General features: G+C 62.7%; 59 protein-coding genes, 4 tRNA genes and 2 rRNA genes (1 of these 65 running past the window's edge). 61 read left to right on the forward strand and 4 right to left on the reverse strand.

What is annotated here, in order from left to right; all coding sequences use genetic code 11:
- From HWX22_RS18575 to dsbD, 51 genes are all read left to right on the forward strand, one after another.
- A 23S ribosomal RNA gene (locus tag HWX22_RS18575) occupies positions 1–113 on the forward strand; the annotation flags it as partial.
- 157 nt (positions 114–270) lie between these two features.
- Positions 271–383 (forward strand): 5S ribosomal RNA (rrf, locus tag HWX22_RS18580).
- Positions 384–2266: 1883 nt separating this feature from the next.
- Positions 2267–2352 (forward strand) — tRNA-Tyr (locus HWX22_RS18585).
- A 43-nt stretch (positions 2353–2395) separates the two neighbouring features.
- Positions 2396–2469 (forward strand) — tRNA-Gly (locus tag HWX22_RS18590).
- Positions 2470–2494: 25 nt separating this feature from the next.
- Positions 2495–2569: transfer RNA gene (locus tag HWX22_RS18595), tRNA-Thr, on the forward strand.
- Between the two features lie 65 nt (positions 2570–2634).
- The gene (gene tuf / locus HWX22_RS18600) at positions 2635–3825 is read left to right on the forward strand and encodes an elongation factor Tu (protein WP_006482910.1); all 1191 of its coding nucleotides are present in this window, start codon (positions 2635–2637) and stop codon (positions 3823–3825) included.
- A 59-nt stretch (positions 3826–3884) separates the two neighbouring features.
- Positions 3885–3960: transfer RNA gene (locus tag HWX22_RS18605), tRNA-Trp, on the forward strand.
- Between the two features lie 42 nt (positions 3961–4002).
- Positions 4003–4383 carry a preprotein translocase subunit SecE gene (gene secE, locus HWX22_RS18610; RefSeq protein WP_059535562.1) on the forward strand — a complete coding sequence of 127 codons (381 nt, stop codon included), beginning with the start codon at positions 4003–4005 and terminating at the stop codon, positions 4381–4383.
- 1 nt (position 4384) lies between these two features.
- Complete coding sequence (gene nusG / locus HWX22_RS18615) at positions 4385–4942, forward strand: transcription termination/antitermination protein NusG (RefSeq protein ID WP_006400672.1); 558 nt, start codon at positions 4385–4387, stop codon at positions 4940–4942.
- Between the two features lie 140 nt (positions 4943–5082).
- Entirely contained in the window at positions 5083–5514 is a 432-nt protein-coding gene (gene rplK / locus HWX22_RS18620; RefSeq protein WP_006400671.1) for a 50S ribosomal protein L11, read from the forward strand.
- The gene (gene rplA, locus HWX22_RS18625) at positions 5515–6213 is read left to right on the forward strand and encodes a 50S ribosomal protein L1 (protein WP_059535563.1); all 699 of its coding nucleotides are present in this window, start codon (positions 5515–5517) and stop codon (positions 6211–6213) included.
- 295 nt (positions 6214–6508) lie between these two features.
- Positions 6509–7006: a 50S ribosomal protein L10 gene (gene rplJ, locus HWX22_RS18630; protein ID WP_038715103.1), complete on the forward strand. Its 498-nt coding sequence runs from the start codon at positions 6509–6511 to the stop codon at positions 7004–7006.
- A 63-nt stretch (positions 7007–7069) separates the two neighbouring features.
- The gene (rplL, locus tag HWX22_RS18635) at positions 7070–7444 is read left to right on the forward strand and encodes a 50S ribosomal protein L7/L12 (protein ID WP_021161757.1); all 375 of its coding nucleotides are present in this window, start codon (positions 7070–7072) and stop codon (positions 7442–7444) included.
- Between the two features lie 377 nt (positions 7445–7821).
- Entirely contained in the window at positions 7822–11928 is a 4107-nt protein-coding gene (rpoB, locus tag HWX22_RS18640; protein WP_175908469.1) for a DNA-directed RNA polymerase subunit beta, read from the forward strand.
- Positions 11929–11949: 21 nt separating this feature from the next.
- Positions 11950–16191, forward strand: a complete 4242-nt coding sequence (gene rpoC, locus HWX22_RS18645) for a DNA-directed RNA polymerase subunit beta' (protein WP_059820866.1) — start codon at positions 11950–11952, stop codon at positions 16189–16191.
- Positions 16192–16432: 241 nt separating this feature from the next.
- Positions 16433–18280: a DNA helicase RecQ gene (gene recQ, locus HWX22_RS18650; protein ID WP_059535570.1), complete on the forward strand. Its 1848-nt coding sequence runs from the start codon at positions 16433–16435 to the stop codon at positions 18278–18280.
- Positions 18281–18507: 227 nt separating this feature from the next.
- Positions 18508–18888, forward strand: coding sequence for a 30S ribosomal protein S12 (gene rpsL / locus HWX22_RS18655; protein WP_006400662.1), 381 nt, complete (start codon positions 18508–18510; stop codon positions 18886–18888).
- Between the two features lie 172 nt (positions 18889–19060).
- Complete coding sequence (gene rpsG, locus HWX22_RS18660) at positions 19061–19531, forward strand: 30S ribosomal protein S7 (protein WP_034209730.1); 471 nt, start codon at positions 19061–19063, stop codon at positions 19529–19531.
- A gap of 123 nt (positions 19532–19654) precedes the next feature.
- Entirely contained in the window at positions 19655–21757 is a 2103-nt protein-coding gene (fusA, locus tag HWX22_RS18665; RefSeq protein WP_059535572.1) for an elongation factor G, read from the forward strand.
- 41 nt (positions 21758–21798) lie between these two features.
- Positions 21799–22989 (forward strand): elongation factor Tu, encoded by a 1191-nt coding sequence (tuf, locus tag HWX22_RS18670; RefSeq protein ID WP_006482910.1) that lies wholly within the window; start codon positions 21799–21801, stop codon positions 22987–22989.
- Between the two features lie 286 nt (positions 22990–23275).
- Entirely contained in the window at positions 23276–23587 is a 312-nt protein-coding gene (gene rpsJ / locus HWX22_RS18675) for a 30S ribosomal protein S10 (protein WP_004199280.1), read from the forward strand.
- Positions 23588–23765: 178 nt separating this feature from the next.
- Complete coding sequence (gene rplC, locus HWX22_RS18680) at positions 23766–24416, forward strand: 50S ribosomal protein L3 (protein ID WP_006752926.1); 651 nt, start codon at positions 23766–23768, stop codon at positions 24414–24416.
- Positions 24416–25036: a 50S ribosomal protein L4 gene (gene rplD, locus HWX22_RS18685; RefSeq protein WP_006477192.1), complete on the forward strand. Its 621-nt coding sequence runs from the start codon at positions 24416–24418 to the stop codon at positions 25034–25036. The genes rplC and rplD overlap by 1 nt, the downstream gene beginning before the upstream one ends.
- Positions 25033–25347 carry a 50S ribosomal protein L23 gene (gene rplW, locus HWX22_RS18690; protein WP_004199275.1) on the forward strand — a complete coding sequence of 105 codons (315 nt, stop codon included), beginning with the start codon at positions 25033–25035 and terminating at the stop codon, positions 25345–25347. Before rplD ends, rplW begins: the two co-directional genes overlap by 4 nt.
- 2 nt (positions 25348–25349) lie before the next feature.
- Entirely contained in the window at positions 25350–26177 is an 828-nt protein-coding gene (gene rplB, locus HWX22_RS18695; RefSeq protein ID WP_006482900.1) for a 50S ribosomal protein L2, read from the forward strand.
- 10 nt (positions 26178–26187) lie between these two features.
- A complete protein-coding gene (gene rpsS, locus HWX22_RS18700) occupies positions 26188–26463 on the forward strand; it encodes a 30S ribosomal protein S19 (RefSeq protein ID WP_004199273.1) in 276 nt (91 codons plus the stop codon).
- A gap of 12 nt (positions 26464–26475) precedes the next feature.
- Positions 26476–26805 carry a 50S ribosomal protein L22 gene (gene rplV / locus HWX22_RS18705; RefSeq protein ID WP_004199272.1) on the forward strand — a complete coding sequence of 110 codons (330 nt, stop codon included), beginning with the start codon at positions 26476–26478 and terminating at the stop codon, positions 26803–26805.
- An 11-nt stretch (positions 26806–26816) separates the two neighbouring features.
- Positions 26817–27617 (forward strand): 30S ribosomal protein S3, encoded by an 801-nt coding sequence (gene rpsC, locus HWX22_RS18710; RefSeq protein WP_006482899.1) that lies wholly within the window; start codon positions 26817–26819, stop codon positions 27615–27617.
- A 2-nt stretch (positions 27618–27619) separates the two neighbouring features.
- The gene (rplP, locus tag HWX22_RS18715; protein WP_059468475.1) at positions 27620–28036 is read left to right on the forward strand and encodes a 50S ribosomal protein L16; all 417 of its coding nucleotides are present in this window, start codon (positions 27620–27622) and stop codon (positions 28034–28036) included.
- A 9-nt stretch (positions 28037–28045) separates the two neighbouring features.
- Positions 28046–28240 (forward strand): 50S ribosomal protein L29, encoded by a 195-nt coding sequence (gene rpmC, locus HWX22_RS18720; RefSeq protein WP_006400652.1) that lies wholly within the window; start codon positions 28046–28048, stop codon positions 28238–28240.
- Positions 28237–28509, forward strand: coding sequence for a 30S ribosomal protein S17 (gene rpsQ, locus HWX22_RS18725; RefSeq protein WP_047899582.1), 273 nt, complete (start codon positions 28237–28239; stop codon positions 28507–28509). Before rpmC ends, rpsQ begins: the two co-directional genes overlap by 4 nt.
- A gap of 309 nt (positions 28510–28818) precedes the next feature.
- Positions 28819–29187, forward strand: a complete 369-nt coding sequence (gene rplN / locus HWX22_RS18730; protein WP_006752929.1) for a 50S ribosomal protein L14 — start codon at positions 28819–28821, stop codon at positions 29185–29187.
- 9 nt (positions 29188–29196) lie between these two features.
- Positions 29197–29505, forward strand: coding sequence for a 50S ribosomal protein L24 (gene rplX / locus HWX22_RS18735; RefSeq protein ID WP_006477187.1), 309 nt, complete (start codon positions 29197–29199; stop codon positions 29503–29505).
- Positions 29506–29521: 16 nt separating this feature from the next.
- On the forward strand, positions 29522–30061 hold the full coding sequence (gene rplE / locus HWX22_RS18740) for a 50S ribosomal protein L5 (protein WP_006482882.1): 540 nt from the start codon (positions 29522–29524) through the stop codon (positions 30059–30061).
- 7 nt (positions 30062–30068) lie between these two features.
- Positions 30069–30374 carry a 30S ribosomal protein S14 gene (gene rpsN / locus HWX22_RS18745; RefSeq protein WP_006482884.1) on the forward strand — a complete coding sequence of 102 codons (306 nt, stop codon included), beginning with the start codon at positions 30069–30071 and terminating at the stop codon, positions 30372–30374.
- A gap of 14 nt (positions 30375–30388) precedes the next feature.
- A complete protein-coding gene (gene rpsH, locus HWX22_RS18750) occupies positions 30389–30784 on the forward strand; it encodes a 30S ribosomal protein S8 (protein ID WP_006477185.1) in 396 nt (131 codons plus the stop codon).
- Between the two features lie 18 nt (positions 30785–30802).
- Positions 30803–31333 carry a 50S ribosomal protein L6 gene (gene rplF, locus HWX22_RS18755; RefSeq protein ID WP_006758786.1) on the forward strand — a complete coding sequence of 177 codons (531 nt, stop codon included), beginning with the start codon at positions 30803–30805 and terminating at the stop codon, positions 31331–31333.
- A gap of 12 nt (positions 31334–31345) precedes the next feature.
- On the forward strand, positions 31346–31711 hold the full coding sequence (rplR, locus tag HWX22_RS18760; RefSeq protein WP_006477183.1) for a 50S ribosomal protein L18: 366 nt from the start codon (positions 31346–31348) through the stop codon (positions 31709–31711).
- A gap of 14 nt (positions 31712–31725) precedes the next feature.
- Positions 31726–32244 (forward strand): 30S ribosomal protein S5, encoded by a 519-nt coding sequence (gene rpsE, locus HWX22_RS18765; RefSeq protein WP_006752931.1) that lies wholly within the window; start codon positions 31726–31728, stop codon positions 32242–32244.
- A 15-nt stretch (positions 32245–32259) separates the two neighbouring features.
- Positions 32260–32442 carry a 50S ribosomal protein L30 gene (gene rpmD / locus HWX22_RS18770; RefSeq protein ID WP_006400644.1) on the forward strand — a complete coding sequence of 61 codons (183 nt, stop codon included), beginning with the start codon at positions 32260–32262 and terminating at the stop codon, positions 32440–32442.
- 26 nt (positions 32443–32468) lie between these two features.
- Positions 32469–32903 (forward strand): 50S ribosomal protein L15, encoded by a 435-nt coding sequence (rplO, locus tag HWX22_RS18775; RefSeq protein ID WP_006482880.1) that lies wholly within the window; start codon positions 32469–32471, stop codon positions 32901–32903.
- Positions 32904–32945: 42 nt separating this feature from the next.
- The gene (secY, locus tag HWX22_RS18780) at positions 32946–34295 is read left to right on the forward strand and encodes a preprotein translocase subunit SecY (protein WP_006400642.1); all 1350 of its coding nucleotides are present in this window, start codon (positions 32946–32948) and stop codon (positions 34293–34295) included.
- A gap of 9 nt (positions 34296–34304) precedes the next feature.
- Positions 34305–34523: a translation initiation factor IF-1 gene (infA, locus tag HWX22_RS18785; protein ID WP_004521905.1), complete on the forward strand. Its 219-nt coding sequence runs from the start codon at positions 34305–34307 to the stop codon at positions 34521–34523.
- Positions 34524–34543: 20 nt separating this feature from the next.
- Positions 34544–34660 (forward strand): 50S ribosomal protein L36, encoded by a 117-nt coding sequence (gene rpmJ, locus HWX22_RS18790; protein ID WP_004199844.1) that lies wholly within the window; start codon positions 34544–34546, stop codon positions 34658–34660.
- Between the two features lie 38 nt (positions 34661–34698).
- The gene (rpsM, locus tag HWX22_RS18795) at positions 34699–35064 is read left to right on the forward strand and encodes a 30S ribosomal protein S13 (protein ID WP_039323572.1); all 366 of its coding nucleotides are present in this window, start codon (positions 34699–34701) and stop codon (positions 35062–35064) included.
- Positions 35065–35092: 28 nt separating this feature from the next.
- The gene (gene rpsK / locus HWX22_RS18800; protein WP_004197937.1) at positions 35093–35494 is read left to right on the forward strand and encodes a 30S ribosomal protein S11; all 402 of its coding nucleotides are present in this window, start codon (positions 35093–35095) and stop codon (positions 35492–35494) included.
- Positions 35495–35649: 155 nt separating this feature from the next.
- On the forward strand, positions 35650–36273 hold the full coding sequence (gene rpsD, locus HWX22_RS18805) for a 30S ribosomal protein S4 (RefSeq protein WP_012362893.1): 624 nt from the start codon (positions 35650–35652) through the stop codon (positions 36271–36273).
- Between the two features lie 124 nt (positions 36274–36397).
- Positions 36398–37375 carry a DNA-directed RNA polymerase subunit alpha gene (gene rpoA / locus HWX22_RS18810; RefSeq protein ID WP_006477176.1) on the forward strand — a complete coding sequence of 326 codons (978 nt, stop codon included), beginning with the start codon at positions 36398–36400 and terminating at the stop codon, positions 37373–37375.
- 136 nt (positions 37376–37511) lie between these two features.
- Entirely contained in the window at positions 37512–37907 is a 396-nt protein-coding gene (gene rplQ / locus HWX22_RS18815; protein ID WP_006477175.1) for a 50S ribosomal protein L17, read from the forward strand.
- Between the two features lie 208 nt (positions 37908–38115).
- Positions 38116–38442 carry a divalent-cation tolerance protein CutA gene (cutA, locus tag HWX22_RS18820; RefSeq protein ID WP_124607287.1) on the forward strand — a complete coding sequence of 109 codons (327 nt, stop codon included), beginning with the start codon at positions 38116–38118 and terminating at the stop codon, positions 38440–38442.
- Positions 38435–40282, forward strand: a complete 1848-nt coding sequence (dsbD, locus tag HWX22_RS18825) for a protein-disulfide reductase DsbD (RefSeq protein WP_175908468.1) — start codon at positions 38435–38437, stop codon at positions 40280–40282. The genes cutA and dsbD overlap by 8 nt, the downstream gene beginning before the upstream one ends.
- A 115-nt stretch (positions 40283–40397) precedes the next feature.
- Here dsbD and hemB read toward each other — a convergent pair whose 3' ends face one another.
- Positions 40398–41396 (reverse strand): porphobilinogen synthase, encoded by a 999-nt coding sequence (hemB, locus tag HWX22_RS18830; RefSeq protein ID WP_059686546.1) that lies wholly within the window; start codon positions 41394–41396, stop codon positions 40398–40400.
- Between the two features lie 253 nt (positions 41397–41649).
- Positions 41650–42309, reverse strand: a complete 660-nt coding sequence (gene yihA / locus HWX22_RS18835) for a ribosome biogenesis GTP-binding protein YihA/YsxC (protein ID WP_059505749.1) — start codon at positions 42307–42309, stop codon at positions 41650–41652.
- Between the two features lie 218 nt (positions 42310–42527).
- Here yihA and HWX22_RS18840 point away from each other — a divergent pair, with 218 nt between their 5' ends.
- The 5 genes from HWX22_RS18840 to msrQ all read left to right on the forward strand — a co-directional run bounded on the left by HWX22_RS18840 (position 42528) and on the right by msrQ (position 48652).
- Positions 42528–43181 (forward strand): c-type cytochrome, encoded by a 654-nt coding sequence (locus HWX22_RS18840; protein ID WP_175908476.1) that lies wholly within the window; start codon positions 42528–42530, stop codon positions 43179–43181.
- Between the two features lie 201 nt (positions 43182–43382).
- A complete protein-coding gene (locus tag HWX22_RS18845) occupies positions 43383–45599 on the forward strand; it encodes a cytochrome c biogenesis protein ResB (RefSeq protein ID WP_175916199.1) in 2217 nt (738 codons plus the stop codon).
- 4 nt (positions 45600–45603) lie between these two features.
- Complete coding sequence (gene ccsB, locus HWX22_RS18850; protein ID WP_059692389.1) at positions 45604–46794, forward strand: c-type cytochrome biogenesis protein CcsB; 1191 nt, start codon at positions 45604–45606, stop codon at positions 46792–46794.
- A gap of 158 nt (positions 46795–46952) precedes the next feature.
- Complete coding sequence (gene msrP, locus HWX22_RS18855) at positions 46953–47948, forward strand: protein-methionine-sulfoxide reductase catalytic subunit MsrP (RefSeq protein ID WP_175916200.1); 996 nt, start codon at positions 46953–46955, stop codon at positions 47946–47948.
- A gap of 20 nt (positions 47949–47968) precedes the next feature.
- On the forward strand, positions 47969–48652 hold the full coding sequence (msrQ, locus tag HWX22_RS18860) for a protein-methionine-sulfoxide reductase heme-binding subunit MsrQ (RefSeq protein ID WP_175916221.1): 684 nt from the start codon (positions 47969–47971) through the stop codon (positions 48650–48652).
- A gap of 86 nt (positions 48653–48738) precedes the next feature.
- Here the strand turns inward: msrQ and HWX22_RS18865 are convergent, their stop codons facing one another.
- The gene (locus tag HWX22_RS18865) at positions 48739–49020 is read right to left on the reverse strand and encodes a lipoprotein (RefSeq protein WP_175916201.1); all 282 of its coding nucleotides are present in this window, start codon (positions 49018–49020) and stop codon (positions 48739–48741) included.
- A gap of 36 nt (positions 49021–49056) precedes the next feature.
- On the opposite strand from HWX22_RS18865, the gene cyaY reads away from it, so the two are divergent.
- On the forward strand, positions 49057–49383 hold the full coding sequence (cyaY, locus tag HWX22_RS18870) for an iron donor protein CyaY (RefSeq protein ID WP_059820871.1): 327 nt from the start codon (positions 49057–49059) through the stop codon (positions 49381–49383).
- Positions 49384–49480: 97 nt separating this feature from the next.
- Here cyaY and HWX22_RS18875 read toward each other — a convergent pair whose 3' ends face one another.
- Positions 49481–51874 (reverse strand): penicillin-binding protein 1A, encoded by a 2394-nt coding sequence (locus HWX22_RS18875; RefSeq protein WP_175916202.1) that lies wholly within the window; start codon positions 51872–51874, stop codon positions 49481–49483.
- Positions 51875–52094: 220 nt separating this feature from the next.
- Here HWX22_RS18875 and HWX22_RS18880 point away from each other — a divergent pair, with 220 nt between their 5' ends.
- The 4 genes in view from HWX22_RS18880 to pilQ are tightly spaced (at most 8 nt apart) and all read left to right on the forward strand, a layout consistent with a single transcriptional unit that may run on beyond the window.
- On the forward strand, positions 52095–53018 hold the full coding sequence (locus HWX22_RS18880) for a competence protein ComA (RefSeq protein WP_175916203.1): 924 nt from the start codon (positions 52095–52097) through the stop codon (positions 53016–53018).
- An 8-nt stretch (positions 53019–53026) separates the two neighbouring features.
- Positions 53027–53671 (forward strand): fimbrial protein, encoded by a 645-nt coding sequence (locus tag HWX22_RS18885; protein ID WP_175916222.1) that lies wholly within the window; start codon positions 53027–53029, stop codon positions 53669–53671.
- A complete protein-coding gene (locus tag HWX22_RS18890; protein WP_175916204.1) occupies positions 53668–54537 on the forward strand; it encodes a pilus assembly protein in 870 nt (289 codons plus the stop codon). The genes HWX22_RS18885 and HWX22_RS18890 overlap by 4 nt, the downstream gene beginning before the upstream one ends.
- Positions 54534–55574: the 5' portion of a type IV pilus secretin PilQ gene (gene pilQ, locus HWX22_RS18895; RefSeq protein ID WP_175916205.1), read on the forward strand. Its footprint extends 612 nt past the window's final position; only the first 1041 of its 1653 coding nucleotides appear in the window; its start codon is at positions 54534–54536; the stop codon falls past the right edge of the window. Before HWX22_RS18890 ends, pilQ begins: the two co-directional genes overlap by 4 nt.

Here is a 55574-nt window from a genome sequence, read left to right on the forward strand (position 1 = left end):
GGGACTAGATCCCCTTGAAGGGTCGTTCGAGACCAGGACGTTGATAGGTCAGGTGTGTAAGCGCAGTAATGCGTTCAGCTAACTGATACTAATTGCCCGTAAGGCTTGATCCTATAACAAGTCTGCCTTGTAGATCGGCGCCGTGCGACAGCACCGGCCGCAAGATCCAGAGCGACATGTTGGATTCTCGTGTGTGATACACACAACTCAAAATTACTGCTTCTTCCCAGATTGGTTCTGTTGGCCACGCCAGCAGGACAACCCCCTTTGCCTGATGACCATAGCGAGTCGGTCCCACCCCTTCCCATCCCGAACAGGACCGTGAAACGACTCTACGCCGATGATAGTGCGGATTCCCGTGTGAAAGTAGGTAATCGTCAGGCTCCCTCAAGCCAAGAACCCCCGCCCAAAAGGCGGGGGTTTTTGCATTGGCGCGATGGAAATGCGAGTGCAGGCAATCGAACCTCTCCGTTTGCTGCTCAAGCGCGTCGCCGGAATCCACCGCTTTCCATCATCCCGGACCAATCACCCGCTGATTCGCTGCAATCTCCAGCCAGGGAGGCGACTCGGGCCGGTTCGGCGACGCCTCCGGCAACGCATTTTTCCGGCCAATGTAGGTGACTATGTTCGAGGCGCGGGGTCGCCGGTGTATGGCTGGCGCGTTTCATGGCAAATCCACGGCAGCTCGAGGCCGCGAGAGCATACCCGTTAGCATCCGAATGACGACCGAAATTCCCACGGAGCCCCCCGCCGACGCCCAGTGTCGGGAGATGAGGTCGGTTTGCCTGCTCGATCCCGTCAGACGTCCCCGTGTAGCTTCTGACGAGAGCGAGCTACCAGATTCGAAGGGCATAGGCTTCGTCAACGAGCGAACGAGCTGCGCCACCGAAAAAGCCACGATCTTAGCCATCAACGCGAAATGCATACCGCTCGCGTCGACGCTGGTCGACGCATGAGGTGCACGCGGCGCTCGGATCACCCAGCGCGGAATGCTCGCCCGGTACAATTCGCGGATCCAATTTTTGCCCCTGATCTCGGCACAGCGTGAGCATCGCCGGGGCGGCGAGCAGCCGACGTTGAGGTGCTCGTGTCGGACGTTAGCTTCCCTGGCACGTAGTCCGCAGGAGGCGTCGCATAGGCATCTCGGTCAAAGTCGACGCAGAAGAACCGCCGGTCGACGCCGGATACTTCGCCGCCGCCTACAAGGCGGCGATGCCAGCGAGCGCAACGGCCCCGGAGGCAGTCGCGGACGCATGATGTTGAACACCCCTTCGTCCCACCTGATTGCGGCTCGCGGCGACGATGACACCACCCGGAGCGGTCCGGAAGCTCGACCTGCCCCGACGTCCTGGTGCCGCTGATACGCGACGATCTGCACGTACACCTCTGGCCATCATGTCGGCCACGCGTCACCGTCGCAGCGGACGCGCCGCGGTGCAGCAAGTATCGCGCCGGACCTTCGCGCAGCGGATCAACATGAGCGTCTGGTCGGACTATCGCAGCGAAGCTGCGCTATACGTCCGATATCCGATACGACACTCGGCCCGCTGACCACGGACTTCAACGTTGTTATGTGCCGTACGAACTGGCGCGCCTTTTTTGAGCGTCCTGTTGCAGCATTGTGATGCCGCGGGAGTGCGACATGGAGGCAACGAAGACCGCGCGAAGGCACGAGAGAAGTCCTGATTTTGAATGAGGCGGCGGGGGCAGTGGGGCCCGATCGCGTCAAAACGGGATGGTATCGCGCCTGTTTTCTGTCCGCAGGAAGGAAGCGTGAGCCAATGGCGGCCCCTGTTCTGACGGTTCGATTCCTGCGTGTCGCAGCGGAGGATGCGAGCAGGCGCTATATCCGGAATCCGATGTCCGGTGTGGCGGAGCCTCTGCATAGAGCCTGGCTGACCCCGGCCGGGCGGTGTGCTGGCGCGCCACAGTTACACGGCTTCGGATTGGTCCTGGCGTTTGCCGGATGCCTTTGCAAATCCCGCCGGCATGGAAATTGCGGATTTTTTGCATCTACCCGCTTGGCATTATGCGCGGAAGGCCTTATGATGGCGGTCTTTCGTTTTTAGCGAAGATGCAAATCGACGCTGAAGACGGAGGTCTGACGAAGATGTGGGCGCCGATCGGCGATCCTCTCGTGCTTGCCTCAGCCGGGCGAGCGTGGGTGTCGGGTGAGTCGCGCAAGTGGGCTGGAAGAGAATGAAAATAATCTTCCGGATTTGCTTGACAAGAGTGCGATGCACCCCCATAATCGTCAGTTCTCTACGGAGGGGTGCCCGAGTGGCTAAAGGGGGCAGACTGTAAATCTGTTGGCTTACGCCTACGTTGGTTCGAATCCAACCTCCTCCACCAGAACATCAGCGCAGAGAGCGGTAGGGAATCGTTAGTGGCCCGTGCGGGTGTAGCTCAATGGTAGAGCAGAAGCCTTCCAAGCTTACGACGAGGGTTCGATTCCCTTCACCCGCTCCAGTCCGTGTAGTTGAAGCGTAATAGCGCCCATGTGGCTCAGTGGTAGAGCACTCCCTTGGTAAGGGAGAGGTCGGCAGTTCGATCCTGCCCATGGGCACCAGCAGTAAAAAGTCAGTGTCTGTTTGCGCGCGGCGCAACATGTGAAATTCCTTTCGGGAGTTGAAAATGGCCAAGGAAAAGTTTGAGCGGACCAAGCCGCACGTCAACGTTGGTACGATTGGTCACGTTGACCACGGCAAGACGACGCTGACGGCAGCGATCACGACGGTTCTGACGAAGAAGTTCGGCGGCGAAGCGAAGGCCTACGACCAGATCGACGCGGCACCGGAAGAAAAGGCGCGCGGCATCACGATCAACACGGCACACGTCGAGTACGAAACGGCAAACCGCCACTACGCACACGTCGACTGCCCGGGCCACGCTGACTATGTGAAGAACATGATCACGGGCGCAGCGCAGATGGACGGCGCGATCCTGGTTTGCTCGGCAGCAGACGGCCCGATGCCGCAAACGCGTGAGCACATCCTGCTGGCGCGTCAGGTTGGCGTTCCGTACATCATCGTGTTCCTGAACAAGTGCGACATGGTGGACGACGCTGAACTGCTCGAGCTGGTCGAGATGGAAGTTCGCGAACTGCTGTCGAAGTACGACTTCCCGGGCGACGACACGCCGATCGTGAAGGGTTCGGCGAAGCTGGCGCTGGAAGGCGACACGGGCGAGCTGGGCGAAGTGGCGATCATGAGCCTGGCAGACGCACTGGACACGTACATCCCGACGCCGGAGCGTGCAGTTGACGGCGCGTTCCTGATGCCGGTGGAAGACGTGTTCTCGATCTCGGGCCGCGGTACGGTGGTGACGGGTCGTGTCGAGCGCGGCATCGTGAAGGTCGGCGAGGAAATCGAAATCGTCGGTATCAAGCCGACGGTGAAGACGACCTGCACGGGCGTTGAAATGTTCCGCAAGCTGCTGGACCAAGGTCAGGCAGGCGACAACGTCGGTATCCTGCTGCGCGGCACGAAGCGTGAAGACGTGGAGCGTGGCCAGGTTCTGGCGAAGCCGGGTTCGATCACGCCGCACACGCACTTCACGGCTGAAGTGTACGTGCTGAGCAAGGACGAAGGCGGCCGTCACACGCCGTTCTTCAACAACTACCGTCCGCAGTTCTACTTCCGTACGACGGACGTGACGGGCTCGATCGAGCTGCCGAAGGACAAGGAAATGGTGATGCCGGGCGACAACGTGTCGATCACGGTGAAGCTGATCGCTCCGATCGCGATGGAAGAAGGTCTGCGCTTCGCAATCCGCGAAGGCGGCCGTACCGTCGGCGCCGGCGTCGTCGCCAAGATCATCGAGTAAGCCAGTTATTCGTTGATCGACAGTTTTGGGGCTGGCAGCAGCCGGCCCCAACATGGTTTAGGGGTATAGCTCAACTGGCAGAGCGTCGGTCTCCAAAACCGAAGGTTGGGGGTTCGATTCCCTCTGCCCCTGCCAAAAATCGCCACGTGTCCCACGTGGCATTTGTTTTAAGGTGTTATGGCGAATCCATCCGTCGAAACTGTAAATACCTCCGGCGATAAGCTGATGCTGGCCCTGGGCGTATTGCTGGTCTTGGCCGGATTCGTGGGCTTCTTCTGGCTGGCCAACCAGCAGTGGTATGTCCGCGGCGCCGCATTGGCGGTAGGTATCATCGCCGGCGTGGCCGTCGGTCTGATGTCCGTGCCTGGCAAGAGCCTCATCGCATTTGCCAAGGATTCGTACAAGGAAGTCCGCAAGGTCGTATGGCCCACCCGCAAGGAAGCAACGCAAACCACGCTTGTCGTGTTCGGTTTCGTGCTCGTGATGGCGATTTTCCTCTGGTTGAGTGACAAATCGATCGAATGGGTGATTTTCTCGGCGATTCTGGGTTGGAAATGATATGAGCGATACTCCGGCATCCCCGAGCGGAAAGCGTTGGTACGTCGTGCACGCCTACTCCGGTATGGAGAAGAGCGTGCAGCGCGCGCTTCAGGAGCGCATTGAACGTGCTGGCATGCAGGATAAATTCGGTCAGATCTTGGTTCCGACCGAAGAAGTGGTCGAAGTCAAAGGCGGCCACAAGGCTGTAACCGAGCGTCGTTTCTTCCCCGGCTACGTGCTGGTGGAAATGGAGATGACGGACGAAACGTGGCACCTCGTGAAGAACACGGCGAAGGTCACGGGTTTCGTCGGCGGTGCACGTAACCGCCCGACCCCGATTTCCCCGAAGGAAGTCGAAAAGATCATGTCGCAGATGCAGGAAGGCGTCGAGAAGCCGCGCCCGAAGACCCTGTTCGAAGTTGGCGAGATGGTGCGTGTCAAGGAAGGCCCGTTCACGGACTTCAACGGCACCGTCGAGGAAGTCAACTACGAAAAATCGCGCGTGCGTGTGTCGGTCACCATCTTTGGCCGCTCTACCCCGGTCGAACTCGAGTTCGGTCAGGTCGAAAAAGTTTGATCCCGATTCGGTGGGCAGCCTCGGCTGCCCACCTTCGCGCTTACGGCTCGCGTTATGGCCGTTGAGGAGCGTCAGTAGCCAACGGCGAACGCGCGTTATCACTCACCGAACGCCGTCTGGCGTTCCAACGAGGTTTACAAATGGCAAAGAAGATTGTCGGCTTTATCAAGCTGCAGATTCCTGCAGGTAAAGCCAACCCGTCGCCGCCGGTCGGTCCGGCACTGGGCCAGCGCGGCCTGAACATCATGGAGTTCTGCAAGGCGTTCAACGCGCAGACTCAAGGCATGGAGCCGGGTCTGCCGGTGCCGGTGGTCATCACGGCATACGCTGACAAGAGCTTCACGTTCGTGATGAAGACGCCGCCGGCGACCGTCCTGATCAAGAAGGCGGCGAAGGTGGACAAGGGCTCGAGCAAGCCGCACACCGACAAGGTCGGTTCGATCACGCGCGCTCAAGCCGAAGAAATCGCGAAGACCAAGATGCCGGACCTTACGGCAGCTGATCTGGATGCAGCCGTTCGCACCATCGCTGGTAGCGCACGCTCGATGGGCATCACTGTGGAGGGCGTGTAAATGGCTAAGATCTCCAAGCGCCGTCAGGCATTTGCCGCCAAGGTCGACCGTCAGAAGCTGTACGCGATCGAAGACGCACTGGCACTCGTGAAGGAATGCGCGAGCGCGAAGTTCAACGAATCGATCGACGTCGCAGTCCAGCTCGGCATCGACGCGAAGAAGTCGGACCAAGTCGTTCGTGGTTCGGTCGTTCTGCCGGCAGGTACGGGCAAGTCGGTTCGCGTTGCCGTGTTCGCACAAGGCGACAAGGCCGAGCAGGCTCGTGCAGCAGGCGCGGAAATCGTCGGTATGGAAGACCTGGCTGAGCAGATCAAGGCTGGCCAGATGGACTTCGACATCGTGATCGCTTCGCCGGACACGATGCGTATCGTCGGTACGCTCGGTCAGATCCTCGGCCCGCGCGGCCTGATGCCGAACCCGAAGGTCGGCACGGTCACGCCGGACGTCGCGACTGCAGTCAAGAACGCGAAGGCTGGTCAGGTGCAATTCCGTGTCGACAAGGCCGGTATCATCCACGCGACCATCGGCCGTGCATCGTTCGAATCGACCGCACTGCGTTCGAACCTGTCGGCACTGATCGAAGCGCTGCAGAAGGCCAAGCCGGCAACGAGCAAGGGCGTCTACCTGCGCAAGATCGCACTGTCGAGCACGATGGGTGTCGGCGTGCGTGTCGACCAGGCTACGCTGGCAGCACAGTAAGCAAGTATTCGGGCCGCTTCGTTCGCGAAGCGGCCTACATGGGCTTTGGGCGGTTGTTCGTGCAGCAGGGCGGGCAACCGGTTATCAAAGACCGTTGGTGGGGCGCAGCAGGCAGGCGATCCCTTAATTCAAGCCAACGCAGATGGCGAACCCGAAAAAGTTTTGCAGTGGTGAAGCCGCAGGTCGTGAAGCGATTCACGGCTTGAGGTGGAAATACTCCTAACGAGGTCGGACGCCGTTGTTGAACGAGGTACGTGAGGTTTCGTGCCGAACGTATCGTTTCTGGAGGCTAACCGTGCCGCTTAATAGAGAAGACAAGCAAGCCGTCGTCGCTGAGGTTGCCGCGCAAGTCGCGAAGGCCCAGACCGTTGTGCTGGCTGAGTATCGTGGAATTGCGGTTGGCGATCTGACCAAGCTGCGCGCGAAAGCGCGTGAGCAACAGGTTTACCTGCGCGTGTTGAAGAACACGCTGGCGCGTCGCGCTGTTGAAGGTACGCCGTTTGCTCCGCTGGCAGAGCAGATGACTGGCCCCCTGATCTACGGCATCTCGGAAGATGCAATTGCTGCTGCTAAGGTCGTCAACGACTTCAGCAAGAGCAATGACAAGTTGGTCATCAAGGCTGGTTCGTTCGATGGCAAGGTGATGGACAAGGCTGGCGTGCAAGCGCTGGCAAGCATCCCGAGCCGTGAAGAACTGCTCTCGAAGCTGCTGTTCGTTATGCAATCGCCTGTTTCGGGCTTCGCGCGTGCTCTTGCCGCGCTGGCCGAGAAGAAGCAAGCAGAAGCTGCGTAATCGAGCGTGCATCAGCGTCACTGATCGCTGGCTGTATCCGAATTCAATTTAGGAGTATTTCAAATGGCAATCGCAAAAGAAGACATCCTGGCAGCAGTCGAAGGGATGACCGTTCTGGAACTGAACGAACTGGTCAAGGCATTCGAAGAGAAGTTTGGCGTGTCGGCAGCTGCAGTGGCAGTCGCTGGCCCGGCAGGCGGCGGCGCTGCTGCTGCAGCAGAAGAGAAGACCGAATTCACGGTCGTCCTGGCTGAAGCAGGCAGCAACAAGGTTGCAGTCATCAAGGCAGTTCGCGAACTGACGGGCCTGGGCCTGAAGGAAGCGAAGGACGTCGTTGACGGCGCACCGAAGGCTGTCAAGGAAGGCGTCGACAAGGCTGCTGCTGAAGAAGCCAAGAAGAAGCTGGAAGAAGCAGGCGCGAAGGTCGAAGTCAAGTAAGTTTCGACGCGCTGTGCGAAGGCTGGCGGTATTTTCACCGCCGGCCTTTTTGTGCTTTGTGGGGACGTTATTCTGGCACTCATTCGGGAGCCCGAATAATCGGCCCCAGAAGCCAAAGAAAACCGCCGAATCGTAAGCGATGGTCGCGATCGGCGTTTCTCTTTGTCTTCTGAAGCGACTGCAGAAGGCAAGTTTGGTCGGGTAGCGGGCAACACAGGCATCCGCTGCCGTCAGCCAGCGGTTGGTAGCGGCCAACCACCAAGCTTCTCGGCTCGTTCAAGCCATCGGGCGGCCATCGGGTCTCAGTCGGTGAACACTCGGGTTCGAAACGTCCAGGTATCCCGCCTCGACAGCACCCGCCGTGATTCGGAGATCGTATGCAATATTCCTTCACCGAGAAGAAGCGCATTCGCAAGAGTTTCGCGAAGCGCCCCATCGTTCACCAAGTTCCGTTCTTGCTGGCCACCCAGCTTGAATCATTCAGCACGTTTCTGCAAGCCGATGTGCTTGGCACGCAACGCAAGCCTGAAGGTTTGCAAGCCGCATTCACATCGGTATTTCCCATTGTTTCGCACAACGGTTTCGCGCGCCTCGAGTTCGTGAGCTATGCACTGTCCGCGCCGGCATTCAATATCAAGGAATGCCAGCAGCGTGGCCTGACGTACTGCTCCGCGCTGCGCGCGAAGGTCCGCCTCGTCATCCTCGACAAGGAATCGCCGAACAAGCCGGTCGTCAAGGAAGTGAAGGAGCAGGAAGTGTACATGGGCGAAATTCCGCTCATGACGCCGACGGGCTCGTTCGTCATCAACGGCACCGAGCGTGTCATCGTCTCGCAGCTGCACCGTTCGCCGGGCGTGTTCTTCGAACACGACAAGGGCAAGACGCACAGCTCGGGCAAGCTGCTGTTCTCGGCACGGATCATTCCGTACCGCGGCTCGTGGCTCGACTTCGAATTCGATCCGAAGGACATCCTGTACTTCCGCGTCGACCGTCGCCGCAAGATGCCGGTCACGATCCTGCTGAAGGCTATCGGCCTCACGCCGGAACAGATCCTCGCGAACTTCTTCGTGTTCGACAACTTCACGCTGATGGACGAAGGCGCGCAACTCGAGTTCGTGCCCGAGCGCCTGCGTGGTGAAGTCGCGCGCTTCGACATCACGGATCGCGACGGCAAGGTCATCGTCCAGAAGGACAAGCGGATCAACGCGAAGCACATTCGCGACCTCGAAGCCGCGAAGACCAAGTACATCTCGGTGCCGGAAGACTATCTGCTCGGCCGCGTGCTGGCGAAGAACGTCGTCGACGGCGACACCGGCGAAGTGATCGCGACCGCGAACGACGAAGTCACGGAAAGCGTGCTCGAAAAGCTGCGCGAAGCGGGCATCAAGGATATCCAGACGCTCTACACGAACGATCTGGACCAGGGTCCGTACATCTCGTCGACGCTGCGTGTCGACGAAACGACCGACAAGACGGCCGCGCGCATCGCGATCTACCGCATGATGCGTCCGGGCGAGCCGCCGACCGAAGAAGCGGTCGAGGCGCTGTTCAACCGTCTGTTCTACAGCGAAGAAGCGTACGACCTGTCGAAGGTCGGCCGTATGAAGTTCAACCGCCGCGTCAGCCGTGACGAGATCACCGGCCCGATGACGCTGCAGGACGACGACATCCTCGCGACGATCAAGATCCTCGTCGAACTGCGCAACGGCAAGGGCGAAGTGGACGACATCGACCACCTCGGCAACCGTCGCGTGCGTTGCGTCGGCGAACTGGCGGAAAACCAGTTCCGCGCGGGTCTCGTGCGTGTCGAGCGCGCGGTCAAGGAACGCCTCGGCCAGGCCGAAAGCGAAAACCTGATGCCGCACGACCTGATCAACTCGAAGCCGATTTCGTCGGCGATCCGCGAGTTCTTCGGTTCGTCGCAGCTGTCGCAGTTCATGGACCAGACCAACCCGCTGTCGGAAATCACGCACAAGCGCCGTGTTTCCGCACTGGGCCCGGGCGGTCTGACGCGCGAACGCGCAGGCTTCGAAGTTCGTGACGTGCACCCGACCCACTATGGCCGCGTGTGCCCGATCGAAACGCCGGAAGGTCCGAACATCGGTCTGATCAACTCGCTCGCACTGTACGCGCACCTGAACGAGTACGGCTTCCTCGAGACGCCGTACCGCAAGGTCGTGGACAGCAAGGTGACCGACCAGATCGACTACCTGTCGGCGATCGAGGAAGGCCGCTACATGATCGCGCAGGCGAACGCCGCGATCGACGAGAACGGCACGCTGGTCGACGAACTCGTGTCGTCGCGTGAAGCCGGCGAAACGATGATGGTCACGCCGGACCGCATCCAGTACATGGATGTCGCGCCGTCGCAGATCGTGTCGGTTGCTGCTTCGCTGATCCCGTTCCTCGAGCACGACGATGCGAACCGTGCACTGATGGGTTCGAACATGCAGCGTCAGGCCGTGCCGTGTCTGCGTCCGGAAAAGCCGGTCGTCGGTACGGGCATCGAGCGCACCTGCGCGGTCGACTCGGGCACGACCGTTCAGGCGTTCCGCGGCGGCGTCGTCGACTATGTCGACGCAGGCCGTATCGTGATTCGCGTGAACGACGACGAAGCGGTCGCAGGTGAAGTCGGCGTCGACATCTACAACCTGATCAAGTACACGCGTTCGAACCAGAACACGAACATCAACCAGCGTCCGATCGTGAAGATGGGCGACAAGGTCTCGCGCGGCGACGTGCTGGCCGACGGCGCCTCGACGGACCTGGGCGAGCTCGCGCTCGGCCAGAACATGCTGATCGCGTTCATGCCGTGGAACGGCTACAACTTCGAAGACTCGATCCTGATCTCGGAGAAGGTCGTGGCCGACGATCGCTACACGTCGATCCACATCGAAGAGCTGAACGTCGTTGCACGCGACACGAAGCTCGGGCCGGAAGAAATCACGCGCGACATCTCGAACCTGGCGGAAGTCCAGCTCGGCCGTCTCGACGAATCGGGCATCGTGTACATCGGTGCTGAAGTCGAAGCGGGCGACGTGCTGGTCGGCAAGGTCACGCCGAAGGGCGAGACCCAGCTGACGCCGGAAGAGAAGCTGCTGCGCGCGATCTTCGGCGAGAAGGCTTCGGACGTGAAGGACACGTCGCTGCGCGTGCCGTCGGGCATGAGCGGCACCGTGATCGACGTCCAGGTGTTCACGCGTGAAGGCATTCAGCGCGACAAGCGCGCGCAACAGATCATCGACGACGAACTGAAGCGCTACCGTCTCGACCTGAACGACCAGCTGCGCATCGTGGAAGGCGACGCGTTCCAGCGTCTCGCACGGATGCTGGTGGGCAAGGTCGCGAACGGCGGTCCGAAGAAGCTCGCGAAGGGCACGAAGATCGACCAGGCTTACCTGGAAGACCTCGACCACTACCACTGGTTCGACATCCGCCTCGCGGACGACGAAGCAGCGGCATCGCTCGAAGCGATCAAGAACTCGATCGAGGAAAAGCGTCACCAGTTCGACCTCGCGTTCGAAGAGAAGCGCAAGAAGCTCACGCAAGGCGACGAACTGCCGCCGGGCGTGCTGAAGATGGTCAAGGTGTACCTCGCGGTGAAGCGCCGCCTGCAGCCTGGCGACAAGATGGCAGGCCGCCACGGTAACAAGGGTGTCGTGTCGAAGATCGTCCCGATCGAAGACATGCCGTACATGGCCGATGGCCGTCCGGCAGACGTCGTGCTGAACCCGCTCGGCGTGCCGTCGCGGATGAACGTGGGTCAGGTTCTGGAAGTGCACCTCGGCTGGGCCGCGAAGGGCCTCGGCTGGCGTATCGGCGAAATGCTGCAGCGTCAGGTGAAGATCGAGGAACTGCGCGTGTTCCTGACCAAGATCTACAACGAGTCGGGCCGCCAGGAAGACCTGGAAAGCTTCACCGACGACGAGATCCTCGAACTCGCGAAGAACCTGCGCGAAGGCGTGCCGTTCGCAACGCCGGTGTTCGACGGTGCGACCGAGGAAGAAATGGGCAAGATGCTCGACCTCGCGTTCCCGGACGACATCGCGGAACAGCTCGGCATGAACCCGTCGAAGAACCAGGTCCGCCTGTACGACGGCCGCACGGGCGAGATGTTCGAACGTCGCGTGACGCTGGGTTACATGCACTACCTGAAGCTGCACCACTTGGTCGACGACAAGATGCACGCGCGTTCGACCGGCCCGTACTCGCTCGTCACGCAGCAGCCGCTGGGTGGTAAGGCGCAGTTCGGTGGCCAGCGTTTCGGTGAAATGGAAGTGTGGGCACTCGAAGCGTACGGCGCGTCCTACGTGCTGCAGGAAATGCTGACGGTGAAGTCGGACGACGTGACCGGCCGGACGAAGGTTTACGAGAACCTCGTGAAGGGCGATCACGTGATCGATGCAGGCATGCCGGAATCCTTCAACGTGCTCGTGAAGGAAATCCGCTCGCTCGGTATCGACATCGATCTCGACCGCAATTAATCGGACTACGGAGAGAAAGCAATGAAAGCTCTGCTCGATCTATTCAAGCAAGTCCAACAGGAAGAAGTTTTCGACGCGATCAAGATCGGTCTGGCCTCGCCGGACAAGATCCGTTCGTGGTCGTTCGGTGAAGTGAAGAAGCCGGAGACCATCAACTACCGTACGTTCAAGCCGGAACGCGATGGTCTCTTCTGCGCGAAGATCTTCGGGCCGATCAAGGACTACGAGTGCCTGTGCGGCAAGTACAAGCGTCTGAAGCACCGCGGCGTGATCTGCGAGAAGTGCGGCGTCGAAGTGACGCTGGCGAAGGTGCGTCGTGAACGGATGGGCCACATCGAGCTGGCCTCGCCGGTCGCGCACATCTGGTTCCTGAAGTCGCTGCCGTCGCGTCTGGGCATGGTGCTCGACATGACGCTGCGCGACATCGAACGCGTGCTGTACTTCGAAGCATACGTGGTGATCGAACCGGGCATGACGCCGCTGAAGGCGCGGCAGATCATGACCGAAGAGGATTACTACAACAAGGTCGAGGAATACGGCGACGAATTCCGTGCCGAAATGGGCGCGGAAGGCGTGCGTGAACTGCTGCGCGCGATCAACATCGACGAGCAGGTCGAGACGCTGCGCACCGAGCTGAAGAACACCGGCTCGGAAGCGAAGATCAAGAAGTACGCGAAGCGCCTGAAGGTCCTCGAGGCATTCCAGCGCTCGGGCATCAAGCCCGAGTGGATGATCCTCGAGGTGCTGCCGGTGCTGCCGCCGGAACTGCGTCCGCTCGTGCCGCTGGACGGCGGCCGTTTCGCGACGTCGGACCTGAACGACCTGTATCGCCGCGTGATCAACCGTAACAACCGGTTGAAGCGTCTGCTCGAGCTGAAGGCCCCTGAAATCATCGTCCGCAACGAAAAGCGGATGCTGCAGGAAGCCGTCGACTCGCTGCTCGACAACGGTCGTCGCGGCAAGGCGATGACGGGCGCGAACAAGCGTCCGCTGAAGTCGCTCGCCGACATGATCAAGGGCAAGGGCGGTCGTTTCCGTCAGAACCTGCTGGGCAAGCGCGTCGACTACTCGGGCCGTTCGGTCATCGTGGTCGGCCCGACGCTGAAGCTGCACCAGTGCGGCCTGCCGAAGCTGATGGCGCTCGAGCTGTTCAAGCCGTTCATCTTCAATAAGCTGGAAGTGATGGGCGTCGCGACGACCATCAAGGCTGCGAAGAAGGAAGTCGAGAACCAGACGCCGGTGGTGTGGGACATCCTCGAAGAGGTGATCCGCGAGCATCCGGTGATGCTGAACCGTGCGCCGACGCTGCACCGTCTCGGTATCCAGGCGTTCGAGCCCGTGCTGATCGAAGGCAAGGCGATCCAGCTGCACCCGCTCGTCTGCGCGGCGTTCAACGCTGACTTCGACGGTGACCAGATGGCCGTTCACGTGCCGCTGTCGCTCGAAGCGCAGATGGAAGCGCGGACGCTGATGCTGGCGTCGAACAACGTGCTGTTCCCGGCCAACGGCGATCCGTCGATCGTGCCGTCGCAGGATATCGTGTTGGGTCTGTACTACGCGACCCGCGAAGCGATCAACGGCAAGGGCGAAGGCCTGTCGTTCACGGGCGTGTCGGAAGTGATCCGCGCGTACGAGAACAAGGAAGTCGAGCTGGCATCGCGCGTCAACGTGCGGATCACCGAAATGGTCCACAACGAAGACAAGTCGGAAGGCGCGCCGGCATTCGTGCCGAAGATCTCGCTGTACGCGACGACCGTCGGTCGCGCGATCCTGTCGGAGATCCTGCCGCACGGCCTGCCGTTCTCGGTGCTGAACAAGCCGCTGAAGAAGAAGGAAATCTCGCGCCTGATCAACACCGCATTCCGCAAGTGCGGTCTGCGTGCGACGGTCGTGTTCGCCGACCAGCTGATGCAGTCGGGTTTCCGTCTCGCGACGCGTGCCGGCATTTCGATCTGCGTGGACGACATGCTCGTGCCGCCGCAGAAGGAAACGATCGTCGGCGACGCCGCGAAGAAGGTGAAAGAGTACGACCGCCAGTACATGTCGGGTCTCGTCACCGCGCAGGAACGCTACAACAACGTGGTCGACATCTGGTCGGCAACGTCGGAAGCGGTCGGCAAGGCGATGATGGAGCAGCTGTCGACGGAGCCGGTGACGGACCGCGACGGCAACGAGACGCGCCAGGAGTCGTTCAACTCGATCTACATGATGGCCGACTCGGGCGCCCGGGGTTCGGCGGTGCAGATTCGTCAGCTTGCCGGTATGCGCGGCCTGATGGCGAAGCCGGACGGCTCGATTATCGAGACGCCGATTACCGCGAACTTCCGCGAAGGCCTGAACGTGTTGCAGTACTTCATCTCGACCCACGGTGCACGTAAGGGTCTGGCTGATACGGCACTGAAGACGGCAAACTCGGGTTACCTGACCCGTCGTCTCGTCGACGTCACGCAGGATCTGGTGGTGGTCGAGGACGATTGCGGCACGTCGAACGGCGTGGCGATGAAGGCGCTGGTCGAAGGCGGTGAAGTCGTCGAGGCACTGCGCGACCGTATCCTCGGCCGCGTCGCGGTCGCGGACGTCGTGAACCCGGAAACGCAGGAAACGCTGTACGAATCGGGCACGCTGCTCGACGAAACGGCGGTCGAGGAAATCGAACGCCTCGGCATCGACGAAGTGCGCGTGCGCACGCCGCTGACCTGCGAAACGCGTTACGGTCTGTGCGCGGCCTGCTACGGCCGTGACCTCGGCCGCGGCTCGCTCGTGAACGTCGGCGAAGCAGTCGGCGTGATCGCGGCACAGTCGATCGGTGAACCGGGCACGCAGCTGACGATGCGTACGTTCCACATCGGTGGTGCGGCATCGCGTGCGGCAGTGGCGTCGTCGGTCGAAGCGAAGAGCAACGGTATCGTGCGTTTCACGGCGACGATGCGTTACGTCACCAACGCGAAGGGCGAGCAGATCGTCATCTCGCGTTCGGGCGAGGCGCTGATCACCGACGATATCGGCCGCGAGCGCGAACGTCACAAGATCCCGTACGGCGCGACGCTGCTGCAGCTCGACGGCGCGGCGATCAAGGCCGGCACGCAGCTGGCGACGTGGGATCCGATGACGCGTCCGATCATCACCGAGTACGGTGGTACGGTGAAGTTCGAGAACGTCGAGGAAGGCGTGACCGTCGCGAAGCAGATCGACGACGTGACCGGTCTGTCGACGCTGGTCGTGATCGACGTGAAGCGTCGCGGTTCGCAAGCTTCGAAGAGCGTGCGTCCGCAGGTGAAGCTGCTCGACGCGAACGGCGACGAAGTGAAGATCCCGGGCACGGAACACGCGGTGCAGATCGGCTTCCAGGTCGGCGCACTGATCACCGTGAAGGACGGCCAGCAAGTGCAGGTGGGTGAAGTGCTCGCACGTATCCCGACCGAAGCGCAGAAGACGCGTGACATTACCGGCGGTCTGCCGCGGGTGGCGGAACTGTTCGAAGCGCGTTCGCCGAAGGATGCCGGCATTCTCGCGGAAGTCACCGGCACGACGTCGTTCGGCAAGGACACGAAGGGCAAGCAGCGTCTCGTCATCACGGACCTCGAAGGCAATCAGCACGAGTTCCTGATCGCGAAGGAAAAGCAGGTGCTGGTCCACGATGCTCAGGTCGTCAACAAGGGCGAAATGATCGTGGACGGCCCGGCCGATCCGCACGACATCCTGCGTCTGCAGGGTATCGAGGCGCTGTCGCGCTACATCGTCGACGAAGTGCAGGACGTGTATCGTCTGCAGGGCGTGAAGATCAACGACAAGCACATCGAGGTGATCGTTCGCCAGATGCTGCGTCGTGTGCAGATCACCGACAACGGTGATACGCGCTTCATCCCGGGCGAACAGGTCGAGCGTTCCGACATGCTGGACGAGAACGATCGCATGATCGCCGAGAACAAGCGTCCGGCGTCGTACGACAACGTGCTCCTCGGTATCACGAAGGCGTCGCTGTCGACCGACTCGTTCATCTCGGCGGCATCGTTCCAGGAAACGACCCGCGTGCTGACCGAAGCGGCGATCATGGGCAAGCGCGACGATCTGCGCGGTCTGAAGGAAAACGTGATCGTCGGCCGTCTGATCCCGGCCGGTACGGGTCTCGCGTTCCACAAGGCACGCAAGGCGAAGGAGATGTCCGACCGCGAGCGTTTCGATCAGATCGCAGCGGAAGAGGCATTCGACTTCGGCACGCCGAGCGCGCCTGCGGAAGAGCCGCAACACCCGGCAGCCGAATAAGCACGGGCGGCGCGAACCGCCTCACGTTGCGTATTCGCTGTCGTCGAAACCGCCCGGTCCGCCGGGCGGTTTTTTTTATCCGTCGTTCACGTGCATGACGGGCTTGCCGCACGCTTGCGCAGGCCCGTCATGCGCGCGAACGAACTCGGTCGATTGGCCAACGGTGCACGATTCGCCGCGCGCTGCGCGAGCGGGTTGTTAAAATCGCGGTCATCGTCCGCCGTCCTCGTTCTCATCATTCATGTCCCGCGCCCTCGAAATTCTCGACGAAGTCTTTGGTTATTCCGCATTTCGCGGCCAACAGGGCGAGATCGTCGAACATGTCGCCGGCGGCGGCGATTGCCTCGTGCTGATGCCGACGGGCGGCGGCAAGTCGCTGTGCTACCAGATTCCGGCGCTGCTGCGTCGCGAAGCCGGGCAGGGCGCCGGCATCGTGGTATCGCCGCTGATCGCGCTGATGCAGGACCAGGTCGCCGCGCTCAGCGAAGTCGGCGTGCGCGCGGCCTACCTGAACTCGACGCTGTCGGGCGCGGAGGCCGCGGCGACCGAGCGCGCGCTGCGCGAGGGCGAGATCGACCTGCTGTACGTCGCGCCGGAGCGTTTGATGACCGGGCGTTTCCTGGACCTGCTCGAGCGCGCGAAGATCGGCCTGTTCGCGATCGACGAGGCGCACTGCGTGTCGCAGTGGGGGCATGACTTCCGTCCCGAATACATCCAGCTGTCGGTGCTGCACGAGCGTTTCCCGTCGGTGCCGCGCATCGCGCTGACGGCCACCGCCGACGCGATCACGCGAGACGAGATCATCCATCGCCTCGCGCTCGACGATGCGCGCGTGTTCGTGTCGAGCTTCGACCGGCCGAACATCCGCTACCGGATCGTCGAGAAGGACAACGCGCGCGCGCAGCTGCTCGACTTCATCCGCGCGGAGCACACGAACGCGGACGGTACGACCGACGCAGGCGTCGTCTACTGCCTGTCGCGCCGCAAGGTCGAGGAAACGGCCGAATGGCTGAAGGCACAGGGCGTGCGCGCGCTGCCGTACCACGCGGGGATGGAGTTCGAGGTGCGACAGAAGCACCAGGAAATGTTCCAGCGCGAGGAAGGCATCGTGATGTGCGCGACCATCGCGTTCGGCATGGGCATCGACAAGCCGGACGTGCGCTTCGTCGCCCATCTCGATTTGCCGAAGAGCGTCGAAGGCTACTACCAGGAAACCGGCCGTGCGGGCCGCGACGGGATGCCGGCGAACGCGTGGATGGCGTATGGGCTCGGCGACGTCGTCCAGCAGCGCAAGATGATCGACGAGTCCGATGCGGACGACGCGCACAAGCGCGTGCAGACGTCGAAGCTCGATGCGCTGCTCGGGCTGTGCGAGACGATCTCGTGCCGGCGTGTGCGGCTTCTGAACTACTTCGGCGAGGCGAGCCAACCGTGCGGAAACTGCGACACATGCCTCGAGCCGCCTGATTCGTGGGACGCGACGCGCGAGGCGCAGATGGCGCTGTCGTGCGTATTCCGCGCGCAGCGCGCGAGCGGCTTCAATTTCGGTTCGAGCCATCTGATCGAGATCCTGCGCGGCGGCCGCACCGAGAAGGTGTTGCAGCGCGGCCACGACCAGCTCAGTACGTTCGGGATCGGCGCGTCGCTGTCCGAGCCCGAGTGGCGCGCGATTTTCCGGCAGCTCGTGGCGTACGGCTATCTGGCGGTCGACCATGGCGGCTTCGGCGCGCTGATGCTGACCGAGGCCGCGAAGCCGGTGCTGAAGAACGAAGAGAAGGTCACGCTGCGCCGCTACGTGAAGCCGCAGCGCACGCGCCAGTCGTCGAGCCGCAGCGGCACGCGGGTCGACCCGACGGCCGGCATGGGCACGCGCGAGCGCGCACGCTGGGATGCGCTGCGCGCGTGGCGCGCGGAAACCGCGAAGTCCGACGGCGTGCCGGCCTACGTGATTTTCCACGACGCGACGCTGGCCGAAATCGCGCGCAACGCGCCGGAGACGATCGACGACCTGCGCCATATCCCCGGCATGGGTGTGCGCAAGCTGGAACGCTTCGGCGACGAGATCATCGACGTCGTCGAATCGGCCTGACACAGGTGTTCAGACCCTTCCGGTAAACCGCCCGCGCGGCTGGCAAATCACGCAAGCCGTTGACTTAGTTGGCATTTCCGGAATATCATACTGGGTTCCGGTATTCGGTGGGCCGAGTCGCGTTCGAAGGTTCGTGTCCGTATCGCCGGTTCGGAAGTCAACTGTGCGTCGATTCTCGCTTTGCCCGAAATCGATGTGCAGATTTTGTTCAATTTCAGGAATAAACAATGCCAACCATCAACCAACTGGTTCGCAAAGGCCGTCAGTCGGAAACGACGAAGAGCAAGAGCCCGGCCCTGCAGGACTGCCCCCAGCGTCGCGGCGTGTGCACCCGTGTGTACACGACGACGCCGAAGAAGCCGAACTCGGCACTCCGTAAGGTCGCCAAGGTTCGTCTGACGAACGGCTTCGAAGTGATTTCGTACATCGGCGGTGAAGGCCACAACCTGCAGGAACACTCGGTTGTGCTGATCCGCGGCGGCCGTGTGAAGGACTTGCCGGGTGTGCGTTACCACATGGTTCGCGGCTCGCTGGATACCCAGGGCGTCAAGGACCGTAAGCAAGCGCGCTCGAAGTACGGCGCAAAGCGTGCAAAGGCTGCCAAGTAAGCAGTTTTTGATCAGGGATCGCCGCAGGGCGGTCAAGGCGGGAGTGCCGGATTGCCGGTGCTGTCGAGTAAGTGGTCACCCGGCCAAGCTGGTTAGTCGTGAAGATGTGATCGGGTTTGTTGGTGACCGCGGGGCTGGATGCAGCTCCAACTGAACAGGTAAAGGAAGAATCATGCCGCGTCGTCGCGAAGTCCCCAAGCGGGAAGTGTTGCCGGATCCGAAGTTCGGCAACGTTGATGTAGCCAAGTTCATGAACATGCTGATGCTGTCCGGCAAGAAGTCGGTCGCAGAGCGCATCGTTTATGGCGCATTCGAACAAATCCAGACCAAGGGTGGCAAGGACCCGCTGGAAGTGTTCACCGTTGCGCTCAACAACGTGAAGCCGGTGGTCGAAGTGAAGAGCCGTCGCGTTGGTGGTGCCAACTATCAGGTTCCGGTCGAAGTGCGCCCGTCGCGTCGTATGGCATTGGCGATGCGCTGGCTGCGTGAGGCTGCGAAGAAGCGTAGCGAGAAGTCGATGGCTCTGCGTCTGGCAGGCGAACTCACCGAAGCGGCCGAAGGCCGTGGCGGCGCGATGAAGAAGCGCGATGAAGTTCACCGCATGGCAGAAGCCAACCGCGCGTTCTCGCATTTCCGTTTCTAAGCGCCTGGCTGGGCTGTTTGCGGAAATAAATTCCGGGCGGGTGCGCTTTTCAGGCGCCTCGCCCGTTTGTGTTGAAGCATGATGCAGCAGGGCTGCATCGTGTTATCCCAGTAGAGGATCAAAGTGGCTCGCAAGACTCCTATCGAGCGCTACCGCAATATCGGTATTAGCGCTCACATCGACGCCGGCAAGACGACGACGACCGAGCGCATTCTGTTTTACACCGGTGTGAACCACAAGATCGGTGAAGTCCACGACGGCGCAGCAACGATGGACTGGATGGAGCAGGAACAGGAGCGTGGCATCACGATCACGTCCGCTGCTACCACGGCCTTCTGGAAGGGCATGGGCGGCAACTATCCGGAACACCGCATCAACATCATCGACACCCCGGGCCACGTCGACTTCACGATCGAAGTGGAGCGTTCGATGCGCGTGCTCGACGGCGCGTGCATGGTGTACTGCGCAGTGGGCGGCGTGCAGCCGCAGTCGGAAACGGTGTGGCGCCAGGCTAACAAGTACAAGGTGCCCCGTCTCGCGTTCGTCAACAAGATGGACCGTACCGGCGCGAACTTCTTCAAGGTCTACGACCAGCTCCGTCTGCGCCTGAAGGCGAACCCGGTTCCGGTCGTGGTGCCGATCGGCTCGGAAGAAAACTTCAAGGGCGTGGTCGACCTGATCAAGATGAAGGCGATCATTTGGGACGAAGCGTCGCAAGGCACGAAGTTCGACTACGTCGACATCCCGGCCGAGCTCGCCGAGACCTGCAAGGAATGGCGCGAAAAGATGGTCGAAGTGGCTGCCGAAGCCAGCGAAGACCTGATGAACAAGTACCTGGAAGAAGGCGATCTGCCGGAAGCCGACATCGTCAAGGCGCTGCGTGACCGTACGATCGCGTGCGAAATCCAGCCGATGCTGTGCGGTACCGCGTTCAAGAACAAGGGCGTGCAGCGTATGCTCGACGCCGTGATCGACTTCCTGCCGTCGCCGGTCGACATCCCGCCGGTCAAGGGCGAGCTCGAAAACGGTGAAGAAGCAGAGCGCAAGGCGTCGGACGACGAGAAGTTCTCGTCGCTCGCGTTCAAGATCATGACCGACCCGTTCGTCGGCCAACTGATCTTCTTCCGTGTGTACTCGGGCGTCGTCAACTCGGGCGACACGCTGCTGAACTCGACCAAGGGCAAGAAGGAACGCCTCGGCCGTATTCTGCAGATGCACGCGAACCAGCGTGAAGAAATCAAGGAAGTCCGTGCAGGCGACATCGCTGCTGCGGTCGGCCTGAAGGAAGCGACCACGGGCGACACGCTGTGCGACCCGGCGAACCCGATCGTTCTCGAGCGCATGGTGTTCCCGGAGCCGGTGATTTCGCAGGCTGTCGAGCCGAAGACCAAGGCTGACCAGGAAAAGATGGGCCTCGCGCTGAACCGTCTGGCGCAGGAAGACCCGTCGTTCCGCGTGCAGACCGACGAAGAATCGGGCCAGACCATCATTTCGGGCATGGGCGAGCTCCACCTCGAAATTCTGGTCGACCGGATGAAGCGTGAATTCGGCGTGGAAGCGACCGTCGGCAAGCCGCAGGTTGCATACCGCGAAACGATCCGTTCGACGGCGAAGGACGTCGACGGCAAGTTCGTCAAGCAGTCGGGTGGTCGCGGCCAGTACGGTCACGCGGTCATCACGCTCGAGCCGAACGAACAGGGCAAGGGCTACGAGTTCTTCGACGAGATCAAGGGTGGTGTGATTCCGCGTGAATACATCCCGGCGGTCGACAAGGGTATCCAGGACACGCTGAAGTCGGGCGTGCTGGCTGGCTTCCCGGTCGTCGACGTGAAGGTTCACCTGACGTTCGGTTCGTACCACGACGTTGACTCGAACGAAAACGCGTTCCGCATGGCCGGTTCGATGGCGTTCAAGGAAGCGATGCGCAAGGCGAACCCGGTCGTCCTCGAGCCGATGATGGCTGTCGAAGTCGAGACGCCGGAAGACTACATGGGCAACGTGATGGGCGACCTGTCGGGCCGTCGCGGTATCGTCCAGGGCATGGAAGACATGGTTGGCGGCGGCAAGATCGTTCGCGCCGAAGTGCCGCTGTCGGAAATGTTCGGTTACTCGACGTCGCTGCGTTCGCTGACGCAAGGTCGTGCAACGTACACGATGGAGTTCAAGCACTACGCTGAAGCTCCGCGCAACGTTGCTGAAGCGATCATCAGCGCGAAGTCGAAGTAAATCTGAAGCTACCAACCGATATTTTTTGAAAGAAGAGAATCATGGCAAAAGAAAAGTTTGAGCGGACCAAGCCGCACGTCAACGTTGGTACGATTGGTCACGTTGACCACGGCAAGACGACGCTGACGGCAGCGATCACGACGGTTCTGACGAAGAAGTTCGGCGGCGAAGCGAAGGCCTACGACCAGATCGACGCGGCGCCGGAAGAAAAGGCGCGCGGCATCACGATCAACACGGCACACGTCGAGTACGAAACGGCAAACCGCCACTACGCACACGTCGACTGCCCGGGCCACGCTGACTATGTGAAGAACATGATCACGGGCGCAGCGCAGATGGACGGCGCGATCCTGGTTTGCTCGGCAGCAGACGGCCCGATGCCGCAAACGCGTGAGCACATCCTGCTGGCGCGTCAGGTTGGCGTTCCGTACATCATCGTGTTCCTGAACAAGTGCGACATGGTGGACGACGCTGAACTGCTCGAGCTGGTCGAGATGGAAGTTCGCGAACTGCTGTCGAAGTACGACTTCCCGGGCGACGACACGCCGATCGTGAAGGGCTCGGCGAAGCTGGCGCTGGAAGGCGACACGGGCGAGCTGGGCGAAGTGGCGATCATGAGCCTGGCAGACGCACTGGACACGTACATCCCGACGCCGGAGCGTGCAGTTGACGGCGCGTTCCTGATGCCGGTGGAAGACGTGTTCTCGATCTCGGGCCGCGGTACGGTGGTGACGGGTCGTGTCGAGCGCGGCATCGTGAAGGTCGGCGAGGAAATCGAAATCGTCGGTATCAAGCCGACGGTGAAGACGACCTGCACGGGCGTTGAAATGTTCCGCAAGCTGCTGGACCAAGGTCAGGCAGGCGACAACGTCGGTATCCTGCTGCGCGGCACGAAGCGTGAAGACGTGGAGCGTGGCCAGGTTCTGGCGAAGCCGGGTTCGATCACGCCGCACACGCACTTCACGGCTGAAGTGTACGTGCTGAGCAAGGACGAAGGCGGCCGTCACACGCCGTTCTTCAACAACTACCGTCCGCAGTTCTACTTCCGTACGACGGACGTGACGGGCTCGATCGAGCTGCCGAAGGACAAGGAAATGGTGATGCCGGGCGACAACGTGTCGATCACGGTGAAGCTGATCGCTCCGATCGCGATGGAAGAAGGTCTGCGCTTCGCAATCCGCGAAGGCGGCCGTACCGTCGGCGCCGGCGTCGTCGCCAAGATCATCGAGTAACATCGACGATCCGCGGATCCCTCCGGGGTCCGCGATTCCGCGGTAGGCAGTCGTACCGTCGAAACCGGGTGTCCAGTTTGATCTGGGACCCGGTTTTGTCTTTGTGGCGTGCGCGTTGCCGTCTTGACAAACGCACACCACCATTCCGATTTTTCGTGTAGAATCGCGGGCTTAGCAGTGGAAGTACCGTTCGGAAGCTGGCGCCTCGCTCCCCGCAGGTAACAGGTTTCGCGTTCTTTTAGTGTCCGGCGATGCAACATCGCCTCGCTCTTTTCAAGGAATCGTCATGCAGCAACAGAAAATCCGCATTCGCCTGAAGGCTTTCGACTATCGTCTGATCGATCAATCGGCTGCCGAAATCGTCGATACCGCGAAGCGGACTGGCGCAATCGTCCGTGGCCCGGTGCCGCTGCCGACGCGCATTCAGCGTTTTGACATCCTGCGTTCGCCGCACGTCAACAAGACGTCGCGCGATCAGCTCGAAATCCGTACCCACCAGCGCCTGATGGACATCGTCGATCCGACCGACAAGACGGTTGACGCGCTGATGAAGCTCGACCTGCCGGCTGGCGTCGACGTGGAAATCAAGCTGCAGTAAGGCTTTCGGCGCCATCCGGCGTGCCGGGCGGTGCTAAGTCTTTGTATTGCTTGCGGAAATCGATGAGTCGGGCTATACTGCTTGGCTTTTCGCGTATTCGCGTAAAAAAGTTGGGCCTTGCGTGCCCGGCATTTTGTAAATCAGCCCCGACCAATCGCAGTCGGGAATGGAGAAAATGATGAGCCTTGGACTCGTAGGTCGCAAGGTTGGCATGACCCGTATCTTCACGGCTGAAGGGGATTCGATTCCCGTCACCGTGCTGGACGTGTCGGACAACCGCGTGACGCAGATCAAGACTGTTGAAACCGACGGCTACACGGCCGTGCAGGTTGCATTCGGCTCCCGCCGCGCATCGCGCGTGACGAAGCCGCTGGCAGGTCATCTCGCCAAAGCCGGTGTCGAAGCCGGTGAAATCCTCAAGGAATTCCGCATTGACGCGGCCAAGGCAGCTGAGCTGTCGAATGGCGCCGTGGTCGGTGCTGATCTTTTCGAAGTGGGCCAGAAGGTCGACGTGCAAGGCGTGTCGATCGGTAAGGGCTACGCCGGTACGATCAAGCGTTACAACTTCTCCTCCGGCCGTGCTACCCACGGTAACTCGCGCTCGCACAACGTGCCGGGCTCGATCGGTATGGCGCAGGATCCGGGTCGCGTTTTCCCGGGTAAGCGCATGACGGGTCACCTCGGTGACGTTACGGTGACGGTGCAGAACCTCGAAATCGCTCGTATCGATGCAGAGCGCAAGCTGCTGCTCGTCAAGGGTGCGATTCCGGGCGCGAAGGGCGGCAAGGTTTTCGTGACGCCGGCCGTCAAGACCAAGGGGGCGAAATAATGGAACTCAAGCTCCTGAACGAAAATGGTCAGGAAGGTGCAGTGGTCAACGCGTCGGACGTCGTGTTCGGTCGTGACTACAACGAAGCGCTGATCCACCAGGTCGTCGTCGCGTACCAGGCGAATGCTCGCCAGGGTAACCGCGCACAGAAGGACCGTGAGCAAGTCAAGCACACCACCAAGAAGCCGTGGCGTCAGAAGGGTACGGGCCGCGCTCGTGCCGGTATGTCGTCGAGCCCGCTGTGGCGTGGCGGTGGTCGCATCTTCCCGAACTCGCCGGAAGAGAACTTCTCGCACAAGGTCAACAAGAAGATGCATCGCGCAGGTCTCTGCTCGATCTTCTCGCAGCTGGCCCGTGAAGGCCGCCTGTCGGTCGTCGAGGACATCATCCTCGAAGCGCCGAAGACCAAGCTGCTGGCTGACAAATTCAAGACCATGGGTCTCGACTCCGTGCTGATCATTACGGACACGGTCGACGAGAACCTGTACCTGGCTTCGCGCAACCTGCCGCACGTGGCGATTGTCGAGCCGCGCTACGCTGACCCGCTGTCGCTGATCTACTTCAAGAAAGTGCTGGTCACGAAGGCTGCGGTCGCCCAGATCGAGGAGTTGCTGTCATGAGCGAGATTCGCAAGAACGATCATCGTTTGATGCAGGTCCTGCTCGCACCGGTGATCTCGGAAAAGGCGACGCTGGTTGCCGACAAGAACGAGCAAGTCGTGTTCGAAGTCGCACCGGATGCCACGAAGCAGGAAGTGAAGGCGGCTGTCGAGCTGCTGTTCAAGGTTGAAGTTGATTCGGTCAACGTGCTGGTTCAGAAGGGCAAGCAAAAGCGCTTCGGCCGTTCGATGGGCCGCCGTAAGGACGTGAAGAAGGCGTACGTTTGCCTGAAGCCCGGCCAGGAAATCAACTTTGAAGCGGAGGCCAAGTAATCATGGCAATCGTGAAAGTTAAACCGACTTCGCCGGGTCGCCGCGCGATGGTCAAGGTGGTCAACAAGAATCTGCACCAGGGCAAGCCGTTCGCGGCACTGCTCGACTCGCAGAGCTCGACCGCCGGCCGTAACAACAACGGCCGTATCACCACGCGTCACAAGGGTGGTGGTCACAAGCAGCATTACCGTATCGTCGATTTCCGTCGCACGAAGGACGGCATCCCGGCAAAGGTCGAGCGTCTCGAGTACGACCCGAACCGTAGCGCGAACATCGCGCTGGTGCTCTACGCAGACGGCGAGCGTCGCTACATCATCGCCCCGAAGGGCCTGACCGTCGGCCAACAGCTGATGTCGGGTTCGGAAGCGCCGATCCGTGCAGGCAACACGCTGCCGATCCGCAACATTCCGGTCGGTACGACGATCCACTGCATCGAGATGCTGCCGGGCAAGGGCGCGCAAATGGCGCGTTCGGCTGGCACGTCGGCCATGCTGCTGGCACGTGAAGGCGTCTACGCGCAGGTTCGTCTGCGTTCGGGCGAAATCCGCCGCGTGCACATCGAGTGCCGTGCAACGATCGGTGAAGTCGGCAACGAAGAGCATAGCCTGCGCCAAATCGGCAAGGCTGGCGCGAACCGCTGGCGCGGTATCCGCCCGACGGTGCGTGGCGTTGCGATGAACCCGGTTGATCACCCGCACGGTGGTGGTGAGGGCAAGACGGCTGCAGGTCGCGACCCGGTGAGCCCGTGGGGTACGCCGGCTAAGGGTTACCGCACCCGCAGCAACAAGCGCACGACGACGATGATCGTCCAGCGCCGTCACAAGCGTTAAGGAGTAGGCAATGGCACGTTCTGTAAAAAAAGGTCCGTTCTGCGACGCCCATTTGCTGAAGAAAGTTGAGGCGGCTGCAGCTTCGCGCGACAAAAAGCCGATCAAGACCTGGTCGCGTCGCTCGACGATTCTGCCGGATTTCATCGGCCTGACGATCGCTGTTCACAACGGCCGTCAACACGTTCCGGTGTACATCTCGGAAAACATGGTCGGCCACAAGCTTGGCGAGTTCGCACTGACCCGTACGTTCAAGGGTCACGCGGCCGACAAGAAGGCCAAGAAATAAGGGGCAATCAAGATGGAAGTGAAAGCAATTCATCGCGGTGCCCGCATCTCGGCGCAAAAAACGCGCCTTGTGGCTGACCAGATCCGCGGTTTGCCGGTCGACAAGGCGCTGAACGTTCTGACGTTCTCGCCGAAGAAGGCGGCTGGCATCGTGAAGAAGGTTGTGCTGTCGGCAATCGCGAATGCGGAGCACAACGAAGGCGCTGATATCGACGAGCTCAAGATCAAGAGCATCTACGTCGACAAGGCTGCATCGCTCAAGCGTTTCACCGCGCGCGCCAAGGGCCGCGGTAACCGCATCGAGAAGCAATCCTGTCACATCACTGTGACGGTCGGGAATTAAGGAGCCATACGATGGGACAGAAAATTCATCCGACTGGCTTCCGCCTGGCTGTCAGCCGCAATTGGGCTTCGCGTTGGTACGCGAACAACAACAATTTCGCGGCGATGCTGCAGGAAGACATCGGTGTTCGTGAATACCTGAAGAAGAAGCTGAAGAACGCTTCGGTCGGTCGGGTCGTCATCGAGCGTCCGGCAAAGAACGCGCGCATCACGATTTACAGCTCGCGTCCGGGCGTCGTCATCGGCAAGAAGGGCGAGGATATCGAACAGCTGAAGACGGAACTGCAACGCCGCATGGGCGTGCCGGTTCACGTCAACATCGAAGAAATCCGCAAGCCGGAAACCGATGCGCAACTGATCGCTGACTCGATCACGCAACAGCTCGAGCGCCGGATCATGTTCCGTCGCGCGATGAAGCGTGCGATGCAGAACGCGATGCGTCTGGGTGCCCAAGGCATCAAGATCATGAGCGCAGGCCGTCTGAACGGTATCGAAATCGCTCGTACGGAGTGGTATCGCGAAGGTCGCGTGCCCCTTCACACGCTGCGTGCCGACATCGACTACGCGACCTCGGAAGCGAAGACGACCTACGGCATCATCGGCGTCAAGGTATGGGTGTACAAGGGCGACACGCTCGGCCGCAATGACGCGCCGGTGGTCGAAGAAGTAGCCGAAGACAAGCGTCCGCGTCGCAATGCGCGTCCGGGCGACCGTCGTCCGCGCCGTGACGGCGAAGGCGGCGCTCCGGGTGCTCGTCGTGGCGCACCGCGCCGTGGCGCCGGCAAGCCCGAAGACGGCAAGACGGGAGAATAACGATGCTGCAACCGAAACGCAGGAAGTATCGTAAAGAGCAGAAGGGTCGTAACACCGGCAAGGCGACGCGCGGCAACGCAGTGTCGTTCGGTGAATTCGGTCTGAAGGCGATCGGTCGCGGTCGTTTGACCGCACGTCAAATTGAAGCGGCGCGTCGTGCAATGACGCGTCACATCAAGCGTGGCGGCCGCATCTGGATCCGGATCTTCCCGGACAAGCCGATTTCGCAAAAGCCGGCAGAAGTGCGTATGGGTAACGGTAAGGGTAACCCGGAGTACTACGTCGCCGAAATCCAGCCGGGCAAGATGCTCTATGAAATGGACGGCGTAACCGAAGAACTGGCACGCGAAGCGTTCCGTCTGGCCGCAGCGAAGCTGCCGCTGAAGACGACGTTCATCGTGCGCCAGCTCGGCGCCTAAGGAGAAAACATGAAGGCTTCCGAACTTCTCCAGAAAGACCAGGCCGCGCTCAACAAGGAGCTGGCGGACCTGCTGAAGGCGCAATTCGGCCTGCGCATGCAACTCGCGACCCAGCAGCTCACGAACACGAGCCAGCTGAAGAAGGTTCGTCGCGATATCGCACGTGTGCGGACCGTCATGACTCAGAAGGCGAACCAGAAATGAACGATAGCGTGAAAACCTCGCTGAAGCGGACGCTGGTCGGTCGGGTCGTCAGCAACAAGATGGACAAGACCGTCACCGTGCTGATCGAGCACCGCGTCAAGCACCCGATCTACGGCAAGTATGTCGTGCGCTCGAAGAAGTACCACGCGCATGATGAAGCGAACACCTGCAACGAAGGCGATCTCGTCGAAATCCAGGAAACTCGTCCTGTTTCGAAGACGAAGGCCTGGGCGGTGTCGCGCCTCGTCGAAGCAGCTCGCGTCATCTAAGCGGGCAGAGCAGTAGGCAGTAACAGGCACTTCGCCAAGAAGTGCTTGAAATCGCAAAGTTTTTGCTTGCGTGACCGGGATTATTTGTTATAATCCCGGTCTTCCCTCTTTATGGGAGCCCCGTCGCGGGCGAAGTTGGTGGGGGAAGCGGACTGGCGCCAGCCTGTCCGAAAGATTCACCGAATTGCGATGGCGGGTTTCGTTTGCCGTCGCTGCTGTTCCAACCCAAGCAGCCGATTGGCTGACGGGACCAAGACTGACCGAATGCATCATGGTGGTGCATCCGGATTAAGTTGGGAAAGACAAACCATGATCCAGACCGAATCTCGGCTCGAAGTAGCCGACAACACGGGTGCGCGTGAAGTCATGTGCATCAAGGTGCTCGGCGGCTCGAAGCGTCGTTATGCCGGCATTGGCGACATCATCAAGGTGACCGTCAAAGAAGCAACGCCGCGCGGGCGCGTGAAGAAAGGCGAAATCTACAACGCCGTGGTGGTCCGCACCGCCAAGGGTGTTCGCCGTCAAGACGGCTCGCTGATCAAGTTCGACGGCAACGCCGCTGTGCTTTTGAATAACAAGCTTGAGCCGATCGGCACCCGTATCTTCGGGCCGGTGACGCGTGAGCTGCGTAGCGAACGATTCATGAAGATCGTTTCGCTGGCGCCGGAAGTGCTGTAAGGAGTCGCGATGAACAAGATTCGCAAAGGTGACGAAGTTATCGTCGTCACTGGCAAGGACAAGGGCAAGCGCGGCGTCGTGCTGGCTGTCGGTGCAGAACATGTGACGGTTGAAGGTATCAACCTCGTCAAGAAGCATGTGAAGCCGAACCCGATGAAGGGTACGACGGGCGGCGTGGAAGCGAAGACGATGCCCCTGCATATTTCGAACGTCGCACTGGTCGACGCGAATGGCAAGGCGTCGCGTGTTGGCATCAAGGTCGAGGAAGGCAAGAAGGTTCGCTTCCTGAAGACGACCGGTGCCGTACTGAGCGCCTGACGCAGCGGAGTAAAAAATGGCTCGTTTTCAAGAGTTTTACAAAGAAAAGGTTGTGCCCGGCCTGATCGAGAAGTTCGGTTACAAGTCGGTCATGGAAGTGCCGCGCATCACCAAGATCACGCTGAACATGGGTCTTGGCGAAGCGATCGCTGACAAGAAGATCATCGAGAACGCCGTTGGCGACCTCACGAAGATCGCTGGTCAGAAGCCGGTCGTCACGAAGGCTCGCAAGGCAATCGCAGGCTTCAAGATCCGCCAGGGATACCCGATCGGCGCGATGGTGACGCTGCGTGGTCGTGCGATGTACGAATTCCTCGACCGTTTCGTGACCGTTGCCCTGCCCCGCGTGCGTGACTTCCGCGGTGTGTCGGGCCGTGCTTTCGATGGCCGCGGCAACTACAACATCGGTGTGAAAGAGCAGATCATTTTCCCCGAAATCGACTACGACAAGATCGACGCACTGCGTGGGCTGAACATCAGCATCACGACGACTGCGAAGACCGACGACGAAGCAAAGGCTCTGCTCGCCAGCTTCAAGTTCCCGTTCAGAAACTGAGGTTACCGTGGCTAAACTGGCACTGATCGAACGTGAAAAGAAGCGCGCCCGCCTGGTCGCGAAGTTCGCAGCAAAGCGCGAAGCGCTGAAGGCGATCGTCGAAGACCAAAGCAAGTCGGAAGAAGAGCGCTACGAAGCACGCCTTGAGCTGCAGCAACTGCCCCGCAACGCAAACCCGACCCGCCAGCGTAACCGCTGCGCGATCACGGGCCGTCCGCGTGGCACGTTCCGTAAATTCGGCCTCGCGCGTAACAAGATTCGTGAAATCGCATTCCGTGGCGAGATTCCTGGCCTGACCAAGGCGAGCTGGTAATAGGAGAAACGTAAATGAGCATGAGTGATCCTATCGCCGATATGCTGACTCGCATCCGCAACGCGCAGATGGTCGAGAAGGTATCGGTCGCGATGCCCTCGTCGAAGGTCAAGGTTGCAATCGCGCAAGTCCTGAAGGACGAAGGTTATATCGACGATTTCGCCGTCAAGGCGGAAGGTGCGAAGTCCGAACTGAATATCGCGCTGAAGTACTACGCAGGTCGCCCGGTCATCGAACGCCTCGAGCGCGTGTCGAAGCCTGGTCTGCGCGTGTACCGCGGCCGTAACGACATTCCGCAGGTCATGAATGGCCTGGGCGTGGCAATCGTGTCGACGCCGAAGGGCGTGATGACCGACCGCAAGGCGCGCGCTACCGGCGTCGGCGGCGAAGTCATCTGCTACGTCGCTTAAAGCCGAGGAGAGAGAAACATGTCTCGAGTAGGTAAGAGCCCGATCGCGCTGCAAGGCGCGGAAGTCAAGCTGGCCGACGGTGCTATCACCGTCAAGGGCCCGCTGGGCACCATCACGCAAGCGATCAATCCGCTCGTGAACGTGGCGAACAACGACGGCACGCTGAATCTGTCGCCGGTCGACGAAAGCCGCGAAGCAAACGCACTGTCGGGCACGATGCGCGCGATCATCGCGAATGCCGTGCACGGCGTGACCAAGGGTTTCGAGCGCAAGCTGACGCTGGTTGGCGTCGGTTATCGTGCGCAAGCGCAAGGCGACAAGCTGAACCTGTCGCTGGGTTTCTCGCACCCGGTGGTGCACCAGATGCCGGAAGGCGTCAAGGCTGAAACCCCGACGCAAACCGAAATCGTGATCAAGGGGATCAACAAGCAACAAGTCGGTCAAGTGGCTGCGGAAGTCCGCGGTTACCGTCCGCCGGAGCCCTACAAGGGCAAGGGCGTGCGCTATTCCGACGAGGTTGTGATCCTCAAAGAAACGAAGAAGAAGTAAGGGTGCGCAATCATGGATAAGACTCAATCTCGCCTGCGCCGCGCTCGCCAGACGCGTATCAAGATCGCTGAGCTGCAGGTCGCGCGTCTCGCCGTGCATCGCACGAACACGCACATCTACGCTCAAGTGTTCTCGCCCTGCGGCACCAAGGTGCTCGCCAGCGCGTCGACGCTCGAAGCAGAAGTGCGCGCCGAACTGGCCGACAAGTCGGGCAAGGGCGGCAACGTTAATGCTGCGACGCTGATCGGCAAGCGTATTGCCGAGAAGGCAAAGGCCGCCGGCATCGAATCCGTCGCCTTCGACCGCTCGGGCTTCCGCTACCATGGCCGCGTCAAGGCGCTGGCTGAGGCAGCTCGCGAAGCTGGGCTCAAGTTCTAAGGAAGGAATTCGTCATGGCAAAGATGCAAGCGAAAGTTCAGGCTGACGAGCGCGACGACGGCCTTCGCGAAAAGATGATTTCGGTCAACCGCGTGACCAAGGTCGTGAAGGGTGGCCGTATTCTCGGCTTCGCCGCACTGACCGTGGTCGGCGACGGTGATGGCCGCATCGGTATGGGCAAGGGCAAGGCGAAGGAAGTGCCGGTCGCTGTCCAGAAGGCAATGGAACAAGCTCGCCGCAACATGTTCAAGGTGCCGCTCAAGAACGGCACGCTGCAGCACGAAGTGCACGGCAAGCATGGCGCATCCGCTGTCCTCCTCGCTCCGGCGAAGGCAGGTACGGGCGTGATCGCCGGCGGCCCGATGCGCGCAGTGTTCGACGTGATGGGCGTTCAGAACGTCGTGGCAAAGAGCCACGGTTCGACGAACCCGTACAACCTCGTTCGCGCCACGCTGGACGGTCTGCGCAAGCAGTCGACCCCGGCAGACATCGCGGCGAAGCGCGGCAAGTCCGTCGAAGATATTTTGGGCTAAGCCCGGGTGGTCACCATGTCTGAAAAAACTGTCAAGGTTCAGCTCGTTAAGAGCCTGATCGGGACCCGCGAATCGCACCGCGCGACCGTGCGTGGCCTGGGCCTGCGCCGACTCAACTCGGTTAGCGAGCTGCAGGACACGCCGGCGGTCCGCGGCATGATCAACAAGGTCTCGTACCTCGTTAAGGTCATCGCGTAAGCGGCCCTACGGATCAAGGAGTTGATATGGAATTGAATAACCTGAAGCCGGCCGCTGGCGCCAAGCACGCCAAGCGTCGCGTCGGCCGCGGCATCGGTTCGGGCCTCGGCAAGACGGCTGGCCGTGGTCACAAGGGTCAGAAATCGCGTTCGGGCGGCTTCCACAAAGTCGGTTTCGAAGGCGGTCAGATGCCGCTGCAACGTCGTCTGCCGAAGCGCGGCTTCACGTCGCTGACGAAGGAATTCGTCGGTGAAGTGCGCCTGGGCGACCTCGAGAAGCTGCCGGTCGATGAAATCGATCTGCTCGCACTGAAGCAAGCCGGCCTGGTCGGCGAGCTGACGAAGAGCGCAAAGATCATCGCGACGGGCGAACTGAAGCGCAAGATCGTCGTGAAGGGTCTCGGTGCCACCAAGGGTGCGCGCGCTGCGATCGAAGCGGCTGGCGGTTCGTTCGCCGAGTGACACGCGTAGCGCGTCGTTACTTGCATTCATCGGAGAAGGTACTTGGCTAACAGCCCGAGTCTTGCAAAACCCGGTCGAAGCACGGCGAAATTCGGCGATCTGCGTCGGCGAGCGATGTTCCTGCTCCTGGCGCTGATCGTCTATCGCATCGGCGCGCACATCCCCGTGCCGGGCATCGATCCGGATCAACTGGCGAAGCTGTTCCAGAGTCAGGCGGGCGGCATCCTGGGCATGTTCAACATGTTCTCGGGTGGCGCGCTTTCCCGCTTCACGATCTTTGCGCTGGGGATCATGCCGTACATCTCGGCGTCGATCATCATGCAGTTGCTGGCGATCGTCTCGCCGCAGCTCGAGGCGCTGAAGAAGGAAGGGCAGGCAGGGCAACGGAAGATCACGCAGTACACGCGGTATTTCACCGTGGTGCTCGCGACCTTCCAGGCGTTCGGTATCGCGGCTGCGCTGGAAAACCAGCCGGGCCTCGTGATCGACCCCGGCATGCTGTTCCGGCTGACGACGGTCGTGACGCTGGTTACCGGCACGATGTTCCTGATGTGGCTGGGTGAGCAGATCACCGAGCGTGGTCTGGGCAACGGCATCTCGATCATCATCTTCGGCGGGATCGCAGCAGGGTTCCCGAATGCCGTCGGTGGGCTGTTCGAGCTGGTGCGCACGGGTTCGATGAGCATCATTTCGGCGATCATCATCGTCGTTCTGATTGCCGCGGTGACTTACCTGGTCGTGTTCATCGAACGCGGTCAGCGCAAGATCCTCGTGAACTACGCGAAGCGCCAGGTCGGCAACAAGATCTACGGTGGCCAGTCGTCGCACTTGCCGCTGAAGCTGAACATGTCGGGCGTGATTCCACCGATCTTCGCGTCGTCGATCATCCTGTTCCCGGCCACGATTCTGGGCTGGTTCAGCACGGGTCAGCCGTCGGGAAGCTGGATCTCCAACACGTTGCATAACGTCGCGGAGGCGCTGAAGCCGGGTCAGCCGGTCTATGTGCTGCTGTACACGCTGGCAATCGTGTTTTTCTGCTTCTTCTACACCGCACTGGTGTTCAACAGCAGGGAAACCGCGGACAACCTGAAGAAGAGCGGCGCGTTTGTTCCGGGCATTCGTCCGGGCGATCAGACCGCACGATATATCGACCGCATCCTCACGCGTCTGACGCTGGCCGGTGCGATCTACATCGTCTTCGTGTGTCTGCTGCCGGAATTCCTGGTGCTGCGCTGGAACGTGCCGTTTTATTTTGGTGGAACGTCGCTGCTGATCATTGTCGTCGTCACGATGGACTTCATGGCGCAGGTGCAGTCGTACGTTATGTCGCAACAGTATGAGTCGCTGCTCAAGAAGGCAAACTTCAAGGGCGGCAACATCCCAATGCGTTAATTAAGGACTATGGCCAAAGACGATGTAATCCAGATGCAAGGTGAGGTGATCGAAAACCTCCCGAATGCGACCTTCCGTGTGAAGCTGGAAAACGGCCATGTCGTGTTGGGGCATATCTCCGGGAAGATGCGGATGCACTACATCCGCATCCTGCCGGGCGACAAGGTGACGGTTGAATTGACGCCTTACGATCTGTCTCGTGCGCGGATCGTGTTCCGGGCGAAGTGATTTGAAAAAAGGGTATTATCATGAAAGTGATGGCATCGGTTAAGCGCATTTGCCGCAATTGCAAGATCATCAAGCGCAAAGGCGTCGTTCGCGTGATCTGCAGCTCGGATCCGCGCCACAAGCAGCGCCAAGGCTGACCGCGCGTTTGTTTGCGCTTTTTGTTTGAGGAAAAACAATGGCTCGTATCGCAGGGGTTAACATCCCGAATCACCAGCATACCGAGATCGGCCTGACGGCAATCTTCGGTATCGGCCGCACGCGCTCGCGCAGCATCTGCACGGCAGCTGGCGTGGAATTCTCGAAGAAGGTCAAGGACCTGACCGACGCAGACCTCGAAAAGCTGCGTGAAGAAGTGGGCAAGTTCATCGTCGAAGGCGATCTGCGCCGTGAAGTGACGATGAACATCAAGCGCCTGATGGACCTCGGTTGCTACCGTGGTGTTCGTCATCGCAAGGGCCTGCCGATGCGCGGTCAGCGTACGCGTACGAACGCACGTACCCGCAAGGGTCCGCGTCGTGCAGCGCAAGCGCTGAAGAAGTAAGCGGAACTGACAGTTACAGGAAAACGTAATGGCTAAGGCTTCGAACACCGCGGCGCAACGCGTTCGCAAGAAGGTTAAGAAGAACGTCGCTGAAGGCGTGGTTCACGTTCACGCGTCGTTCAACAACACGATCATCACGATCACCGATCGCCAGGGCAATGCACTGGCATGGGCGACGTCGGGCGGCCAGGGCTTCAAGGGCTCGCGCAAGTCGACGCCGTTCGCTGCTCAGGTTGCTGCTGAGTCGGCCGGTCGCGTGGCGATGGAATACGGCGTGAAGAATCTGGAAGTGCGGATCAAGGGCCCGGGCCCGGGTCGTGAGTCGGCAGTGCGCGCACTGCATGGCCTCGGCATCAAGATCACCGCGATTTCGGACGTCACCCCGATTCCGCACAACGGCTGCCGTCCGCCGAAGCGCCGTCGTATCTAAGAATGTGCTGGCACGTTCGTGCTGGCACATTTGCCTGTCGCCGCGTAGCGTCGACGGGCGTTGCTTTTTTGATTGACTAAGCCCACCGTTCGCCCCAAAGGGCGCGAACTAGCGCGGATTTCGATCCGCGTGACTGATTGATAAAGGAATGCAAAGTGGCACGTTATATCGGCCCTAAGGCCAAGCTGTCCCGCCGTGAAGGCACCGACCTGTTCCTGAAGAGCGCGCGCCGCTCGCTCGCCGACAAGTGCAAGCTCGACAGCAAGCCGGGTCAGCACGGCCGTACCTCGGGTGCACGTACGTCCGACTATGGTACGCAGCTGCGTGAAAAGCAAAAGGTCAAGCGCATTTACGGCGTCCTGGAGCGTCAGTTCCGCCGCTACTTCGCTGAAGCCGACCGTCGCAAGGGCAACACGGGTGAAAACCTGCTGCAACTGCTCGAATCGCGTCTCGACAACGTCGTGTATCGCATGGGCTTCGGCTCGACCCGCGCTGAAGCGCGTCAGCTGGTGAGCCACAAGTCGATCACCGTGAACGGCGTCGTCGCGAACGTGCCGTCGCAGCAAGTGAAGGCGGGTGACGTCGTCGCGATCCGCGAAAAGGCAAAGAAGCAGGCGCGTATCGTCGAAGCGCTGTCGCTGGCCGAGCAAGGCGGCATGCCGAGCTGGGTTGCAGTCGATGCGAAGAAGTTCGAAGGCACGTTCAAGCAAATGCCGGAACGCGCTGACATCGCAGGCGACATCAACGAAAGCCTGATCGTCGAATTGTATTCGCGTTAATCCGATTGACGGCCGAGGTACCCCGATTGCGTTACGCAAGGAGGGGCCTCGGCTGTTTATTTTCTGGTTGTTACCGGTCAGCCTTATCGGTGTAACGAGCCGAGGGTATTGAAAAGGAAAGCCCATGCAAACCAGTTTGCTGAAACCCAAGATCATCGCCGTGGAATCGCTGGGCGAGAACCACGCGAGGGTGGTCATGGAACCGTTCGAACGCGGTTACGGCCACACCTTGGGCAATGCGCTTCGCCGCGTGCTGCTGTCGTCGATGGTTGGCTACGCGCCGACCGAAGTCACGATCGCCGGCGTGGTGCACGAGTATTCGACGCTTGATGGCGTGCAAGAGGACGTCGTCAACCTGCTGCTGAACCTGAAGGGTGTGGTGTTCAAGCTGCACAACCGTGACGAAGTGACGGTGACCCTGCGCAAGGAAGGCGAAGGCGTCGTCACGGCCGGCGATATCGAGCTGGCTCACGATTGCGAAGTCATCAACCCGAATCACGTGATCGCACACCTGTCGAAGGGCGGCAAGCTCGACGTTCAGATCAAGATCGAAAAGGGTCGCGGCTACGTGCCCGGCAACGTCCGTCGCTATGGCGAAGACACGGCCAAGATCATCGGCCGCATCGTTCTCGACGCGTCGTTCTCGCCGGTTCGCCGCGTGAGCTACGCAGTTGAAAGCGCACGTGTCGAGCAGCGTACCGACCTCGACAAGCTCGTGATGAACATCGAGACGAGCGGCGTGATCACCCCGGAAGAGGCGATCCGTCAATCGGCCCGCATCCTGGTCGACCAGCTGTCCGTGTTCGCGGCACTGGAAGGCACGGAAACGGCTGCAGAGGCACCGTCGCGCGCACCGCAGATCGATCCGATCCTGCTGCGTCCGGTGGACGATCTCGAGCTGACGGTTCGTTCGGCGAACTGCCTGAAGGCCGAGAACATCTACTACATCGGCGACCTGATCCAGCGCACGGAAAACGAGCTGCTGAAGACGCCGAACCTCGGTCGCAAGTCGCTCAACGAGATCAAGGAAGTGCTCGCTTCGCGCGGTCTCACGCTGGGCATGAAGCTCGAAAACTGGCCGCCGGCTGGTCTCGACAAGTAAGCCCGGTTGTTGCTGTAGTTGGCAAAGATGCGGATTTTCCTTTAAAATCCGCATCTTGCTTTTTTCGTTACCGGCCCGTGCACCCCAGCGGTGCGATAGAAGAGCTGGATCAAAACTTTGAATCAAGGAAACTGAAATGCGCCATCGTCATGGTCTGCGGAAACTGAACCGCACGAGCAGCCACCGTCTGGCTATGCTCCGTAACATGTCCAACTCGCTGATCGAGCACGAAGTCATCAAGACGACGCTGCCGAAGGCGAAGGAACTCCGTAAAGTCGTCGAGCCGCTGATCACGCTCGGCAAGAAGCCGTCGCTGGCAAACCGTCGCCTGGCGTTCAACCGCCTGCGCGATCGTGACTCGGTGGCGAAGCTGTTCGACGTGCTCGGTCCGCGTTTCGCGAACCGTCCGGGCGGCTACCTGCGCGTGCTGAAGTTCGGCTTCCGCGTCGGCGACAACGCACCGATGGCACTGGTCGAGCTGCTCGATCGTCCGGAAGTCGACGAAACGGAAAACGTGCAAGAAGCCGAGTAAGCTTCCAGCACGCAGCAGTATCTGAAAAGGGCCGGGCAATTGCTTGGCCCTTTTTGTTTTTTGTAGCGCCGCGGGCTGCGATCGATTGTCGCAGCCCGCAGCCGGCAGCGTCGCGCGGGCTGCGCTACGATACGGAACTGTCGGCGCGGGCCTTCGATGGGCCGATCGTGGCGGCGGAAGCCGGTAAAAACCAGCCAGGAGGGCGCGTATGGTGGTGGTGTTGATGCTGACGACGGTGCCGGATGCGGCGACGGCTGCAGCGCTCGCCGACGGCGCGCTCGATGCGCGGCTTGCCGCGTGCGTATCGGAGCTCGGTGCGATCAAGTCGCGCTACCACTGGCAGGGCAAGGTCGAGGCGGCCGACGAGATCCAGTTGCTGTTCAAGACGAGCCCCGTGCGCTCGCTCGAACTGGAGCGATTTATTCTCGCGCATCATCCGTACGAGACGCCGGAAATCGTCTCGTGGCAGGCGACGGCTTCGGCCGCATACGGCCAGTGGGTGACCAGCGAAACTCAACGTCTATTTCATGTTTAACGGTATGGCGCTTTCCGTGCGCGTGCGCGCGCTGCGGGTCCTCGCAGTCCTGTTGTCGTTCATGTTCGTGCTGGGCGGCCTCTCGGTCGCGCGCGCGGCCGACGATTTTCTCGATCCGTCGGTCGCATTCAAATTCAGCGCGAGCGAAGCGCCAGGGCAGGTGGACGTCCGCTTCAAGGTCGCCAATGGCTATTACCTGTACCGCGAGCGGTTCGCTTTCGCGGTGAAGGGCGGGCAGGCGACGCTCGGCGATCCACTGTTCCCGGCCGGTCATGTGAAGTTCGACCAGACGTTCCAGAAGGAAGTCGAGACCTATCGCGACGAGGTCGTGATTCATGTGCCGGTCAAGCAGGCGGCGGGGCCGTTCGAGCTCGCGGTGACGTCGCAGGGGTGCGCCGACGAAGGGATCTGCTATCCGCCTGCGGAGCACGTCGTAAAGGTCGACGGCGCGGCGCTGGGCGCGGCCGCGCCGGCCGATGGCGCACCGGCCTCGGGCAACTGGTTCGACAAGGTCACGAGCGCGGATTTCGCGCAGTCGCTGCTCGAGGGGCACGGCTTCTTCACGATCGTCGCGCTGTATTTCGTCGCGGGCGTCGTCCTGAGTCTCCTGCCCTGTTCGTATCCGATGATTCCGATCGTGTCGGCGATCATCATCGGCCAGGGCACGCGGGCGACGCATGCGCGCGGCTTTGCGCTGTCGCTGACGTACGTGGTCGGCATGGCGCTCGTCTATACGGTGCTGGGCATTGCGGCGGCGCTGGTCGGCCAGAGCCTTGGCGCGTGGTTGCAGAACCCGTGGGTGCTCGGCGCGTTCGGCGTGTTGCTCACGGCATTCGCGGTATCGCTGATTTCCGGCAAGGACATCGCGTTGCCCGAGCGCTGGCAGAACGGCGCGGCCGAAGCCTCGCGCGCGCGGCAGGGCGGGCACTTCGTCGCGGTCGCCGCGATGGGTGCGTTGTCGGCGCTGGTCGTCGGCGCGTGCATGACGGCGCCGCTGTTCGCGGTGCTCGCGTTCATCGCGCACACCGGCAATGCATGGCTCGGCGGCGCCGCGCTGTTCGCGATGGGGCTGGGGCTCGGCGTGCCGCTGCTCGTCGTCGGCGTCGGTGCCGGCACGGTGCTGCCGCGCGCGGGCGCATGGATGGATGGCGTGAAGGTGTTCTTCGGCATCGTGCTGCTCGCCGCCGCGCTGTGGATCGTGTGGCCGGTGCTCGCGGGCGGGCTGAAGATGGTGCTCGCTGCGCTGTGGCTGCTCGTCGCGGCGGCGGCGCTCGGCTTGTTCACGCCGCATGCCGGCGCCGCGTCGATCTGGCGCCGTCTCGGTCGCGGCCTCGGTGCAGCGCTCGCGATCTGGGCCGCGACGCTGCTCGTCGGGCTCGCGGCGGGCTCCAACGACCCCGTGAAGCCGCTGGCCGTACTCGCGGCGCGCACGGTTGCGTCGGGCGATGCGTCGGCAGCCGGCGCGGCGGCCGGGCAGGCGGGCCCCGCGTTCGCGGCGGTGCGCTCCAGCGGCGAGCTCGACGCGCTGCTGAAGACGTCGGGCCGACCCGTGATGCTCGACTTCTATGCCGACTGGTGCGTGAGCTGCAAGGAAATGGAGCATCTGACGTTCACCGATTCGCGCGTGCAGGCGCGGCTCGCGCAGCTTCACCTGGTGCGCGCGGACGTCACCGCGAACAATCCGGCCGACCAGGCGCTCCTCAAGCGCTTCAACCTGTTCGGGCCGCCGGGCATCATTTTCTTCGATCGCAACGGCAATGAGATCGGCCGCGTGGTCGGCTATCAGGCGGCCGAGACGTTCCTGCGCAGCCTCGATCGCGCGGCGGTGCCGACGGTGTAAGGCGCGCGCGTCCGTGCATATGGGCGCTTGCTACGCCGACCGGACGACAAATACAAAACGGCGGGACACCGATAAAGTGTCCCGCCGTTTTTCTTGATATGCGCCGTCGTGCGGCTCAGCGCTGCGCTTTCAGCAGACGGGCAGCGTCGAGCGCGAAGTACGTGAGGACACCGTCGGCGCCCGCGCGCTTGAATGCGAGCAGCGATTCGAGCACGACCTTGTCATGGTCGAGCCAGCCGTTCATCGCGGCGGCCTTCAGCATCGCGTATTCGCCGCTCACCTGGTACACGTAGGTCGGGAAGCGGAACTCGTCCTTCACGCGGCGCACGATGTCGAGATACGGCATGCCGGGCTTGACCATCACCATGTCGGCGCCTTCGTCGATGTCGAGGCGCACTTCGCGCAGCGCTTCGTCGCTGTTCGCGGGATCCATCTGGTAGGTCATCTTGTTGCCCTTGCCCAGATTGGACGCCGAGCCGACCGCATCGCGGAACGGGCCGTAGAACGCCGACGCGAACTTGGCCGAATAGGCCATGATGCGCGTATGGATATGGCCGTCGCTTTCCAGCATCTCGCGGACCGCGCCGATGCGCCCGTCCATCATGTCCGACGGCGCGACGATGTCGACGCCGGCTTCCGCCTGCGCGCGCGCCTGATCGACCAGGATCTCGATCGTGTCGTCGTTGATCACGTAGCCGTTTTCGTCGAGCACGCCGTCCTGGCCGTGGCTCGTGTACGGATCGAGCGCGACGTCGGTCAGCACGCCGAGCTCGGGGAAACGCTTCTTCAGCTCGCGCACCGCGCGCGGGATCAGGCCTTCCGGATTGGCCGCTTCGCGGCCGTCGGGCGTTTTCAGCGACGGCTCGATGGCCGGGAACAGCGACAGCACGGGCACGCCGAGTTCGACGCACTGCTCGGCGACATGCATCAGCAGATCGACCGACACGCGCTCGACGCCGGGCATCGACGGGACGGCCTGGCGTTCGTTGGTACCGTCGACGACGAACACCGGGTAGATCAGGTCGTCGGTGGTCAGGCGGTTTTCGCGCATCAGGCGCCGGGAGAAGTCGTCGCGGCGCATCCGGCGCGGACGATGAAGCGGATGGAAGCTCATGGCGATTTGGCAGAAATCAGGGCAAGAAGGACCTTACGGAACCCTTAGGTCATTTTCGAGATCGTTGGTATATGATAGCGATCGAGCGGCACGCGTCGCGTGCAGCTCCCCGCTTCTCCTCCCTGAGCGGGTGCCTGTCGTTTTTCGATTAGGCTGTTTGACCCGCCGTTCAACGGCGGGTTTTTTTATGAGCCGGCCGAATTCGCAGGTGCCGTCAGGTGCGCACGGCCGATCCCGGCCGCGCGTTGCCCGCTCATTGTGCTACAGGCTCGCCTTTTTCGTCGGCGGCGGACGGCCGTACCCAGCTCTCGATCAGCTCATGCGCCTCGTCGAGCCCCGTGCGCTTCAGCGCCGAGAACAGCTGGACGGTCAGCTTGCCCTTCACGCCCTGGTCGCGATACGCGTCGAGTCCCTTCTGCGTGTTACGGAGCGCGTTGATGCTTTCCTGGCGCGTCAATTTGTCGCACTTCGTCAGCAGCGTGTGGATCGGCTTGCCGGTCGGCGCGAACCACTCGATCATCCGGCGATCGAGGTCGGTCAGCGGGCGGCGCGAATCCATCATCAGGATCAGGCCGCAGAGCTGCGAACGCGTCGCGAGATAGGACGACAGCAGCATTTCCCAGTGGGCCTTCGCGGCCCCCGGCACTTCCGCGTAACCGTAGCCGGGCAGGTCGACCAGGTTCGCGACGGGCTCGGCGGCCGGGCCGACGGAGAAGTAGTTGATGTGCTGCGTGCGGCCGGGCGTCTTCGACGCGAACGCGAGCCGCTTCTGATTGCACAGCACGTTGATCGCCGTCGATTTGCCGGCATTCGAGCGGCCCGCGAACGCGATTTCCGGTTGCACCGTCGGCGGCAGGTCGCGCAGATGGTTGACGGTCGTGTAGAAGCGGGCTTGATGGAGCAAAAAGGCCATGGGGGAAACCGGAGGGACGGGGCGGCGCGAGCCGCTTGGTGGAGGCGGGGTAGCCCCGATAGGCGCGGGAGCTTTCAGCGCGATATTGTACAATACGCCGGTTTTGCCGAAGGGCTGCGGGCGCCTGCCTCGCGCTTTTATGCAGCTTCTGCGGTAGACTGGTCGACGTCGTTTTTTGCAGAACCTCAAATTCCCACAAGACGAAACAGGGTGTGCGAATGAATCGACTGTGCAAGTCTCTGATGGTGCTTCAGGTTGCAGCAGGGTTCGTAGGTTTCGTAGCGGAGGCAAACGCGGCGGATGCGGCAAAGCCGGATCTGGACCGCGGCAAGGCGATTGCCGGGCAAGTCTGCGCGTCGTGTCACGGCGCCGACGGCAACAGCGCATCGGGCAGTTTTCCGAAGCTCGCCGGCCAGCATCCCGAATATCTGGTCAAGCAGTTGAACGACTTCAAGGCCCAGCCGGGTGCGAAGGGGCCGGCGCGGACCAATCCGGTGATGGTCGGGTTTGCGAGCGCGTTGAGCGCGGACGACATGCGCAACGTCGCCGCGTATTACGGATCGCAGTCCACGAAGCTCGGTACCGCACGCGATGCGGCGACCGTGCCGATCGGCCAGAAGATTTATCGCGGCGGCATCGCGGAAAAGGGTGTGCCCGCCTGCGCGAGCTGCCACGGGCCGACGGGGCAGGGGATTCCGGTCCAGTACCCGCGTTTGTCGGGGCAGTGGGCCGATTACACGGTGGCCCAATTGACCGCGTTCCAGCAGGGTGCCGGCGCGCGCAACAACAACGAGGCGATGCATCAGATCGCATCGCGACTGTCGGACAACGAGATCAAGGCCGTCGCGGATTACATCGCGGGCCTGCGTTGAACGGACGGTCGCGAATGGAATGACCGGGCGCCCGAAGGGCGGCCGGAGTCAGAACAAGAAAAGGGTGGGGCGCCGCACCGTTGCGGTTGCCTCGCCCTTTTTTGTCGGCACTCGCCGGGCCGTCCCAAGAGTGCTGACCGCCCCCTTGGGGGCAGCGAACATAGTGAGCGTGGGGGCTGTTTCCCCTTAGTCGGAGTTTGAATGAGCGTTACCACGTCGGGGTTGCAGTCGAAGTCGGGTCAAAGTGCGTCCAGGCGCGCGGTCGAGTTGCTGAGCTCGATGCGCTTCGCGATCGCACTGTTGGTGGTGCTGTCGATCGCGAGCATCGTCGGGACGGTCCTGACCCAGGATGACCCGTATCCGAACTACGTGAACCAGTTCGGGCCATTCTGGGCGGACATCTTCCGCTCGCTGGGCCTGTACAACGTGTACAGCGCGTGGTGGTTCATGCTGATCCTGATCTTCCTCGTCGTGTCGATCTCGCTGTGTGTGATCCGCAACGCGCCGAAGATGCTTGCCGACGCGAAGAGCTGGAAGGACAAGGTGCGCGAAGGCAGCCTGCGCGCCTTCCACCACAAGGCCGAATACTCGGCGTCCGGCACGCGCGCGACCGTCGCGGCCTCGCTTGCCACGTTCGTCACCAAGGCCGGCTACAAGCAGGTCGTGCGTGAAACCGACGGTGCAACGCTGATCTCCGCGAAACGCGGCGCGCTGACGAAGTGGGGCTACATCTCCGCGCACCTTGCGATCGTCGTGATCTGTATCGGCGGCCTGCTGGACAGCAACCTGCCGATCAAATTCCAGATGTGGATGTTCGGCAAGAGCCCGGTCAACACGAGCGCGACGATCAGCGAAATCTCGCCCGACCATCGGTTGTCCGCGTCGAACCCGACCTTCCGCGGCTACGCGTGGGTGCCGGAAGGCCAGTTCGTGTCGACCGCGATCCTGAACCAGCCGAGCGGTTCGCTGATCCAGGACCTGCCCTTCTCGATCCAGCTCAACAAGTTCATCGTCGATTACTACACGACGGGGATGCCGAAGCTGTTCGCGAGCGACATCGTCGTGATCGATCGCGAGACGGGCCAGAAGATCCCGGCGCGCGTCGAGGTCAACAAGCCGTTCACGTACAAGGGCGTGTCCATCTACCAGTCGAGCTTCCAGGACGGCGGCTCGCAGATGGAGATGACGGCCTACCCGATGACGGGCGGCAACGCGAAGACCTTCGCGGTGAAGGGCACGATCGGCAGCACGGCGCCGCTGCAGATGGCGGGCAGCGATGGCGACACGATCGAATTCTCCGACTTCCGCGCGATCAACGTCGAGAACATGGCGGACGCGAACGGCAAGCCGGACGTGCGCGGCGTCGCGAAGACGGAGTCGCTCAAGGAAGCGTTCGACGAGCGGCTCGGTTCGGGCGCGAAGACGTCGAAGCCGATGCAGCTCCACAACATCGGCCCGTCGGTGCAGTACAAGATTCGCGGCAAGGACGGCCAGGCGCGCGAATTCAACAACTACATGCTGCCCGTCGACATGGGCGGCACGCGCGTGTTCCTCGCCGGCGTGCGCGCGAGCCCGAACGATCCGTTCCGCTACATGCGGATTCCGGCCGACAGCCAGGATTCGATCGGCGAATGGATGCGACTGCGCGCCGCGCTCGAGGATCCGGCCGTGCGTGCCGATGCCGCCGCACGTTTCGCGCAGCGTTCGCTGCCGACGACCGAAGCGTCGCTGCGCGGCCGCCTGCAGGACAGTGCGTTCAAGGTGCTGACCCTTTTTGCGGCGAGCGACGACAGCGTCGGCCGCGGCGCCGACGGCCAGCCGGTCGGCGGCTTCCAGGCGGTGGCGACGTTCATCGACCGCTCGGTGCCGAAGGCCGAGCAGGAAAAGGCGGCCAGCCTGCTGCTGCGCATGCTCGAGGGTTCGATGTGGGAAGTCTGGCAGATCGCGCGCGAGCGTGCCGGTGAGCCGGCCGCCCAGCAGGGCACCGACACGATCCGCTTCGTGCAGAACGCGATCAATGCGCTATCCGACAGCTTCTTGTACGGATCGCCGGTCTATTTGCAGCTCGACTCCTTCAAGCAGGTCCAAGCTTCGGTATTTCAGCTGACGCGCGCACCCGGCAAGAATCTGGTGTATCTTGGCAGCCTGCTGTTGGTCGCCGGCATCTTCTCGATGTTCTACGTGCGCGAGCGGCGCCTGTGGTTCTGGCTCAAGGACGCCGGTTCGGGCGTCGATGTGGTGATGGCGATGTCCACGGCCCGCAAGACCTTCGATTTCGAGAAAGAATTCGTGCAGACGCGCGACGCGGCCGGCGCCGCCTTGCGCGCCACGCCGCGCGACGCCGCACCCGCCGGTGCGGCAGCGACTGCCCGTTCGCCCGCCGGCGACGGTTCCGATTCCGAGAATTCCACCCGGTAACATCATGGATCTCACTCAAGTTTCCTCTTCCCGTTCGGGGCCGGTCCAGGCCCCGAATCCGGCGCCGTTGTTCGACGACCGTCCGTTCCTCGCGCGCCTGTCGATCATCGACTGGCTGTTCGCCCTGGCACTCGTGGTCGGCGCGGGCTATGCGTTCGTGCATTACAACGAACACATGAATTACTACGACAAGGCGGTGATGATCGGCACGGTGCCGGCGCTTGTCGTGCTCGGCTGGCGCTGGAAGCCTGCGCGGCTGATGATGGCGTCGATCGCGGTGCTGTCGCTGCTGTCGATCCAGATCTACCAGGGCGATCTCGCGCGCGCCGATTCGGCGTTCTTCCTCAAGTACTTCCTGTCGAGCCAGTCCGCGATCCTGTGGATGAGCGCGCTGTTCGTGCTCGCGACGATCTTCTACTGGATCGGCCTGCTCGCGCGCTCCGAATCGGGCTCCGCGATTGGCCAGAAACTGACGTGGGTCGCGGTGCTGATGGGTTTCACCGGCCTGATGGTGCGCTGGTACGAGTCCTACCTGATCGGTGCCGACGTCGGGCATATCCCGGTGTCGAATCTGTATGAAGTCTTCGTGCTGTTCAGCCTGATCACCGCACTGCTTTACCTGTATTACGAAGGCCACTACGGCACGCGCTCGCTTGGCGCGTTCGTGCTGCTGGTCATCAGCGCGGCCGTCGGCTTCCTGATGTGGTACTCGGTCGCGCGCGATGCGCAGCAGATCCAGCCGCTCGTGCCGGCGCTGCAGAGCTGGTGGATGAAGATTCACGTGCCGGCGAACTTCATCGGCTACGGCAGCTTCGCGCTGTCGGCGATGGTGTCGGTCGCGTACCTGATGAAGGAGCGCGGCGTGCTCGCCGATCGCCTGCCGACGCTCGAGGTGCTCGACGACGTGATGTACAAGTCGATCGCGGTCGGTTTCGCGTTCTTCACGATCGCGACGATCCTCGGCGCGCTGTGGGCCGCTGAAGCATGGGGCGGTTACTGGAGCTGGGATCCGAAGGAAACCTGGGCGCTGATTGTGTGGCTCAACTACGCGGCCTGGCTGCACATGCGCCTGATGAAGGGCCTGCGCGGCGCGGTCGCCGCCTGGTGGGCGCTCACGGGCCTGCTCGTGACGACGTTCGCGTTCCTCGGCGTCAACATGTTCCTGTCCGGGCTGCATAGCTACGGCAAGCTGTAAGATTTCCGACGTTGGTCCGACAAAAGACCGCCGGCGCACTGCGTGCCCGGCGGTTTTCTTTTGTAACGGGCGGGCGGTCCGGGCGTCGAACGGCGCAGCACGGGTCGGGTCGAACGCTCATGAAGCGTGCGCGCCGCGCATGCAGGAGGAGCAGCACGATGTGGATCAAACACTCTTTGCGCACCGTACTGACCGGCGGTGATATCGCGCAGAGCCAGATTACGCCGCGCGCGGTATTCGAGAACCGGCGGCGCGTATTGCAGGCCGCCGGCCTGGCGGCGGCGGGCGGATTGCTCGGCGGCAGCGGCGCGGCATTCGCGGCCTATGCGTCGCCGGACGCGCGGGCCGCGAAGCTCGCGGCGAAAACCAACCCTAGGTTCGTCGCGGCCGACAAGGTGACGCCGTTCAAGGACATCACGTCCTACAACAACTTCTACGAATTCGGCACCGACAAGAGCGACCCGGCCCAGAACGCGGGCACGCTGCGGCCGCGCCCGTGGCGCGTGAGCGTCGAGGGCGAGGTGCTGCACCCGAAGGTGTTCGATCTCGACGAACTGCTGAAGCTCGCACCGCTCGAGGAGCGCGTGTACCGGCTGCGTTGCGTCGAAGGATGGTCGATGGTGATCCCGTGGGTCGGCGTGCCGCTGTCCGAGCTGATCAAACGCGTACAGCCGACCGGCAACGCGAAATACGTGCAATTCATCACGCTGGCCGATCCGTCGCAGATGCCTGGGCTGTCGGCGCCGGTGCTCGATTGGCCGTACTCGGAAGGGCTGCGGATGGACGAGGCGATGAATCCGCTGACGCTGCTGACGATGGGCGTGTACGGCCAGGTGCTGCCGAACCAGAACGGCGCGCCGGTGCGGATCGTCGTGCCGTGGAAGTACGGCTTCAAGAGCGCGAAGTCGCTGGTGAAGATCCGCTTCGTCGACAAGCAGCCGAAGACGAGCTGGAACACGTATGCGTCGAACGAATACGGCTTCTATTCGAACGTGAACCCGAACGTCGATCACCCGCGCTGGAGCCAGGCGACCGAGCGCCGGATCGGCGAGGACGGCTTCTTCACGCCGAAGCGCAAGACGCTGATGTTCAACGGCTACGGCGATCTCGTCGCGTCGATGTATCAGGGCATGGACCTGAAAAAGAACTTCTGAGCGCGCCGGTGAGAAACGACATTCCTTCCTCCACGCTGACGCCCGCGCGCGCGTCCGGCATGCGCACGGCTGCCGCCGGTGGTGCCGGCGCGGCGCGTACCGCCTCGCCGCGCTGGCTTGCCCCCGCCAAGGTGCTGGTGTTCGCGGCGGGCCTCTATCCGCTCGCGCGTCTCGTGCTGTTCGGGCTGACCGACCGGCTCGGCGCGAACCCGATCGAGTTCGTCACGCGTTCGACGGGCCTCTGGACGCTGGTGATGCTCTGCATCACGCTCGCCGTCACGCCGATTCGGCGCGTGACGGGCGTTCCCGCGTTGCTGCGCTTTCGTCGGATGATCGGCCTGTTCGCGTTCTTTTACGCGACGCTGCATTTCACGACGTATCTGTGGTTCGACAAGTGGTTCGACGTGCTCGCGATCCTGAAGGACGTCGGCAAGCGTCCGTTCATCACGGTCGGCTTCGCCGCGTTCGTGCTGCTGATTCCGCTGGCCGCGACGTCGCCGCGCGCGATGGTGCGCCGGCTCGGCCGTCACTGGACGACGCTGCATCGCGCAATCTATGCGATTGCGCTGCTCGGCGTGCTGCATTTCTGGTGGATGAGGGCAGGCAAGCACAATCTCGCGCAGCCGAAGCTCTACGCGACGATCGTCGCGGTGCTGCTCGGCTGGCGGCTGCTTGAATGGGGCTGGCGGCGCATCCGTGCATGACGATGCGGGCCTGAAAAAAACAAAAGGCGATGACGGGAAGTCATCGCCTTTGTTGCGAACGAAACCGCGCGAGCGGCGGCGTGCGATTACTGCGCGACAGCCGGGCCGGATGCGGGCGTCGCGGCCTTCGACGCATTGCTCGACAGTTCCGGCGACAGTGTGAGCGGCGTGCCGGAAGAATCGGGAATGCTTTCGGTCGACGCGTTTTCATCGGTCGGCATGACGTCCGATGGCGGGGTGTCCTGCTGCTGGATGGGCTTCGCCGGCAACGGCGGCACGGTGGGCAGATAGAGCGGGCCGCGTTGACCGCAGCCGGCAAGTATCGCCAAAGCCGCTACAATCGCGCTCATCCGGAAAACGACTCGCATGATCGTCCCTGAACAATTTAACCGATAGAGTTTAGCATGTCCGATACTGAATACCTGGCCCGTGCCGAGGCCGTGCTGGCGGCCGTCGAGCGTACCGTGGATGCCGCGAACGACGGCGACCACGACATCGATCTGGAGCGCAACGGCAGCGTGCTGACGCTGACGTTCGAGAACGGCTCGAAGATCATCATCAATCTCCAGCCGCCGATGAAGGAACTGTGGATCGCCGCGAAGGCGGGCGGATTCCATTACCGTTTCGTCGACGGCGAATGGCGCGATACGCGCACCGGCTCCGAGTTCTTCGCGGCGCTCACAGAGTACGCGACGCAACAGGCCGGCCAGCCGATCACGTTCGGCGCGTAACGTCCGGCGCTCGCCCGGCCGGGCGCCCGATACGCCGGATCGAAGCACAAGAAAAAAGCGCCCTGCGGGGCGCTTTTTTCATGCTCGGCCGTTCGTGTCAATGGCCGCGGAACAGGTTCATGATGTCCTGCTTCTCCTGCTCGTCGACGTGCGGCACGGGTTCGTCGGTGTTTTGCATTGCCGGCGCCTGCGGCACGCCGACCGTCGACACGAAGCCGTGTCCCGGCGTGAACTCGGTGAAGTAAAGCTCGCTGCCGAGCGCCTGGACGTCGTCCGGCATCGTCGGCTTGAACTCCGGCGTGCCCTTCAGCGCCGCGCCCATGTAGTCGATCCAGACCGGCAGCGACAGGCCGCCGCCGGTTTCGCGATCGCCGAGGCTGCGCGGATTGTCGTAGCCGATCCACGCGATCGCCGCGAGCGTGTGCTGGTAGCCGGCGAACCATGCGTCGTGCGAATCGTTCGTCGTACCGGTCTTGCCGGCGAGGTCGGTGCGCTTCAGCACGTTCGTGCGCGCGCCCGTGCCGCGCTGCGCGACACTCTGCAGCAGGCTGTTCATCACGTACGCGTTGCGCGCGTCGATTGCGCGCGGCGCGTTCTGCTCGGCGATGAGCGGCTGCGCGCGGGCGACGATCGCGCCATTCGGATCGGTCACTTCGGCGATCAGGTACGGATTCACGCGGAAGCCGCCGTTCGCGAACACCGAGTACGCGCCGGCCATCTGCAACGGCGTGACCTGGCCCGCGCCGAGCGCCATCGGCAGATACGCCGGATGGCGGTCGGCGTCGAAGCCGAAGCGCGTGATGTACTGCTGCGCGTACTTCGTGCCGATGTGGTTCAGGATCCGGATCGACACGAGATTGCGCGAGCGCTGCAGCGCGGTGCGCATCGACATCGGGCCTTCGAAGCCGCCACCGTAGTTCTTCGGCTCCCACGGCTGGCCGCCGGTTTCCGCGGCGCTGAAATACAGCGGGCCGTCATTGATCACCGTGGCCGGCCCGAGGCCCTTGTCGAGCGACGCCGAGTAGATGAACGGCTTGAACGACGAACCCGGTTGCCGCCACGCCTGCGTGACGTGGTTGAACTTGTTCTTGTTGTAGTCGAAGCCGCCGACGAGCGAGCGGATCGCACCGTCCTGCGGGACGATCGAGATGAACGCGCCTTCGACCTGCGGCAACTGCGTGATCGCCCACTTGCCTGCGTCGTTCTTCACGACCCGGACGATCGCGCCCGGCCGGATGCGGCGGTTCGGCTGCGCGCTGGCCGACAGCGCGCCCGACGCGAATCGCAGGTTGTCGCCTTCGATCGTCGCGCTGCTGCCGTCGATGAAGGCGACGGTGATCTGGCGCGAAGTTGCGGCGGTGACGACCGCCGCGACGAGTTCGCCGTTGTCGGGGTGCTCGAGCAGCGCGTCGTCGATCGCCTGTTCGCGGTCGTCGGCGCCGGCCGGCAGCTCGATGAAGCCTTCCGGCCCGCGATAGCCGTGGCGGCGCTCGTAATCCATGATGCCCTTGCGCAGCGCGGTGTACGCGACCTGCTGGTCGGCGGAGTCGATCGTCGTGACGACGTTGAAGCCGCGCGTGTAGGTTTCCTCGCGGTACTGCGCGTACATCATCTGACGGACCATTTCCGCGACGTACTCGGCGTGCACGCTGAACTCGCGGCCCGCGCCCTTGACGACGAGCGGCTGCGCGACGGCTTCGTCGTACTGCTCGCGCGTGATGAAGTTCAGCTCGAGCATCCGTTGCAGGATGTATTCCTGGCGCACCTTCGCGCGCTTCGGATTGACGACCGGGTTATACGCGGACGGCGCCTTCGGCAGCCCCGCGAGCATTGCCGCTTCCGCGAGCGTGATGTCCTTGAGGTCCTTGCCGAAATAGACCCGCGCGGCGCTCGCGAAGCCATACGCACGCTGGCCGAGATAGATCTGATTCATGTAGACCTCGAGAATCTGATCCTTCGTCAGCGCGCGCTCGATCCGGTACGCGAGCAGCATCTCGTAGATCTTGCGCGTGTAGGTCTTTTCGCTCGACAGGAAGAAGTTGCGCGCGACCTGCATCGTGATCGTGCTCGCGCCCTGCGACGCATGGCCGTTCGTCAGCGCGACGAAGCCGGCGCGGGCGATGCCGGTGAGGTCGACGCCGCCGTGATCGTAGAAGCGCGCGTCCTCGATCGCGAGGATCGCCTTCTTGAGCGAGTCGGGCACGTCCTTGAAATGGACGATGTCGCGGCGTTCCTCGCCGAATTCGCCGATCAGCACGTGATCCGACGTGTAGATCCGCAGCGGTACCTTCGGACGATAGTCGGTCAGCGCGTCGAGCGACGGCATGTTCGGCCACGCGACGACGAGCGCGTAGCCGAGCACGAGGCCGCCCGCCACGACGAGGGCCACGCACATCGCGGCGAGGCCGATCAGGACTTTCAGCCACCAGGACCGCTTCTTCGGCTCGGGCGCGGGAGGCGGGGACGTAGGAGACGTGGATTGCATAGGCATACCGGAAAACAGTCCCGCGATTATAGCTGCCCGGTAAGACGGCCCCTGACGCGGGGGACGTCCGCCGACACGTGGCGGATCGCGGTGCCGCCAGTATGGCCTCTGCGCGGCCGCTCCGTGCCACGACTGGCCGTTCGGCCGACTGTCTGGCGCGCGCGCCGCTTTGCAGAATCAGGCCTCGGAAACGCGGCGTGGGCCGCGACGATCGCGGGAGGCAGGGATGGCAGGACGATGGGCGGCGCGGTTCGCGCCGGGCAGGCACCGTTCGACGGGCATCGACGTCGGGGCGGACGAGGTGAGGGTGGCCGTGCTGAGCCGGCGCGGCCGGACTGCGGATGTGCTGGTCGAAGGACTCGAGCGGGAGCCGGTCGGACTGGCGGGCGGGCCGGAGGACGCGCGCTGGGCCGCGGTCGCACGTGCGTTGGCGGCGGCGGTGTCGCGGCTGTCGGCGGCGGGCGTGCGCTGCGACGCGCGCGGCGTGATGGCGCTGCGCGATGACGAGATGCAGACCGCGACGCTTGATCTGGCCGGGCGCGACGACATCGCGGACGCCGCCCGGCAGGCGGCCGAACGGATCTCGGGGTTGGCACCTGACGACTTCGCGTTCGACTGGCGGCAGGACGACGACGCGTGCCGGGGCGAGATTGCGGTCGCCGTGGCGCCGCAGGCATTGCTCGAGCGGCGGATCGACGTGGCCGCGCAGGCCGGCATCGATCTGACGGCCGTCGACGGCGAGTCGGCTGCCGCGCTGCGCGCGTTGCGCTATGCCGCGCAGTTCGAGCCCGACGCGCACGGCCCGTATGCCGCATTCTGGTTCAACGACACGGGCGTGCGCGGCTGGCGGATCGACGGCGCGATCGCCGCACCGGTGCTCGCGCTGTCCGGCGACGCGCGGGCGGCGTTGCCGGACGCATTGCGCCAGTGCGTGTTCGAGCCGGTGCGCTGCGTGCTCGTGGCCGGCGACGAGCGCTGCATCGCCCGCTGTGGCACGTCGGCCGCCGATATCGGCGATGCGCTCGGGGTGGCCGTGGTGCCGTTCGACTGCACCGGATGGGACGGTCTGCCGGGCGTGCCCGCCGGCGCGCCGGGCGGTCCGGCGTTTGCCCTCGCGATCGGGCTGGCGCTGCGCGGGGTGTGGGAGTGATGGCCGATATGGGGTTCGGGCGGGCTGCCGCCGGCCATGCCGCGCTCGGGGGCTTCAATTTGCTGCCATACCGTGAGCGGCTGGCGCAGGCGCTGCGGCGGCGCCGTGCCGCGCAATGCGGGGCGGCGATCGTGCTCGGCGCACTCGGGGCCGGAATCTGGACAGGGGCGGCGACAGCGTGGCGATGGCGCGTGGATGCCGAGCGCACGCGAGTGGAGGCGCGGTTGCGGCAATTGCAGCCGCAGGTCGATGCCGCACGGCGCACCGCCGGCGCGGCAGCCGATCTCGCGCAACGTGATGCACGAGCGGCCGTGCTTGCCGCGCCGTATCGGCGCGTTGCCGGACTGCTGGCGACGCTGGCGCAGGTGCGTGACGACACCGTTCACCTCGACGCATTGCGTACGACATCGTCCGGTGCCGAACTCGACGCGCGCGCGACGAGTTACCGGACGGCCGCGCGGTGGCTCGCACGCATCGCGGCGGAGCAGCGCGACTGGCGCTTCGACATCGGTGCGCTGACACCGGCTTCGGCCACGCCGGTCGCGGGTTCGGCCACGCCGGTCGCGGGTTCGGCCGTGCCGTTCCGTTTCTCCGTGCAGGTGCGCTGGCACGACGCGCCGCCGCGACAGACGGCAACGGGAGGCGGCGCATGACGGCGATCATGCATCAGTCCATGCCTGACGGCGCCGAGTGGCTCGGCCGCGTGACGCGAATGTCGCCGGCCGCCGTGCACGCCGTTGGTTGTGCGCTCGCATTCGCGTTCGTGATGGGGGTGGGCGTTTATCTGATGAATGCCGTCGATGGAAGCGGACTCGCACGCAGTCATGCATTGCTGACAACGGCGCAGATACGGGCCGCCGACGCACAACGGCTGCTCGCGGCCGCCGCGCCGCGGCGCGATATGGGCCCGGCTGCCGGGCACGACGCCAGCTCACCGCCTGCGCCGGGGTGGCCCGCGCTGATGCTGGAGCTGGCTGACGTGGTCCGAGGAAGCGGACTGCGGGTTGTGTCGATCGAACCGCGGCGCACTGACGATGCGGCGCCGGATGGCCGGCGCACGGTGCGGATCGTCGCGGAAGGCGGTTTTCCGGCGCTGCTGCGCCTGATGGGCGGGCTGGCGAGTTTCCCGGTGCTGGTGGTGCCGTCCGGGCTGCATATCGAGAGGAAACCGCCCGAGTCGCGGGTGGACATGACGATCGACGTGTTTCCGGCGCTGTCGGGGGGCCGGGTTCCGGATGGCGCGGAGGCGGTGCTTGTCGGCGCGCGGAGTGACGATCCCTTCGGCGGAGCCGGTTCGCCGACGGTGGCTGACGATATGACGCCGCGCCTGGCCGGCACCATTCGCGACGGACGCACCGGGCTTGCGCTGTTCGACGCCGGCGATGGCGCATTCGCGACCGTTGCGCCGGGCGAGGCGTTCGGGGTATCGCGTGTGGTGAGCGTCGAAACCGGTGCCGTGACGGTCGCGACGGCCGATGGCGCACGCCGGCTCGTCGTGGACGACGGAGGCCACTCATGACGAAGTATGGATGGTGGGTGATCGCATTCTGGGCCGGGTCGAGCGTGGCCGCCGTGGACGCGGCGCTACCGCCTTTGCCGCCGGCCGGCTGGCCGATCGGGTCGATACGGGCGTATGCCGAGGACACGCCGCTGCCGCAGGGCGTGCCCGACGGCGTGGGCGGCGTGAGCGGCGTGAGCGGTGGCGCGCCCGCGCACGATGGTCCACTGCCGTTCGAGCAGGCGGCGCGCGCAGCGCTTCAGGCGAACACTCCGGCACCCGCGCCCCAGCTGGAAGGGCCGCCGATTCCATTGCCTCCGCCGACGCGCATGAGCGACGCCGCGGCGCGGCACCCCGGCGATGCGGACGACGCGCGGCGAATCTCGCTGAATCTGCAGGGCGCCGGCCTCGCGGCCGCATTCGACGCGCTCGCGCGATTCACCGGGCTGAACATCGTCGTCGGCGAGCAGGTGCGCGGCACCGTGACATTACGTCTGAACAATGTCCGCTGGCGCGATGCGTTCGATACGTTGCTCGACACGCACGGGCTGGCGATGTCCCGGCGCGGCAACGTGATCTGGGTCACGCCGGCGGCCGAAGTCGCCGCGCGGGAGCGCGAGCGCTTCGAAACGCACGCACGCGCGGCCGAGCTGGAGCCGCTCGCGAGCCGAACCTTCGTGCTGCATTACCCGCGTGCGCAGGACGTGCAGCGGTTGCTGGCCGGGGCGACCGGCCAGCGCCTGCTGTCGAAGCGCGGCGCCGCGGCGGCCGATCCGCGCATGAACTTGTTGTTCGTCACCGATCTGGCGCCGCGCATCGAGCAGATCGCGGGCCTGATCGACGCGATCGACCGGCCGTCGCGGCAGGTCCGGATCGAGGCGCGCATCGTCGAGGGCGAGCAGGGGTTCTCGCGCAACCTCGGCGCACGCGTCGCGCTGCGCGCCCAGGGGCGGGCTCCCGCTGCAGATGGGGCGGCGACCGTGACGGACACACGCAACGCGCTCGACCTGGCCGCGCGACCGCTCGGCGGCTTCGAGGCGGCGACGGCCGGCTTCACG

The sequence above is a fragment of the Burkholderia sp. BCC1638 genome (assembly GCF_902833195.1).
Taxonomy (GTDB): domain Bacteria; phylum Pseudomonadota; class Gammaproteobacteria; order Burkholderiales; family Burkholderiaceae; genus Burkholderia; species Burkholderia diffusa.

What these genes read in the sequence shown, in the direction of transcription:
- HWX22_RS18865 (WP_175916201.1), bottom strand. Translation starts at nt 49,020, where the DNA reads ATGCGAGTCGTTTTCCGGATGAGCGCGATTGTAGCGGCTTTGGCGATA.
- tuf (WP_006482910.1), top strand. Translation starts at nt 2,635, where the DNA reads ATGGCCAAGGAAAAGTTTGAGCGGACCAAGCCGCACGTCAACGTTGGT.
- rpmD (WP_006400644.1), top strand. Translation starts at nt 32,260, where the DNA reads ATGTCTGAAAAAACTGTCAAGGTTCAGCTCGTTAAGAGCCTGATCGGG.
- rplV (WP_004199272.1), top strand. Translation starts at nt 26,476, where the DNA reads ATGGAAGTGAAAGCAATTCATCGCGGTGCCCGCATCTCGGCGCAAAAA.
- HWX22_RS18890 (WP_175916204.1), top strand. Translation starts at nt 53,668, where the DNA reads ATGACGGCGATCATGCATCAGTCCATGCCTGACGGCGCCGAGTGGCTC.
- cutA (WP_124607287.1), top strand. Translation starts at nt 38,116, where the DNA reads ATGGTGGTGGTGTTGATGCTGACGACGGTGCCGGATGCGGCGACGGCT.
- ccsB (WP_059692389.1), top strand. Translation starts at nt 45,604, where the DNA reads ATGGATCTCACTCAAGTTTCCTCTTCCCGTTCGGGGCCGGTCCAGGCC.
- rplW (WP_004199275.1), top strand. Translation starts at nt 25,033, where the DNA reads ATGAGCGAGATTCGCAAGAACGATCATCGTTTGATGCAGGTCCTGCTC.
- rpsM (WP_039323572.1), top strand. Translation starts at nt 34,699, where the DNA reads ATGGCTCGTATCGCAGGGGTTAACATCCCGAATCACCAGCATACCGAG.
- rpsJ (WP_004199280.1), top strand. Translation starts at nt 23,276, where the DNA reads ATGCAGCAACAGAAAATCCGCATTCGCCTGAAGGCTTTCGACTATCGT.
- nusG (WP_006400672.1), top strand. Translation starts at nt 4,385, where the DNA reads ATGAGCGATACTCCGGCATCCCCGAGCGGAAAGCGTTGGTACGTCGTG.
- HWX22_RS18885 (WP_175916222.1), top strand. Translation starts at nt 53,027, where the DNA reads ATGGGGTTCGGGCGGGCTGCCGCCGGCCATGCCGCGCTCGGGGGCTTC.
- yihA (WP_059505749.1), bottom strand. Translation starts at nt 42,309, where the DNA reads ATGGCCTTTTTGCTCCATCAAGCCCGCTTCTACACGACCGTCAACCAT.
- rplQ (WP_006477175.1), top strand. Translation starts at nt 37,512, where the DNA reads ATGCGCCATCGTCATGGTCTGCGGAAACTGAACCGCACGAGCAGCCAC.
- msrP (WP_175916200.1), top strand. Translation starts at nt 46,953, where the DNA reads ATGTGGATCAAACACTCTTTGCGCACCGTACTGACCGGCGGTGATATC.
- rpmJ (WP_004199844.1), top strand. Translation starts at nt 34,544, where the DNA reads ATGAAAGTGATGGCATCGGTTAAGCGCATTTGCCGCAATTGCAAGATC.
- rpoB (WP_175908469.1), top strand. Translation starts at nt 7,822, where the DNA reads ATGCAATATTCCTTCACCGAGAAGAAGCGCATTCGCAAGAGTTTCGCG.
- rplX (WP_006477187.1), top strand. Translation starts at nt 29,197, where the DNA reads ATGAACAAGATTCGCAAAGGTGACGAAGTTATCGTCGTCACTGGCAAG.
- hemB (WP_059686546.1), bottom strand. Translation starts at nt 41,396, where the DNA reads ATGAGCTTCCATCCGCTTCATCGTCCGCGCCGGATGCGCCGCGACGAC.
- rpsQ (WP_047899582.1), top strand. Translation starts at nt 28,237, where the DNA reads ATGAACGATAGCGTGAAAACCTCGCTGAAGCGGACGCTGGTCGGTCGG.
- rplD (WP_006477192.1), top strand. Translation starts at nt 24,416, where the DNA reads ATGGAACTCAAGCTCCTGAACGAAAATGGTCAGGAAGGTGCAGTGGTC.
- recQ (WP_059535570.1), top strand. Translation starts at nt 16,433, where the DNA reads ATGTCCCGCGCCCTCGAAATTCTCGACGAAGTCTTTGGTTATTCCGCA.
- rplF (WP_006758786.1), top strand. Translation starts at nt 30,803, where the DNA reads ATGTCTCGAGTAGGTAAGAGCCCGATCGCGCTGCAAGGCGCGGAAGTC.
- rpmC (WP_006400652.1), top strand. Translation starts at nt 28,046, where the DNA reads ATGAAGGCTTCCGAACTTCTCCAGAAAGACCAGGCCGCGCTCAACAAG.
- rpoA (WP_006477176.1), top strand. Translation starts at nt 36,398, where the DNA reads ATGCAAACCAGTTTGCTGAAACCCAAGATCATCGCCGTGGAATCGCTG.
- rplK (WP_006400671.1), top strand. Translation starts at nt 5,083, where the DNA reads ATGGCAAAGAAGATTGTCGGCTTTATCAAGCTGCAGATTCCTGCAGGT.
- secE (WP_059535562.1), top strand. Translation starts at nt 4,003, where the DNA reads ATGGCGAATCCATCCGTCGAAACTGTAAATACCTCCGGCGATAAGCTG.
- rplO (WP_006482880.1), top strand. Translation starts at nt 32,469, where the DNA reads ATGGAATTGAATAACCTGAAGCCGGCCGCTGGCGCCAAGCACGCCAAG.
- rplR (WP_006477183.1), top strand. Translation starts at nt 31,346, where the DNA reads ATGGATAAGACTCAATCTCGCCTGCGCCGCGCTCGCCAGACGCGTATC.
- HWX22_RS18875 (WP_175916202.1), bottom strand. Translation starts at nt 51,874, where the DNA reads ATGCCTATGCAATCCACGTCTCCTACGTCCCCGCCTCCCGCGCCCGAG.
- rplE (WP_006482882.1), top strand. Translation starts at nt 29,522, where the DNA reads ATGGCTCGTTTTCAAGAGTTTTACAAAGAAAAGGTTGTGCCCGGCCTG.
- rpsC (WP_006482899.1), top strand. Translation starts at nt 26,817, where the DNA reads ATGGGACAGAAAATTCATCCGACTGGCTTCCGCCTGGCTGTCAGCCGC.
- rplN (WP_006752929.1), top strand. Translation starts at nt 28,819, where the DNA reads ATGATCCAGACCGAATCTCGGCTCGAAGTAGCCGACAACACGGGTGCG.
- dsbD (WP_175908468.1), top strand. Translation starts at nt 38,435, where the DNA reads ATGTTTAACGGTATGGCGCTTTCCGTGCGCGTGCGCGCGCTGCGGGTC.
- HWX22_RS18880 (WP_175916203.1), top strand. Translation starts at nt 52,095, where the DNA reads ATGGCAGGACGATGGGCGGCGCGGTTCGCGCCGGGCAGGCACCGTTCG.
- rpsL (WP_006400662.1), top strand. Translation starts at nt 18,508, where the DNA reads ATGCCAACCATCAACCAACTGGTTCGCAAAGGCCGTCAGTCGGAAACG.
- tuf (WP_006482910.1), top strand. Translation starts at nt 21,799, where the DNA reads ATGGCAAAAGAAAAGTTTGAGCGGACCAAGCCGCACGTCAACGTTGGT.
- rplP (WP_059468475.1), top strand. Translation starts at nt 27,620, where the DNA reads ATGCTGCAACCGAAACGCAGGAAGTATCGTAAAGAGCAGAAGGGTCGT.
- rplB (WP_006482900.1), top strand. Translation starts at nt 25,350, where the DNA reads ATGGCAATCGTGAAAGTTAAACCGACTTCGCCGGGTCGCCGCGCGATG.
- cyaY (WP_059820871.1), top strand. Translation starts at nt 49,057, where the DNA reads ATGTCCGATACTGAATACCTGGCCCGTGCCGAGGCCGTGCTGGCGGCC.
- infA (WP_004521905.1), top strand. Translation starts at nt 34,305, where the DNA reads ATGGCCAAAGACGATGTAATCCAGATGCAAGGTGAGGTGATCGAAAAC.
- rplL (WP_021161757.1), top strand. Translation starts at nt 7,070, where the DNA reads ATGGCAATCGCAAAAGAAGACATCCTGGCAGCAGTCGAAGGGATGACC.
- HWX22_RS18840 (WP_175908476.1), top strand. Translation starts at nt 42,528, where the DNA reads ATGAATCGACTGTGCAAGTCTCTGATGGTGCTTCAGGTTGCAGCAGGG.
- rplC (WP_006752926.1), top strand. Translation starts at nt 23,766, where the DNA reads ATGAGCCTTGGACTCGTAGGTCGCAAGGTTGGCATGACCCGTATCTTC.
- HWX22_RS18845 (WP_175916199.1), top strand. Translation starts at nt 43,383, where the DNA reads ATGAGCGTTACCACGTCGGGGTTGCAGTCGAAGTCGGGTCAAAGTGCG.
- rpsS (WP_004199273.1), top strand. Translation starts at nt 26,188, where the DNA reads ATGGCACGTTCTGTAAAAAAAGGTCCGTTCTGCGACGCCCATTTGCTG.
- rpsH (WP_006477185.1), top strand. Translation starts at nt 30,389, where the DNA reads ATGAGCATGAGTGATCCTATCGCCGATATGCTGACTCGCATCCGCAAC.
- rpoC (WP_059820866.1), top strand. Translation starts at nt 11,950, where the DNA reads ATGAAAGCTCTGCTCGATCTATTCAAGCAAGTCCAACAGGAAGAAGTT.
- rpsE (WP_006752931.1), top strand. Translation starts at nt 31,726, where the DNA reads ATGGCAAAGATGCAAGCGAAAGTTCAGGCTGACGAGCGCGACGACGGC.
- rpsK (WP_004197937.1), top strand. Translation starts at nt 35,093, where the DNA reads ATGGCTAAGGCTTCGAACACCGCGGCGCAACGCGTTCGCAAGAAGGTT.
- rpsG (WP_034209730.1), top strand. Translation starts at nt 19,061, where the DNA reads ATGCCGCGTCGTCGCGAAGTCCCCAAGCGGGAAGTGTTGCCGGATCCG.
- rplA (WP_059535563.1), top strand. Translation starts at nt 5,515, where the DNA reads ATGGCTAAGATCTCCAAGCGCCGTCAGGCATTTGCCGCCAAGGTCGAC.